The sequence below is a fragment of the Streptomyces sp. NPDC107575 genome (assembly GCF_055657265.1).
Genome location: NZ_JBVKBG010000004.1, coordinates 554,479 through 610,626, shown reverse-complemented (window position 1 = coordinate 610,626; position 56,148 = coordinate 554,479). Strand labels below are relative to the sequence as shown.

The window sequence follows — 56,148 nt, the reverse complement described above, 5'->3', positions numbered from 1 at the left end:
GTCGGCGGGGGCGAGGCCGCTGCCCGGCGCGCAGACGACCGCGCCGACGTCCTCGAGGGTGCGCATCATCTCGTCGTTGGTGATGTTCGCGCGCCAGCCGGGGATCGCCTCCAGCTTGTCGAGCGTGCCGCCGGTGTGGCCGAGACCGCGCCCCGACAGCTGCGGCACGGCCGCGCCGCAGGCCGCGACGAGGGGCGCGAGCGGCAGCGTGATCTTGTCGCCGACGCCGCCCGTGGAGTGCTTGTCGGCGGTGGGGCGGGACAGGGCCGAGAAGTCCATCCGGTCACCGGAGTCGATCATCGCGGCGGTCCACCGGGCGATCTCCGCGCGGTCCATCCCGTTCAGGAAGATCGCCATGGCCAGGGCGGACATCTGCTCGTCGGCGACGTCGCCGCGCGTATAGGCGTCCACGACCCAGTCGATCTGCGCGTCGGAGAGCCGCCCGCGGTCCCGCTTCGTACGGATGACGGAGATGACGTCCATGGCAGATCCTCCAACGGTTCAGGGCGGGCGTGACGCGCTCTCTGGCACGCCGACTCTACGCGCATAGACGGCTCGCGTGAAGGCGATGTCACATTCGGCCGGACCCGACCGTCATCCACTTCGGAACGCAATCCGGAACGCCGTCCAGAACGCCGGCACCGCCACCGAGGAGGGTCCATGTCCACCGACCAGGCCGCCGCCAACAAGGTACTGTTCGCCCGCTTCCACGACGCCATGAACTCCGGCGACGCGGAGGTCTTCGCCAAGGCCGTCGACCAACTCGTCGCCCCCGACGTCCTGTTCCACTCCCCGACCCCGACCGGGATGACCGGCGCGCAGGCCCTGAAGCAGGTGTGGGTGGTGCTGCTGCGCGCCTACCCGGATCTGCACGTCGCCGTCCAGGACGTGATCGCCGAGGACGACAAGGTCGTCATCAGGAACCGGGTGACCGGCACGCACCGGGGCGAGTTCCACGGGATCGCCGCGACCGGGAACGCCGTCGCGTACGACGAGATGTTCGTCTTCCGGTTCGACGGCGAGCGCATCGTGGAGATCTGGGGGGTCGTCGACGCCCTCGCGCAGCTGCGCCAGCTCGGCGCCTGGAAGTAGCCGACGAGGCTCTCGTCGGCCGCGCGCGCGACGGCAAAAGGGCCGTCTCTCCGACCGGATCGGAACCGGGTCGGGAAGACGGCCCTCAAGAGGGTTCACGGGCAGGTCAGTTGAGGTGCTCCGGTCCGAAGGCGTCCGGCAGCATCTCGCCCAGCGTCCGTACGCCCGACGCCGTCTCCAGGAGCAGCTCACGCCCCCCGAACTCGTACAGGAGCTGACGGCAGCGGCCGCACGGCATCAGCAGGTCGCCCTTGCCGTCCACGCACGTGAAGTGGGTGAGGCGGCCGCCACCCGTCGCCGCCAGTTCCGACACGAGGCCGCACTCCGCGCACAGGCCGAGGCCGTACGAGGCGTTCTCGACGTTGCAGCCGGAGACCGTGCGGCCGTCGTCCACCAGGGCCGCCGCGCCGACCGGGAATCCCGAGTACGGGGCGTACGCGCGGGACATGGCCTCGCGAGCCGCCGCTCTCAGGTGGTCCCAGTCGACCGTCACGTGCCTTGCCCCTTCCGGTACGGCTTGCCGTTCGCCTTCGGCATGCGCAGGCGCTGTGCCGAGAGTGCCAGGACGAGCATCGTCAGGACGTACGGCATGGCCGTGGCGACCTGGCTCGGTACCGAATCGGTGGAGGAGTACCAGAAGAAGAGCAGGACCGAGACGGCCAGGGTGACTACCGCGCCCACGTACTTCTTCTTCCAGATCAGCCAGGCCACCGCGAGGAGCGCGAGGAGCGCGATCAGCAGGAGCAGCGCGTGCGTGTTCTCGGTGCCGCCGCGCACCTTGAGGGTGTCGCTGTAGCCGAACAGGCCCGCGCCCAGGGCGAGTCCGCCCGGCATCCAGTTGCCGAAGATCATCGCGGCGAGGCCGATGTAGCCGCGGCCGCCCGTCTGGCCCTCCAGGTAGTAGTTGGAGGACACCATCGACAGGAACGCGCCGCCGAGGCCCGCGAGGGCGCCGGAGACGATCACGGCCACGTACTTGTACTTGATGACGTTGACGCCGAGGGACTCGGCCGCGACCGGGTTCTCGCCGCAGGACCGCAGCCGCAGGCCGAACGAGGTGCGCCACAGGATCCACCAGGAAGCGGGGACCAGGAGCACCGCGATGAGCGTCAGCCAGGACACGCCCGTCATGACGCCGCCGAGCAGGCCCGCGACGTCCGAGATCAGGAACCAGCCCTGCTTGTTGAGGTCGGCGAGGGCGTCCGCGAGGCCGGGGACCGTGAACTCTCCGAGCGAGGGCACCGCGGGCGACTGGCGGGAGGTGGCGCCCTCCATCCCGTCGTACATCAGGACGGACAGGTAGCGGGTGGCGCCGAGGGCGAGGATGTTGATGGCCACACCGGAGACGATGTGGTTGACGTTGAAGGTGACCGTGGCGAGGGCGTGCACCAGGCCGCCGAGCGCACCGCCGATCAACGCGGCGATCACGCCGACCCAGGGACCCCACTGGTAGCCGGCCCAGGCGCCGAACCAGGTGCCGAGGATCAGCATGCCTTCGAGGCCGATGTTGACGACGCCCGCGCGCTCCGCCCACAGACCGCCGAGGCCCGCCATGCCGATGGGTACGGCGAGTTGGAGCGCGGTCGACATCTGGCTGACGGAGGTCAGGCCGTTGGCGTCGGTGATCAGGCGGACCGCGGAGACCAGGCAGAGCAGGCCCGCGATGACCAGGAGCAGGACCGGGAGGCTGAGTTTCCGCCGCGCCGTCGGCGCCGCGGGCTTGTCGAGAACGGGAGCCGTACTCATCGGGCGGCCACCTCCGGCTTCTTGTCGTTGTTGTCGGAGGCGGTGAGCACATGGCCCGCGGCGAGTTCGGCGCCGACGCGCTGCTGCTGGCGGCGGGTGCCCCAGACGCGGACGGCCTCGTAGGAGACGACGACGGCGATCACGATGAGGCCCTGCATGATCGTGGCGATCTCGGAGCTGTAGCCCTGGAGGTCCAGCGGGTCGGCCGCGTTGAACAGCCAGGACAGGAGCAGCGAGGCCAGCGCCATGCCGACCGGGCTGTTGCGGCCGAGCAGCGCCACCGTGATGGCGTTGAAGCCGAGCGCGGCCGGGAACGAGTCGGAGAAGGTGTGCGTCGAGCCCAGCAGCGTCGGCAGACCGGCGAGGCCCGCGACCGCGCCCGACAGGAGCATCGCCGTGAGGACCATCTTCTTCGCCGAGACGCCGGAGGCCGCGGCCGCGGTGTCGGAGGCGCCGGAGGCCCGCAGGTCGAAGCCGAAGCGGGTGCGGTTGAGCATCACCCAGTAGACGACACCAAGCGCGATCGCGACGAAGACGAAGCCGTAGATGGTGCCGACGGCGTCGCCCAGGCTGATGCCGGGGAACCAGCCCGCCTTGTCCATCTCGCCGGTGGTGCGGTTGTTGCCGACGGCGACGCCGAAGGCGTCCTCCAGGGTGAGGTACGCGATGACGGAGGCCGCGATCGAGTTCAGCATGATCGTGGAGACGACCTCGCTGACGCCGCGGGTCACCTTGAGGATGCCCGCGATGCCGGACCAGATCGCGCCGGTCACGGCCGCCGACAGGATGAGCAGCGGGATCTGGAGGAAGGCCGGGAACGCGATGTGCGCGCCGACGATGGCGGCGACACAGGCGGCGAGCCGGTACTGGCCCTCGACGCCGATGTTGAAGAGGTTCATCCGGAAGCCGATGGCCACCGCGAGCGCGCCGACGTAGAGGCCGGCGGCGTCATTGATGATGAGCACCTGGACGTCGGAGAACGTCGCCTGCTCGAACATGATCGAGAACGGTTCGATCGGGTTCTCGCCGGACGCCGCGAGCACGATCGCGGTCAGGGCGAACGCCACGACCAGGGCGATGACCGGTCCTGCGACGGCGAGCAGGATCCTCTCGGAATCCCAGCGCTTGCTGATGTTCATGGTCAGGCACCGTCTTCCGTGTGCTCCAGGTGGCCCGAGGCCGCACCGGTCATGGCGGATCCCAGCTCCTCCGGGGTGATGGCTGCCGGGTCGGCGTCGGCGACGAGGCGGCCGTCGTAGATGACCCGGAGGGTGTCGGAGAGGCCGATCAGCTCGTCGAGGTCGGCCGAGATGAGCAGCACCGCGAGCCCCTCGTGGCGGGCCGCCCGGATCTGGTCCCAGATCTGCGCCTGCGCGCCGACGTCCACACCGCGGGTGGGGTGGGCGGCGATCAGGAACTTCGGGTTGTGGCTCATCTCCCGGCCGACGATCAGCTTCTGCTGGTTGCCGCCGGACAGGGAGTCCGCGGTGACGTCGATGCCGGGGGTGCGGACGTCGTACTCCTTGACGATCCGCTCGGTGTCGGCCTGCGCGGCCTTCGGATCGAGCCAGAAGCCCTTGCTGTTGGGCCGCTCGGTGACGTGGCCGAGCATCCGGTTCTCCCAGAGCGGGGCGCTCAGGACGAGGCCGTGGCGGTGCCGGTCCTCGGGGATGTAGCCGATGCCGGACTCGCGGCGCCTGCGGGTGGCCCAGGAGGTGATCTCCTCGCCGAGCAGCTTGATGGTGCCGCTGTCCGCGTGCTCCAGGCCGATCAGCGCCTCGATCAGCTCGGTCTGCCCGTTGCCCTCGACGCCCGCGAGGCCGAGGACCTCGCCCGCGTGGATGGTGAACGTGATGCCGTCGAGGAGCGGCTTGCCGCCGTGCGGCGCCGCGAGGCGCAGCTCGTCGACCTCGACGACCGGGCGGTCGGTGACGGTGGACTCCGCCGTCTCCGGGGTGGGCAGTTCGCTGCCCACCATCAGCTCGGCGAGCTGCTTCGGCGTCGTCTCGGCGGGGACGGCGGTGCCGACCGTGGTGCCGCGCCGGATGACGGTGATCTCGTCGGCCACGGAGAGGACTTCGCCGAGCTTGTGCGAGATGAAGATGACGGACAGGCCCTCGGCCTTGAGCCCGCGCAGGTTGTCGAAGAGCGCGTCGACCTCCTGCGGGACGAGCACGGCGGTCGGCTCGTCGAGGATCAGGGTGGTGGCGCCGCGGTAGAGGACCTTGAGGATCTCCACGCGCTGCCGGTCGGCGACGCCGAGGTCCTCGACGAGGACGTCGGGGCGCACCCCGAGCCCGTAGCGCTCGGATATCTCCAGGATCTTGCGGCGGGCCCTGCCGCCGATCCCGTACAGCTTCTCGCTGCCGAGGACGACGTTCTCCAGGACGGTGAGGTTGTCCGCGAGCATGAAGTGCTGGTGGACCATGCCGATGCCGCGCGCGATGGCGTCGGCGGGCGAGGAGTACGAGACCTCCTCACCGGCGATGGTGATGGTGCCCTCGTCCGGCTTCTGCATGCCGTAGAGGATCTTCATCAGGGTCGACTTGCCCGCCCCGTTCTCCCCCACCAGGGCGTGCACGGTGCCCTTGTGGACGGTGAGGCGGATGTCGTGGTTGGCGACCACACCGGGGAACCGCTTGGTGATGCCCTTGAGTTCCACGGCGACGGTGGTGGGAGGGGAGCTTGACGTGGCGATGGCGCACTCTCCTGGGGAAGGGGGTCGCCTACACGCGTAGCGCCCCAACAGCGGTGTGCGAGAAGTGAGTTCGAGCAGGATCGCAGATGAAGGGCGCGGGGAAGAAGGCTCCTCCCGAAGGAGAGCACCGACACCCCGCGCCCGGCTTCCCGCGTGTTACTTCTGGGGCTTCTCCGGCACCTTGACGGAGCCGTCGACGATGCCCTGCTCGGCCTTCTTCAGGGCCGCCTGGAGCTTGGAGTCGCTCTTGAACTCGGGGTTGGAGTCGGCGAGCGAGACCTCGCCGGACTTCAGGTCACCGGTGACGACACCGGTCTCCGGCTTGCCGTCCTCCACCGACTGCGCCAGGTTGAAGATCGCCTTGGCGACGTCCTTGGTGGCGGAGGTGATGATGTACTTCTTGTACTTCTTCAGCGGGGCCTGGGAGTACTGGTCGGAGTCGACACCGATCGCGTACGCCTTCTCGGCGGCGGCCGCCTCGATGACGCCCTGCCCGGACAGGCCGGCCGCGTGGTAGACGACGTCGGCGCCGTCCTCCAGCTGCTTCTCGGCGGCGGCCTTGCCGAGGTCCGGCGAGGCGAAGCCCTTCGCGGGGTCCTCGTCGAGGTACTGGACCTCGACCTTGACGCCCTTCTTGGTGTCCTTGACGCCCTGCTCGAAACCGGCCTGGAACTTGTTGATCAGCGCGTTGTCGACGCCGCCGACGAAGCCCACGGTGTCCGACTTGGTCTTCAGGGCGGCGGTGACACCGGCGAGGTAGGACACCTCGTTCTCCTGGAAGACCAGGTCGGCGATGTTGTCGCCCTTGGCGGTCGCGTCGTCGACGATGCCGAAGGTGGTCTTCGGGTACTTCGCCGCGGCCTCCTTGACGGCGGGCGCGTACGCGTAGCCGATGCCGACGACCGGGTTGTAGCCCATCTTCGCCAGCTGCACGAGGCGCTGGGTCTTGTCGTCGTCGGACTCGCCGTCCTTCGGCTCCTGGTCGGCGACCTGGTAGCCGAACTCCTTCTTGGCCTGGCGGAGGCCGTCGTACGCGGCGTCGTTGAACGACTGGTCGCCCTTGCCGCCGACGTCGTAGGCGATGGCGAGGCCCTTGTCCTTGCCACCGTCGGAGGACGACTGGGCGTCCGACGAGGTGCCTCCGCAGGCGGAGAGGGCGAGGGCGAGCGAGGCGGTCGCGGTGCCTGCGACCGCTATACGGGAAACCCGGCGCATGAGAAGTGCTCCTTCGTACAAGCGCCGGAACAGCAGGGGGCCGACGCTGAGTTCGCCGCAGAGTAACGCGCGTAGACCCGACAGAGAACCCTGGTTGTCCAGACTGTTATCGACGGGGTACGAGGCCGTATACGGCCGGGTTTGCGGTGCCGCCGGTCGGGCCCGGCCGGCGGCACCGTTCGGATCGGGCTCAGCCCGTCCGGGTCACTGCTTCGCCGGCTTCGTGGCGACCTTGATCGAACCGCCGACGATGCCCTCCTTGGCCTTGGCGACCGCGTCCGCGAGACCCGCGATCTCCTTGAACTTCGGGTTGGACTCCGAGGCCCCCACGCCGTCGACCTTGAGATCGAAGGTCTGCACCCCGCTCAGCGGCTTCTTGTCCTCGACGGACTTGGCCAGCGAGTACACGGACTCACCGACCTCCTTGAGCGCCGAAGTGAGGATGTAGTCCTTGTACTTGGCGAGGGTCTTCTGCTTGTACTGGTCGGAGTCGACGCCGATGACCCACTTCTTCTGCTCGGCGGCCGCCTTGATGACGCCCTGCCCGGACAGGCCCGCCGCGTGGTAGATCACGTCGGCGCCGTCCTCCAGCTGCTTGTTGGCGGCTGCCTCGCCGAGGTCGGGGCTGGCGAAGCCCTTGGCGGGGTCCTCGTCGAGGTACTGGACCTCGATCTTGACGCCCTTCTTGGTGTCCTCGACGCCCTGCTCGAAGCCGGCCTCGAACTTGTTGATCAGTTCGTTGTCGACGCCGCCGACGAAGCCGACGTGGTCGGACTTGGTGGCCTTGGCCGCGGCGACACCGGCCAGGTAGGAGGACTCGTTCTCGGCGAAGACCAGCGAGGCCACGTTCTTGCCCTCGACGACCGAGTCGACGATGCCGAAGGTCGTCTTCGGGTACTTCTTCGAGGCTTCCTTCATCGCCGGGCCGTAGGCGTAGCCGATGCCGACGACCGGGTTGTAGCCGGCCTTCGCGAGGTTGGCGAGCCGCTGCACCTTGTCGTCGTCGGACTCGCCGTCCTTCGGCTCCTGGTCGGCGGTCTTGTAGCCGAACTCCTTCTTCGCCTTGAGCATGCCCTCGTAGGCGGAGTCGTTGAACGACTGGTCGCCCTTGCCGCCGACGTCGTACGCGATGGCGAGGCCGAGCTTCTCACCGCTCTTGTCGCCGCTTCCGCCCTTCTCGCTGCTGGTGCCGCCACAGGCGGTGGCGGCGAGCGCCAGGCCGGTGATGCCTACGGCCATCTTCGTGAGCCGCGGTATTCGACGCATCAGGAGTCCCCATTCGTCCAACACGCCTTGTATGGCGCCCAGTTCGGCGCACGATAACGCGCGTAGAAAGTCCGAGGAATGCCCTTGACGGGGGCGTTACCGATTCGTGCCGGTACCCCGCGCTCAGGTGTCCAGCAACGCCGCCGCCGTGAAGAGTTCCACGCCGACCGTGATCGCCGACTCGTCCACGTCGAAGTCGCCCTGGTGGAGGTCCCGGGACCCCCGGTCGCCCGGCGGCTTCACGCCGAGGCGGGCCATCGCGCCGGGGACGTGCTCCAGGTACCAGGAGAAGTCCTCGCCGCCGAGGCTCTGCTGCGTGTCCTCGACCGAGTCGGGGCCGCGGCGGGCCGCCATCGCGTCGCGCAACAGGTCCGTGACCACCGGGTCGTTGACCACCGGCGGGACCCCGCGGATGTAGTTGACCACCGGCTTCGCGCGGTACAGGTCCGCGATCTCCTGGATGGCGCCGTGCACGAGGTCGGGCGCCTGCCGCCACGCGTCGAGATCGAGGCAGCGCACCGTGCCGGACAGCTCGGCGTGCTGCGGGATCACGTTGCACGCGTGCCCCGTCTCCAGGCGCCCCCACGTCACGGCGAGCCCCGAGCGGGCGTCGACGCGGCGGGCGACGAGCGCGGGGACCTCCGTGGCGACCTTGGCCGCGGCCGTGACCAGGTCGGTCGTCAGGTGCGGTCGCGCCGTGTGACCGCCGGGACCGTCGAGCGTGACCTCCAGGCGGTCGCACGCCGACGTGATGGGCCCCGGCCTGATCCCGATGCGCCCCGCGTCGACCTTCGGGTCGCAGTGCACGCCGATGATGCCGCGTACGCCGTCCAGGACCCCGCACTCGATCGCGTCGGGCGCGCCGCCGGGCAGCACCTCCTCCGCCGGCTGGAACAGCAGCCGTACGGGGTGCGGCAGTTGGCCCTTGCTGTGCAGGTCCGCCAGGACGAGGCCCGCGCCGAGCACGACCGTGGTGTGCACGTCGTGCCCGCACGCGTGCGCCCGGTCCGGCACCGTCGACCGGTAGGCGCAGTCCGTCTTGGTGTCCGGGATCGGCAGCGCGTCGATGTCGGCGCGCAGCGCGAGCATGCCGCGCCCGCCACGCCACTCGCCGTCCTCGGTGCCGATGTCACAGATGAGGCCGGTCCCCATGCCGAGCAGTCGCGGCGCGAGCCCCGCCTGCTCGAGCCGGGTCTTGAGCGCCGCGGTGGTGCGGAACTCCTGATTGCCCAGCTCGGGGTGCATGTGCATGTCGCGCCGGAAGGCAACGAGTTCGGCGCGGAGCGCCTCGGGCAGCGCACCCGGAAGTGCGGTGCCCGGCACGGATTCCCCGGGCTTGTCGGCCTCTGACTCACGGGACTTCAACTGGTTCACCCTCTGAAGGGTAGGGCGATGCAGGGGCCAACCAACCCGCGATCAACAAAAGTTCAGCCGGATTGGGGTAAGAAACATGGCCGCGATGCGCATGTGGATCGCACAGGAAGGGTATGAAGACTCTTTTCCGGCTGTGCCTGGACGTGCGCCTCGACCTGCGTCTCAGCCCGCGAGGACGGCCTCGTCGGTGGCCTCGCCATCGGTCCTCCCGCGCACCACTCGTGCGACACACGTCACAACGAACGCGAGCGCCACGAGCAACGCGCTCGCCAGCGGTACGCCCCGGTACCCGAGGCCGCCCCCGATCGCGAGGCCGCCGGCCCACGGGCCGAGGGCCGCGCCGATGTTGAGCGCGGCTGTCGCGAGGCCGCCCGCGAGGGTGGGCGCGCCCGACGCCGCGTAGAGGGCCCGCGCGATCAGGGTCGAGCCGACCGCGAAGGAGAGGCCGCCCTGGACGAAGGCGAGGATCAGGGTCGCCGGGGTGTTTCCCGCGAGGAGGGCGAGGAGGACCCAGCCGAGCAGGAGCGCCGCCCCGCCGATCCCGACGACCCGCTTCGGATACGTGTCCGAGAACCGGCCCGCCGTGCTGACCCCGGCGTACGAGCCGAGGCCGAAGAGGGCCAGCAGCGCCGGGATCCAGGTCTCGTCGATCCCGGTGATCTCGGTGGCCACCGGCGCCAGGTACGTGAACGTGCAGAACGTGGCGGCGTTGACCAGTGCGCCGAGCAGCAGCACCGTGAGCAGGCGCGGGCCGCGCAGGGCCCGCAGCTCCGTGCGTACGCCGCCGCGCGGGCCGGGACCGGACGCCGCGGGCACCGACCGCAGCACGGCGATCAGCGCGGGTACGCAGATCAGCGCGACGGCCCAGAACGCGGCCCGCCAGCCGAGGAGCCCGCCGAGCAGGGCCCCGCCGGGCACGCCCGCGACGCAGGCCAGGGTGGTGCCGCCGAGCAGGACCGACGTGGCGCGGCCCTTGGCGTCGGGGGCGACCATGCCCACCGCCGTGGCGAGGGCGACCGCGAGGAACCCGGCGTTGGCGAGCGCCGCGACGACGCGCGTGCCGAGCAGCACGGGGAAGCTCGTCGTCAGCGCGCCGACGACGTGCGCGAGGGCGAAGGCGAGGAGGAAGCCGAAGAGGGCCGGGCGGCGCGGCCAGCGTGCCGCGAGGACCGCGGTGAGGGGCGCCCCGACGATCATGCCGATCGCGAAGGCGGAGGTGAGCGCGCCGGCGGCGGGGATGGAGACGCCCAGGTCCCGGGCGATGTCGGGGCCGAGCCCCGAGAGCATGAACTCGGATGTTCCCTGCGCGAAGACGGCGAGGGCGAGCAGGTGGAGAGCGAATGGCACGACGGAACTCCGTGACCGTGGAGAAGGGGTGGGGTCGCGGTTCCGGCAGGTCGTGCGGTGGCTGTGGCATGCGGCGGCGGAGGCCTGGTCCGGGAAGGGACGGGCCTCAGCGGTGCGCGGAGGAAGGCCACCGGACGGCTGCCGGTGGCCGGAGTCTGTCGGACTCGGGGCTGGTCACGGGAGCGAGCGTACGGCCTGTGTCCGTACGGCGGCCAGCGGGTTTCGCACGGCCCGGACCTACACCGCCCGCACCGCGCCGCGCGCCGAGCCCGAGATGCCCGCCAGGAAGCCCTGCGCGTGGTCGGAGACGCCGTGGCGCAGCCACGCCGGGTCGATCTCGCACACCGCGACCTTCACGCCGGTGCCGGCGAGGGCGATGGGCAGGGTGTGCACGACGGTCGACGGGAAGCTGAGGATGGTCCGGCCTATGGGGCCGCGCCGGGCGATCAGCTCCAGCGGGAGGTCGGGGCGGACGATCTCCAGGCCGGTCTCGGCGGCGAGCCGGTGCAGCTTGTCGGCGCTCTCGCGGCGGTGCGCGAAGTAGCGGGTGGCGCCGTGCGCGCGGGCCAGTTCGCGGACCGCGAGGAGGTACTGCTCCAGGTCGACGACCCCGGTCTCGACGAGGGACGTGCCGACCATGTCGGCGCCGCGCGTGATGCGGGGCGGGCCGAAGCGGGCGCGGGTCCAGGCGTAGTCGTTGGAGGACACCGTGACGCCTTCGGGGGCCTCGTCGACCGGCATCGACGTGAACACCGAGACGGAGTCGCGGCGGGCGTGCGCGGTGAGCCTGCGCCGGGCGGCGGCCGCGACGGGGCCGAAGACGAGGTCGCGCGGGCCCGTCCTGCCGCCGCGCCGGTGCCAGCGCACGAGCCGTTCGCCGCGCACCAGTTGGGCGACGAACTCCATGGTGGCGGTGCCGTCGTCGACGACGACGAGCTCACGGGCACGCGTGATCGTGAGCAGCAGCTGTACGTAGCGGGAGAACGGGTCGCCGAGGACGATCCGGTCGGCCCTGCGCAGCGAGGGGGCGAGCCCGCCGATGGTCTGGAAGGGTGCGCCGGCGCCGCCGCGGGCCTCTTCCCAGCGGACCGTGTGCCCTTCGGTGCGGGCGAGTTCGGCCATGCGGCGCAACTGGCCGCGGGTCATCGGGTCGGTGGGCGAGAGCACCACGACGGTCGCGGTGACCTCCTGGTGGTGGGCCCACTCCAGGACGTTGAGGAGCTGCACCGGGCTCTCGACGAAGCACAACGTACTGCCGGACATGCTGCCCTCCCGAGGGCGCCGAGAGCGGCCCGGCGCGCGGTCAACCGCGCCGGGCCGCTCAGGGGTTGAGGTCACACACCCACCGGCTCACCGGCGGCGACGGCGATCTCCGCCTCCGCGACGACGCCCGGCACGCGGCGCAGCTTCTTCATCGGGCCGAGCTCGGACTCGTAGACCTTCTTGACGCCGTCACCGAGGGACTCCTCGATGGTGCGGATGTCGCGGACGAGCCGCTGGAGGCCCTGCGGCTCCACGGAGGCGGCCTGGTCGGAGCCCCACATGGCGCGGTCGAGGGTGATGTGGCGCTCGACGAAGGTGGCGCCGAGGGCGACGGCGGCGAGCGTGGTCTGCAGGCCGGTCTCGTGGCCGGAGTAGCCGATCGGGACGTTCGGGTACTCGGCCTGGAGGGTGTTGATGACGCGGAGGTTGAGCTCCTCGGCGACCGACGGGTACGTCGACGTGGCGTGGCACATCAGGATGTTGTCGGAGCCGAGGACCTCGACCGCGTGGCGGATCTGCTTCGGCGTCGACATGCCGGTGGAGAGGATGACGGTGCGGCCGGTGGCGCGCAGGGCGCGGAGCAGCTCGTCGTCGGTGAGGGACGCGGAGGCCACCTTGTGGGCGGGGACGTCGAACTTCTCCAGGAAGGCGACGGCCTCGGTGTCCCACGGGGAGGCGAACCAGTCGATGCCGCGCTTCTTGCAGTACTCGTCGATGGCCCGGTACTCGTCCTCGCCGAACTCGACGCGGTGGCGGTAGTCGATGTACGTCATGCGGCCCCAGGGGGTGTCCCGCTCGATGTCCCACTGGTCGCGCGGCGTGCAGATCTCGGGGGTGCGCTTCTGGAACTTGACGGCGTCGCAGCCGGCGTCGGCGGCCGCGTCGATCAGGCGGAACGCGTTCTCCAGGTCACCGTTGTGGTTGATGCCGATCTCGCCGGTGATGTAGACGGGGCGGCCGGGGCCTGCCTCGCGCGAACCGAACTTGCGGATGCGGGAGTTGGGGGTCTGAGCAGTCATGGCTTGCGTTCCTTACTTTTCGAGGGAGTCGAGAGAAGGGCCGAGGATCCAGCTGGCGATCTCTCGGATCGCGCCTTCGCCTCCGGGGACGGTGGTGACGGCGCGTGCGGCGCCGCGCACGACGTCGTGGGCGTTCGCGACCGCCACGGGCCAGCCGGCGAGGGCGAAGCACGGGAGGTCGTTGACGTCGTTGCCGACGTAGAGCACGCGCTCGGGCGCGATGCCCTGCTCCTCGCACCACTGCTTGAGTGCGAGGTCCTTACGGTCGATGCCGTGCAGGACCGGGATCTTGAGCTTCCGGGCCCGGGCGGCGACGACCGGGTTCACCTCCGTGGACAGGATCAGCAGTTCGAGGCCGCTCCTGCGGAGGGCCGCGATGCCGAGGCCGTCACCGCGGTGCACGGTGACGAACTCCCGTCCTTCGGAGTCGATCAGCACCTTGTCGTCGGTCTGGGTGCCGTCGAAGTCGAGGACGACCGCGTCGATGTCTTCCTTGGCGGGAAGCGCCGACTGCTGGTCGAAGAGGGGGGCCAGCGCGCGGGCGCGGGCCAGGTCGTGCGGGTCGTCGATCTCCAGGACCCGCGCGGGGTCGGTGCGCACGAGTTCGGTGCGGCCGAAGAAGCGGTGCTCGTGGCGGCGGAATCCGCCGGTCTCCATGCCGTAGACGGCGCCGGTCTCCAGGAGGTCCTGGGGGCGGTCCTGGCGCATCTGGCGCTGGGACTTGTCGTGGTTGACGCCGTAGCCGCCGCCGGTCGCGGTCTGCCGGTCGGCGAGGACGGCGACGCCGCCCGCCTCGGCGGCCGCGCCGTGCACGGTGGCGGGACGCGGCTCGTCGTCCTCATGGCGCCACACGAACCCGTGGAAGGGCGCCACGGTCAGCGCGCTGTCCGCTCCCTTGTCGAGGATCGCGCCGACCACCGCGTCGATGTCCTCCCGTACGAGGAAGGGGCTCGTGCACTGGACGAGCAGCACCACGTCGACGGCCGCGCCGTGCAGCGCCTCGTGCGCGTCCATGGCGTGCAGCACGGCGGCCTCGGAGCTGGACTTGTCGCCCGCGATGGCGACGGGCCGGGTGACGACCTCGGCGCCCGCGTCCCGGGCTGCGGCGGCGATGGCCGCGTCGTCGGTGGAGACCACGACGTCGGTGACCTGCCGGGTGGCGAGGCACTCGCGCACGGCGCGGGCGACCAGCGGCACGCCGCCGACCGGGGCCAGGTTCTTCGCCGGTACGCCCTTGGATCCGCCGCGGGCCGGGATCACGGCGAGGACGCGCCGGACGGGGGCGGCGAGGCCCGCCTCCGGGACGCCCTGCACCGTCTCGAGGTCGGTCATGTGCGCTTCTCCTTCAGGGAGTGGGTCATTCCTCAGAGGCGGGGTCACAGCTCCCCCATCCGCCGGATCACGGGGGCGACGCGCTGCACCCCGTGCCGGTAGGCGCCGCGGGCGGCCCGGCGCACGACCTGCCGCACAGGACCCGGCGCCCGGTCGGCGGCGGGCGCGCCGGGCAGCGGGGAGCCGTCGGGCGCGAGGTGGTGGCGGGCGAGGATGCGCGGCAGATAGCCGGGGGCGGTGGTGCGGTCGTAATAGGGCGCGAGCGGGGCCCGGTCCTTGGCGAGCAGCTCGGTGACGCGGGCCCGCACGCCGTCGAAGGCGCGTTCGTACGTGCCGTCGGCGGCGACGCCCTGCCGGGCGAGCCACGCGGGGTCGGGTTCGGGCCGCAGCCCGGCGTCCAACTGGTCCCAGGAGACGAGGCAGTCGGATCCGGTGAAGTGGTGGTTGCCGAGCGCCTCGCGCACGCCGAGGTCGGTGAGGAGCGCGGTCGGGATGCGCCGGTGCAGGGATTCGAGGGCGGCGGTGGAGCTGACCGTGACGAGCAGGTCGGTGCGGTCGAGGACCTCGCCCATGTTCCCGTACACGAGCCGGAAGTTGGCCGGCAGCTCGCGGCGCTGCGCGAGCTTCTGGTAGGGGATCTCCTCGATGTGCGTGGTGTGCTCGCCGGGCTTGCTGCGCAGCTTGAGCAGCACCTCGCGGTCGGGGTGCGCCTCGGCGTGCCGGATCAGGCGGTCGAGGAGGTAGCCGCGGTCGGCCGCCGTGTCCGGCACGGAGGGCTGGGCCGCGAAGGTCACCGTGTACGGCTCGTGTTCGCCGGCGTAGGGCTCGCCGCCGAGGAACGGCAGCGCGCACTCGGTGACCGCGGAGGCGTCCGCGCCCACCCCCTCGTACACGGCGCGGAACCGGTCCGCGTCGTAGGCCGAGTTGGCGAGCACGACGTCGGCTCCGTGGCGCAGGAGGAGGCCGTCGGCGAGCTTCTCGTAGACGACGCCGACGTAGCCGGTGACGACGACGGGGCGGCGCTCCGCTCCCCGCCAGGCGTGGGCGAGGCCGTGCAGGACGGCCTGGACTCCCCCGCCGACGAGCGCGAGCAGCACCACGTCGTAGGCTGCGGACTTCATCTCGCGCAGGAATTCGACGGCCGTGACCTCGCGCAGGCTGTCGGCGCGGACGCCGATCTCGCGGAGCTGGCGCGGGGTCGGGGTGGCTCGGCCGCGCAGCAGATAGCCGTCGAGGGCGACGCCTTCGGGGGCGATGCGGGAGGCGGTGAGCGACCCCCATTTCCACCGGGTGTCGGAGTCCGCGAGCACGGCGACCCTGAGCTGCTTTTCGTTCCTTACTGGCACGCTGGAAAACTTAGGAAGCATTTCCGAGCCGCGGCCCAACCAGAATGCAACAAACGGTTAACAGCACACCGACGAATGGCGAATCGGCCCCGGAAAAAGCCTGCGCCAGGGCCGGTTCACGGTCCCGCCACGCTTCGTTCACCTGACATCAAGCCACCGGTCAAGACGAATGCCGGGCCGCGCCCTAACGTCACCGTCGTGGTCAAGCTCTCCGTCATCGTGCCGTTCTACAACGTGCAGCAATACGCGCCCGACACCCTCAGAAGTCTGCGAGCGAACGCACGCGAGGACTTCGAATTCATTCTCGTCGACGACTGCTCCAAGGACGAGACACCGGACATTCTCGCGCGCGCCGAGCGCGAGCTGCCCGGCGCGGTCGTCGTGCGACACGAACGGAACGGAGGACTCGCGACCGCCCGCAACACCGGACTCGACCGGGCCCGCGGCGAATACCTCGCCTTCCTGGACGGCGACGACTGGCTCGCCCCGGGTTACTACAGCAGGCTGCTCGCCGCGATAGAGGGCCTGGGCTGCGACTTCGTGCGCACGGACCACGTCCAGTGTACGGCGCGGGCCCGCTCGGTGCACCGCTTCCCGCACGGTCTGCGCGATGTCGTCATGGACCCGCGCGCGGCGATCCTGCCCGCCGACCGCTCGACCGCCGTCGACTACGCCTACGCGTGGGCCGGCATGTACCACCGGCGGCTCGCCGACGAGGGCCTTCTGCACTTCACCGACGGCCTTCGCACGGCGGAGGACAGGCCGTGGATCTGGCGGCTGCACCGCGAGGCGAAATCCTTCGCGGCGGTCAGCGCTTTGGGCGTTTTCTATCGCCGCGGCGTCTCGTCCTCACTCACCCAGATCGGCGACGTACGGCAGCTCGATTTCATCCGGGCATTCGACCAGGTCGTCCGCGAAACGGCCCAGGACCGGGATGCGGAGCTGCTTCTGCCGAAGGCCGTGCGCACGTACTGCGCCATCATTTCCCACCACTTGGGATCCATCGAAAGGTTCGAACCACCCGTGGCCCGCACATTGAAGTCGCTCAGCGCGGCCGCGCTCAAGCGCATGCCGCAGGGCGTGCTCGACGACGCGCTCGACTCGATGGACACCCAGCGGGCCACGCGCCTGCGCCGGCTCCGCCGCCGCCCGGTCAGCGCGGAGGTCACGGCATGACGACCCGCATCCTGCTGGCGTCGACCCTGTACGGCGCCGCCACCCTCGCCGCGGCCATGGACGCGGACCGGTTCGCCCCGGCGGACCGCACGCTGCTGCTGATCGCCAACAACGCGGCGACGCCCGAGACCACCCCCGCCGTCGACGAGATGCCCGGCTTCGAGCAGCTGCGGGGCCGCTTCGACGGCGTCCTGTCGTGGAACGAGGCGATCGCCCCCTTCCACCCCGGCAGCTGGTCGCCGCGCGCCGACGACATCCCGCTGTGGGAACGGTACTTGCGGCTCACCTGGGGCCTCGGCGACGACAACGTCGAGCTGGCCGTGGAGTCCATCCAGGTCAACCCGGCGATGGCCGTCGCGCAGATCTTCGCGGGCGCCCCGGTCGACGTGTACGCGGACGGCCTGATGAGCTACGGGCCGACCCGCAACAAGATCGACCCGCTGATCGGCACGCGGGTGCGGCGCCTGCTCCACCTCGACCTGGTGCCGGGCCTGAAGCCGCTGCTGCTCACGGAGTTCGGCGTCGAGCCCGAGGTCGTCCCCACCGAGGTCTTCCTCAAGGTGCTCGCCGACCTGTGCGACGCGGCGGGCGAACTGCCGCGCCTGCCCGGTGAACCGGCGCTCCTGCTGGGCCAGTACCTCTCTGCCCTCGGCATCCTCAGCGCCGAGGAGGAGGAGGACCTGCACGTCCGGATGATGCGCGGCGCCGCCCAACTCGGCCACAAGCACGTCGTGTTCAAGCCGCACCCCACCGCCCCGGCCCGCTGGTCCCGCGTCCTGGAGAAGGAGGCGGAGCGCCTCGGCGTCGAGCTGACCGTCCTGGAGACGCCGGTCCTCGCCGAGGTCCTCTACCAGCGGATGCGCCCGGTGCTCGTCGTCGGCTGCTTCTCCACGGCGCTGCTCACCGCGAGCGCCCTGTACGGGATTCCGGTGGCGCGCATCGGCACCGCGACACTCCTGGACCGCCTCACGCCCTACCAGAACAGCAACCGGGTGCCGGTCACCATCGTCGACGCGCTGCTGCCCGACCTGGCCGACCGCACGGCGGTGGAGGCGCAGGAACAGCCGCTGCCCGTCGGCGAGCTGGACGAGCTGCTGCGCGCGGTCGGCTACGCCATGCAGGCCAAGATCTACCCGGAGCTGCGCCGACCCGCCGAGCGCTATCTCGCGACCCGGCTCGACGACCGCACGTGGCGCTACTTCAAGCGGCGCCGGCTGACCTCGCTCGCCCTGCCCGGCGCGCTCCCGGCGCAGTTCTCCTTCATCCCGCGCAACCCGACGGTGCGCCGGGTCGCCAAGCGCGCCCGCTCCCTGAAGCGGGCGGCCCTCGGATGACGGCTCCCGGCACGACGCTGCCCCCGCTTCCGGCGCCACAGACAGGACAGCAGACGAAGGCGGTGCCCACGCGCCACCCGGCACGCCTGTACGCCCTGGACGGGCTGCGGCTGATCGCCGCGCTGATGGTCGCGGCGTACCACTACGGGGGCCGGGACGGCGAGGTCTCCCAGGCATGGGGGTCGTCCCCGCAGGACCAGTTCCCCACGCTGCACGGCTGGTTCGCGTACGGCTGTCTCGGCGTGCAGATCTTCTTCGTGATCAGCGGCTTCGTGATCTGCATGAGCGGCTGGGGCAGACCCCTGCGCTCCTTCTTCGCCTCGCGCGCGGCCCGTCTCCTGCCCTCGTACTGGGTGGCGATCGTCCTGGTGACGGCCGTGTTCGCGCTGCCGGTCGTGGTGTACAAGGCGGTGTCGCCGAGCGACGCGCTGGTGAACCTGACCATGCTGCAGCAGCCGCTCGGCGTCGACCGGGTCCTCGGCGTGTGCTGGACGCTCTGGGCGGAGCTGCGCTTCTACGCCCTGTTCGCGCTCTGCGTCGTCCTGCCGGGCGCGACCCGGCACCGGGTGGTGCTGTTCTGCGCGGTGTGGACGCTGGCGGCGGTGCTCGCGGAGGGCTCCGGCGAGCCGCTCGCGACGCTCGTCCTGATGCCGGAGTACGCGCCGTTCTTCATCGGCGGCATCGGCCTGTACCTGGTCCACCGCAACCGCCACGACGTCACGGCGTGGGGCATCGTCGCGGTGAGCTGGCTGATCGGGCAGCACTTCGCGGTCGACCGGACCTGGCACGCGCCCAACCCGGACTTCTTCTCCTACCGGTCCTCGTTCGGGATCGTCGTGGTGATCACGCTCGGCTTCGCGGCGGTGGCGGCGATCGCGCTCGGCTGGACGAGCTGGGCGAAGTGGCGCTGGCTGACGGTCGCGGGCGCCCTCACGTACCCGTTCTACCTGGTGCACGAGCACCTGGGCTGGGTGGCGATCGCGGCCCTGCACCGGCGCGTGGGACTGCCGTCGTGGGCCACGTTCGCGGCGACCGTCGCCGTGATGCTGACGCTCGCCTGGCTGCTGAACCGTTACGTCGAGAAGTGGGCGACGCCGCTGCTGCGCCGGTCGCTGAACCAGCGCCCGCGAGCGACCTAGACGGCGGCCGCCTAGACGCTGGACAGCGAGAGCTTCACCGCGAAGCCGAGGAAGAGCACACCGGCCGCCGAGGTCGCGCCCGCCGACAGGCGCCTGCGGCGGCGGAAGGCGGCGGACAGCTTCATGCCGCTGAAGATCAGCGCGGAGAGGTAGAGCACGCTGGCCGCCTGCGCGAAGGCGCCGAGCACCACGAAGGACAGGGCGGGGTACGCGTAGGAGGGGTCGACGAACTGCACGAAGAAGGCGATGAAGAACAGGATCGCCTTCGGGTTGAGCAGGCTGATCACAAAGGCCCGGCGGAACGGCCGCTCCTGCGCGGGCTCCTCCTCGGCGGCGCCGCTCTCGGCCGCGAGCCGCTCCTTGCGGGTGCGCCACATGCTCCACGCGGCGCGCATCATGCCGATGGCCAGCCAGGTCAGATAGCCGGCGCCCGCGTACTTCACGATGCCGAAGATCAGCGCGTTGGCCTGGAGCAGGGAGGCGACCCCGGCGGCCGAGAGGGTCATCAGTACGGTGTCGCCGCACCACACGCCGGCGGCCGCCTTGTAGCCGGTGCGTATGCCGCGGCGGGCGCCGACGGAGAGCACGTACAGCGAGTTCGGCCCCGGCAGAAGGATGATGAGGGCGAGGCCCGCGAGATAGGTCGGAAGATCGATGACACCCAGCATGTCGGGAGTGTCGCACGGCCGTCCTCCGCCCCGTCCAGAGGGCCCGCATACCGGACACCCGGCCACGGGGCTCTGCCCCGGACCCCGCGCCTCAATCGCCGGCGGGGCTTGATTTGCCGAGACTCCCGCTCTTCGACCCCATCGGCGGCGAGTGCCGATGAATCAAGCCCCTGCGGCGATTGAGCAGCGGGGTCCGGGGCGGAGCCCCGAGAGCTCAGCCCCGTCGCCGCGAAACCGTCAGAACGTCTCCGACGGTACGTACGCCCCCCACACCCCGCGGAGCGCGTCGCAGACCTCGCCGACCGTCGCGCGGGCGCGCAGCGCGTCCTTCATGGGGTAGAGGACGTTGTCCTCGCCCTCCGCCGCCTTCTTCAGCTCGGCGAGCGCCGCGTCGACCGCCGCCTGGTCGCGCCCGGCCCGCAGCTTCGCGAGCCGCTCGGCCTGCTGCGCCTCGATGGCCGGGTCGACGCGGTGCGGCTCGTAGGGCTCCTCGCCGTCGAGCTGGTAGCGGTTGACGCCGACCACGACGCGTTCACCGGAGTCGGTCTCCTGCGCGATGCTGTAGGCGGAGCGCTCGATCTCGCTCTTCTGGAAGCCGCGCTCGATCGCGTTGACCGCGCCGCCCAACTCCTCGACCTTGTCCATGAGTTCGAGGGCAGCGGCCTCCACGTCGTCCGTCATGCTCTCGACGACGTACGACCCGGCGAACGGGTCGACGGTGGCCGTCACGTCCGTCTCGTACGCCAACACCTGCTGCGTACGGAGCGCCAGCCGCGCCGACTTGTCGGTCGGCAGCGCGATCGCCTCGTCGAAGGAGTTCGTGTGCAGCGACTGCGTGCCGCCGAGGACCGCGCCGAGGCCCTGGACCGCGACGCGCACCAGGTTCACCTCGGGCTGCTGGGCGGTGAGCTGCACGCCGGCCGTCTGCGTGTGGAAGCGGAGCATCAGCGACTTGGGGTTCTTGGCGCCGAACTCCTCCTTCATCACCTTCGCCCAGATCCTGCGCGCGGCGCGGAACTTGGCGACCTCCTCCAGGATCGTCGTCCGGGCGACGAAGAAGAACGACAGGCGCGGCGCGAAGTCGTCGACGTCCATGCCGGCCGCGACGGCCGTGCGGACGTACTCGATGCCGTCGGCGAGCGTGAAGGCGATCTCCTGCGCGGGCGAGGCACCGGCCTCGGCCATGTGGTAGCCGGAGATCGAGATGGTGTTCCACTTCGGGATCTCGGCCTTGCAGTACTTGAAGATGTCCGCGATCAGCCGCAGCGAGGGCTTGGGCGGGAAGATGTAGGTGCCGCGGGCGATGTACTCCTTGAGCACGTCGTTCTGGATGGTGCCGGTGAGCTTGTCGGCCGGCACCCCCTGCTCCTCGCCCACGAGTTGGTACATCAGGAGCAGCAGCGCGGCCGGGGCGTTGATCGTCATCGACGTGGAGACCTTCTCCAGCGGGATGCCGTCGAACAGGACGCGCATGTCGTCGATGGAGTCGATCGCGACGCCCACCTTGCCGACCTCGCCGGAGGCGATCGGCGCGTCGCTGTCGTGGCCCATCTGGGTCGGCAGGTCGAAGGCGACGGACAGGCCCATCGTGCCGTTCTCGATGAGCTGCTTGTAGCGGGCGTTGGACTCGGTGGCCGTGCCGAACCCGGCGTACTGCCGCATCGTCCACGGGCGGCCCGTGTACATCGTCGGGTAGACACCGCGCGTGAAGGGGTACGCGCCCGGTTCGCCCAGCTTCTGATCCGGGTCCCAGCCCTCCAGAGCCGACGGGCCGTAGACCGGCTCGATGGGCAGTCCGGACTCGGATTCGCGCGCCATGGTTGTGCCTCCAGCGATGACTTGCCGATGCTTGCAAATGAAATGCTGATTACTTGCCAGTAGTGAACGACCCTCGCGACGGACTGTAGCGGCGGGCGTGCGGCCAGTGGAGAGCCCCGCGCTGGGACCTTGCTCACAGACTTTCCCGCGTTTGCCCCTCGTCATCACGTTGGGGGCACGTCGAGTTCCAGGCCGCTCGGACGCGGGCAGCATCAGTCGTGACACGAGAGAACGGCGCGGCAGGCGGGGGGGACGTCATGCGGACAGCTGTCCTACGTTCGGCGATCGCGGTGACCGGGGTGCTGGCCCTGGTCGGCGGGTGCACGGCCCAGGCGGTGGAGCACGGCGCCCCCGCGCGGTCCTCGCCGTCGTCGTCCGCGCCGAAGCCCTCCGGGGACGACAAGCCCGCCGCCTCCGCCTCCGCCTCCCCGAGCCCCGCCCCCGAGGTCCTCTTCTCCCCCGGCGACAGCTCCAAGGGCGTACGGGAGCTGCAGGCCCGGCTGCGCCAGGTGGCCTGGCTCTACAACGGGCCCACGGGCACGTACGACGACGTGACCGCCGACGCGGTCAAGGGGTTCCAGGGCAAGCGCGGCCTTCCGCGCACGGGTGAGACGGACGCCGTGACCTGGCGGCGCCTGCTGAACATGACGCACGAGCCGGGCAAGTGGGAGCTGTACCAGTTCGGCGGGCAGACCCCGGCGAAGCCGGACCCGCGCTGCATGACGGGGCGGGTGATCTGCGTCAGCAAGACCAGCCGCACGCTGGCGTGGATGGTGGACGGCAAGCGCGTCCTGACGACGGAGGTGCGGTTCGGGTCCCAGTACACGCCGACCCGCGAGGGCGTCTTCCACGTCGACTTCAAGTCCCGGCACCACGTCTCGACGCTCTACGACTCCCCCATGCCGTACGCGATGTTCTTCAGCGGCGGCCAGGCGGTGCACTACTCGGCGGACTTCGCGGCGCGCGGGTACGCCGGGGCCTCGCACGGCTGCGTGAACGTCAAGGACGAGCGGACCATCGCGAGCCTGTTCGCGCAGGTGCGGGTCGGCGACAAGGTCGTCGTCCACTGGTGAAGGCACTCGGGCGAGGTGTTGAAGGGCGCGGGTGGGACCGGGGGAACGTGTCCCACCCGCGCCGATGGCACTGAGCTCCAGGTACGGGGGGAACCCGGGCTCGTGCGCGGCCGATGACCAGTCGGCTCACTCATTACTGCGCCGCGACGTCCAGAAACGTCACACCTGGAGAGCAACCTTTTTGACCCGTTACGTTTCCGCAGGTCACGGCGTCGGGCTCACGCTGTCGCTGAGGCTTGCGCTCGGGTCGGGGCCGAGGGCGGCGGCCGAGTCGACATCGGCGCTCGGGCTGACGCCGGGGCTGAGGCTCGCGCCCGGGTCGCCGTCCTCGTCGTCGTTCTCCCCGTCGCCCTTGCCCTCGCCCTTGCCGCCCGAGCCGTTGCCGTCGTCCGACGAGGCGCTCTTGCTTCCCGAACCGCTCTTGTCGTCCGTGTCCTGCGAGGCGGTCCTGTCACCCGACGAGGTGGGGGCGCCGGACCGGGCCAGGACGCGGTCGCAGAAGCGGCCGAGGCTCCGCGCGTCCTGTCCGAGGGCCTTCGCGGACGCCTCGAGGCGCTGCACGTCCGCGGCGCCCGACTCCCCGCCCCGGTACTTGCGGCAGGTCTCGACGAGCCGGCGCGCCTGGGCATTCGCCCCTTCGGCGGCGCTCGCGTCCGGCCTCGGGTGCTTGGAGGTGCGGCCGTCGCGCGGGTCGCCCGCGCCGCGGTCGTGGGACGGGGTGTTCGGGGCGGAGCCGCTGCCGGGCGCGCCGGACGACTCCGTCGGCCTCGGTACCGCGTGGCCGTCCTCGGTGACCCCCGCGGAGGCCGAGGCGAGCGGGCGGTCGGGGCTCGCGGCGGCGGACACGGACGCGGCGGGCGCGGGATCGTCGGAGCCGCGGAACGGCGAGGGCAGCACCCCGGTCCCGGCGGCGACCGCGACCCCGCCGACCATGCAGGCGGCGAACGCGGCGACGGCGCCGAGCCGCGCGGGGCGACCCCAGCTCAGGCGCCGCCCGGACGCCTTCGGGGCGGTCCTGGCGGAACGCCGGGCGCGGCCCGGGCGCGCGGGGGCGCTCGCGGCCCCGTTCACAGCTCCGTTCACAGCTGTGACGGCGCGGGTCTCGCGGAACGCCTTCAACGCGGCGTCCTCGCCGGGCAGTTCGCCCTCGGGGCCGGCCGGCACCTCGGCCAGCGCGTGCAGCGCGGAGGTCAGCCGGTCGGCCCGCCGCGCGTCGTCTCCGGAGACGGCCGGGGCCTCTCCGCGCAGCAGGCGGTCCGCCGCGTCGCGGTTAAGCCACTTGTCGTGCTCGTCGGCCATCACATGTCCTTCTGCGTCCGCGAACGCGAATGCGTCACACCTGCGGACGTCGCCGTGCGGGTGCGGTCACGCCGTGGAGTCGGTACCGCTTCGAGGGAGTCGGCGGGGCTCCCGGCCGCCGGGGAGTCGGCGGCGCCGAGCAGTTCGGCCAGCCGCTTCAGGCCGCGGTGCGCGGCGGTGCGGACCGCGCCGGGGCGTTTGCCGAGGGTCTGCGCGGCGCTCTTGGCGTCGAGACCGACGACGACGCGCAGCACGACGGCCTCGGCCTGGTCCTGCGGGAGCTGGGAGATGAGCGCCATGGTGTCGCCGGTGGCCAGGGACTCCATGGCCTCGCCCGCGGTGTCGGAGAGGGCGGGTCGGCCGGTGAGCTCGGTCTCGTCGCCTCCGACGGCGGGCCGGCGTCCCCGCATGCGTATGTGGTCGAGCGCGCGGTTGCGGGCGATCCGGGCGGCCCAGCCGCGGAACCGGTCGGCATCGCCCTCGAAGCGGTCGAGGTCGCGGGCTATCTGCAGCCAGGCCTCCGACGCGACGTCCTCCGCGTCCGGGTCGCCGACGAGCGTGCGCACGTATCCGAGCAGGCGTGGGTGCACGGCGCGGTACACGGTCCGGAAAGCGGCCTCGCTCCCGTCCCGCGCCGCAAGCACCGCGGCGGTCAGCTCCGCGTCGTCCCCCAGCACTCCCTGCCCCTGCCCTGCTCCGGCCGTGAAGCCGTGTGCGCCGTCGATACGGGTACGCGCCTGGCGCGAACCAGAACGCTACGGCCTGAAACGTCCTCGCGTCCATGTTCGTACAACAGGCAACCAACGGCGCCTCAGGGCGGTGTGACAGAAAACGCACCGGCGGCGCTGAGATAAGTACGGGCCGCTCGCGACCCGTGACGCGCGGCGGCCGGGGTCTCTCCTGTGGGGGGTGGCGACCTCGGCCGTCCCGCTTTTCCGGACCGGTTCGCCGTCAGGGCCTGGGCACGAACCAGCGCCTGCCCGGGCGCCAGTCGTCGCGGCGGCGGGGCGCCGCGGCGAGCGCCCCCGCCTCGCGGGCCTCCCGGTACGCGGCGAGCGCCCGCCGTTCGCCCTCGGCCTCCGGGGACTGCTCGCCACCGCGCACGGCGTCGGCGAGCAGCGCGCCGGCCGAGGACCGGCCGGCGGCGCGGCCCGCTCCGTCGGCTTCGTCGTCGGGTTCGACCGGCGGCGAGGAATTCGCAGTCATCTCGCCTCCCCCAGCGTGCGCGCCACCCGATCCGTCACACCGGACGCCCGCCCGCCCCGCCGCCCCCGAGCCGGCGGGCGAGCCGCTTCAGGCCCCGGTACGCGGCCGTGCGCACGGCCCCCGGCCGCTTGCCGAGGACCCGCGCGGCGGCGGGCGCGTCGAGGCCGACGACGACCCGCAGCAGCACGGCCTCGCGCTGGTCGGGCGGCAACTGGTCGAGCAGGGCCAGCGCGCGCTCGGTGGAGAGGGCCTCCAGCGCCTGTTCCGCGGTGTCCTGCCGGCCGGGCAGCTCAAGCACGTCCTGCTCCAGGGCGGACTGCCTCGGCCGCACCTTCTGGCGGCGCAGCAGATCCAGCGCGCGGTGCCGGGCGATGGTCGCGGTCCAGCCGCGGAAGCCGGCCCCGTCGCCCCGGAACCTGCCGAGGTCCCGGGCGATCTCCAGCCACGCGTCGGATGCGACGTCCTCCGCCTCGTCGCCCACGAGCCCGCGCAGATACCCGAGCAGTCCCGGCTGCACGAGCCGGTAGGCGACGGCGAAGGCGGCCTCGTCGCCCTCCTGTGCCCGTGCGACGGCCGCGCCCAGCTCCCCGTCGTGCGTCTGCGCGCGCCGGGATTCCCCTCCCTGGCCCAACCGGTCACCCCCTGACCGGATCAGCGCCGCCCTCCACAAAAACGTCACAGGGTCCCGCGGGGTGACGTACGACACACCCGCACAACCCGTGACGCTTTTCGACGGTCGTTCGCTGGATAGAGCATCTACCCGCGTGTCACGCGGGGTCCATGTGAACTTCATCAAGGGGTGGGGCAATTGAGCCCGCGACATTCGCGAGAAAAGGCGGAGGGCGCGCGCGGATCGCACGCGTACAAGCCGCTGAGTCTCAAGCGGAGAGCGTGGATCACGATGGGGGCGGTCGTGGTCGGCGGCGCCGGAGTCGTGTCGTACGCGATGGCCGATCCCGGCACCGAGGCGGCCCCGGCCGCCGCGTACCGGGCCGCGGCCGTGCACACGTTGGGCCTGGAGACGAAGGCGGACCGCAAGGTCGTTCCGCAGAAGTCGACGAAGCCGTTCAACGCCGTGTCCGTGACGTGGAAGAACCCGAAGGACCGGATCGACGGCACCGCCCAGTTCCGGGCGCGGGACGCCGCGTCCGGCGCCTGGGGCTCCTGGACCACCCTGCCGAAGGACACCAACGACGCGGACGGCGCCGAGCGCGAGGGCACCGACATCCGCGGCGGCACCGCGTCCGTGTCGACGGACGGCGCCTCGAACGGCGTCGAGGTGCGGGTCGTCGACGCCGACGGCAAGGCCGCAGACCTGCCGTCCGGCATGGACGTCAAGCTGATCGACCCGGGCACCGGCACCCGCAAGGGCGGCACGGAGCCCGCCGCGTTCACCTCCGACGAGACGCCGCCCGAGGCCCGCCCGTCGACGGTCGTGAAGCCGGCGATCATCCCGCAGTCCGTGTGGGGCCCTGGGCTCTCGCACGACGGAACTCCCGTGTACGACACGGAGATCAAGGCCGCCGTCGTGCACCACACCGGCGTCGACTCGGACAACCAGGTGCCGTGCGCGCAGAGCGCCCAGCGGCTGCGCGAGATCCAGCAGGACCACGTCGGCAAGGGCTACTACGACATCGGCTACAACTTCGTGGTCGACCGCTGCGGCCAGATATTCGAGGGCCGCACCGGCGGCATGGACCTGCCGGTGCACGGGGCCCACGACTACGGCTTCAACACGGACACCGTCGGCATCTCGTACATCGGCAACTTCGACAAGATGAAGCCGACCAAGGCCGCGCTCGACGCCATCTCCCGCGTCGTCGCCTGGAAGTTCGGCCAGTACGGCCTCACGGCGACCGACAAGGTGACGCTGACGTCCAACGGCGACCTGGGCACCGACGGCAACAAGGTCCCCAAGGACTCCACCGTCACGCTCCCCCGCGTCTTCGGCCACAAGGACACCAACGCCACCGCGTGCCCCGGCGCGAACCTGTACCCGAAGCTGAGCCGCGTCGCGACGCAGGCCGCCACCCCCGGCATCTCGCACGCCCTGGCGTCCCAGAACGTCATCGGCGACGCCACCGACGACATCGTCGCGGGCCTGCCGAAGGGGTCGAGCGGCGGCCAGATCGCCCTCGTGCCCGGCACCGTCGACGGCCCCACGACCACCGGCAAGAAGCTGATCTCGCAGTCGACCGGTGACGTGCCCGGCGCGGGCGAGAGCGGCGACGAGTTCGGTGCCTCCACCGCCACCGGCGACATCAACGGCGACGGCCACACCGACATCGTCGTCGGCCAGCCCGGCGAGGACGACACGGCAAGCCACTCCAACCGGGGCGCGTACACGATCCTGTACGGCCCCGAGTTCACCACCGGCACCGGCGTCAACATGGACGGCAGCTACGAGCTGACCAACGCCAGGTTCGGCTCCGCCGTGGCCGTCGGCGACTTCAACGCGGACGGCAAGGCCGACGTGTTCGCCGCCTCCACCGGCACCGGCGGCACCTGGAGCGCCCGCTACGGCGACGACTGGGACACCGACTCCGCGATCACCACCTCCGAGGCCAGCCTGTCCAACGCGGACGCCGCGTCCGGCGACTTCAACCGGGACGGCTACGCGGACGTCGCGCTCAACTACCGCGACGGCGCGGGCATCGGCAAGGTCGTCTGGTACAAGGGCGGCTCCGGCGGCCTGCGCAAGGCCGCGACGCTGTCCGTCAAGGGCGGCCGCTCCATCGGCGCGGGCGACATCAACGGCGACGGCATCGACGACATCGCCGTCGGCCAGCCGTACACCGCCGAGTCCGGCGCGGCGGCGGGCGGCCAGGTCACCTTCGTCAAGGGCTCGCTGCCCACCTCGACGACGGCGGGCGGGCTGACCACGACGGGCGCGAAGACCGTCCATCAGGACACCTCGGGCGTCCCCGGCGCCGCCGAGTCCGGCGACGCGATGGGCGCCTCGATCGCGGTCGGCGACTACAACCTCGACGGCTACGCGGACGTGCTCGCGGGCGCCCCGAACGAGGACATCACCCGCACCTCGAACCGCTCCAACGCGGGCAACTCGATCCTCCTGAAGGGCACGTCGACCGGGATCACCGGCACCGGCGCGCTCACCGTCACGCAGGACACGGCCGGCGTCCCCGGCTCCACCGAGACGGACGACAACCTGGGCTCGGCGGTCGCCCTGACCGACCTCTCCGGGTACGGGCGGGCCGACCTGGTGCTCGGCACGGCGGGCGAGAACGCGGGCGAGGGCAACCTGACGTACGTACCGAGCAACTCCAGCGGTCTGGGTCTGACCTCGACCAGGACCTTCACGAAGACGACGCTCGGCACCTCGGCGACCGCGCGCATCGGGACCAACCTGGCTCCGTAGCGGGCGAGTTGTGCCGGTGAGGGCCGTGGGGGCCGTTCGGTCCCCACGGCCCTCACCTTCGTGTCATCGCCTCCGACGGCGTCAGCCGCGTCCCCGCGCGCGCCGCGAGACGGCGGCCCGCAGCACCCTGCGCCCCTCCGTCGAGACGACCAGGGCCTGCCGAAGCCCGCCCGCGCCGCCGTCCGCGAGCAGCTCCAGGATCTGTGTCTGGCGGCGCAGTTCGGCCGCGACGAGCGGCGACATTCCTTCGGTGCGGCCCTCGCGGCGCGCGCTCACGCTGGCCGCCCGGTCCTCCGCCACGTCGAGCATCCGGTGCACCTGGAGCGCGGCCACCGAGCAGGCATCCGCCCACTCCCGCCACGCCTCGGCCACCGCCCGCTCCGGCGCGGCCCCGAGCATCCGGCGCACCAGGTCCGCCGCCTCGCCCTCGCCCGCCGCGCCGTCCAGCGCGCCGCGCGCCGCGACGAGCCGCGCTCCCCAGTCCGCGCCGTCCTCCGCGAGGCTCGCCCACAGCGGGCGCAGCACGTCCTCCGCCGGATCGCCGGGCCCGCCGACGCCGAGCAGCGGCACACACCGGTCGAGGCAGCCGAGCCCGCTCGTGGCGAGGCCCCGTTCATCGGCCTGCGCGATCAGTTCCACCAGGCTCATCGACGCAACGCTCCTCCGGACGCGGACCCAGCAATTCCCCTTGGCACCTACGTAACCAACTGCGCCCGCACGGCACAGAACGTCACTGTCCCCGCACTCCGAGACGGTCGAGGAAGCGGAAGAACAGCTCCTCGGCCGAGGGTTCGGCGGCCGCGCGCAGCACCTCGTCGAGCGGTTCCAGCGGCACCTCGCGGCCGCACTCCGCGGCCCAGCCGACGGCCCGCTCGGCGGCGTCGCCCGGCGGCAGGAAGTAGTCCTCCAGGGCGCGTTCGTCCCCGCCGATGTACCCGGTCATCGCGGAGCGCCCCAGGCACGCCGTCCACGCCCCGCTCTCGGGGCCCGCCGCCTCGACGACCGCGCAGGCGGAGTCCATGACGTAGCCGAACAGGGCGGGCGCCCCGGTCTCCGCCGCCAGCGCGTTCATGCTGCCCACGTCCCGCGCCTGCTCGCCCCCGCCGGGGCACTCCCACACCTGCCAGCCGCCGGCCCGCTCCTCCAGGAGCGTCAGCTCCTCGCGCACCCCGCCCAGGGCCTCGCACTTGTCCAGCGGCCGATCGCTTCTGGCGACCACGTAGTAGCCCCAGTAACCCATGCCCGATCCCCCCGTCCCGGTGTACGTCACAAACGTCGTACCTGCGGCCGAATAGACCACAGCCACAAGGGACTTCGCCACCAGAACGGCGGATCGCGGCCGTCAGCCGTCCAGCTTGTCGGCCAGGGCGACGAACTTCGGCCAGCTCAGCTCCGGCTCCTTCGGGTCCCACAACTTCTGCACGGTCGCCCGCAGCGGCATCCGGATGCCCTTGGCGACCTGCTCCGGGGTCTGCGCCCCCGAGAGGTCGCACCACACGGCGAAGGAGCCGCCGAGGATCTGGTCGTCGTACTTCGCGGGCACCGGGCTCGTCTTGCGCAGCACGCGCGGCGTCCAGCTCTTGTAGATCCGCTCACCGGTCGGATAGACGAAGGTGTTGGGCTGCCCGAGGACGTAGTACAGGTACTCGTCGTTGTAGTTGGTGACCTTCCGGCCCTCGTCCAGGTACTCCAGCGGCTCGCGCGCGCCGATCTCCTTGCCGGTCCAGTACGCGACCTCGATGCCCTTGTCGGCGTCGACGACCCCGCCCTTGTAGAACCCGTCGTTCCAGGCCTTCAGGTTCCGGTCGTAGGGCTCCATGGTCTTCGCCCGGTCGTTGAGCCAGCCCTGCGCGAGGTCCTGGACCTTGGCGTTCGCCCCGTACTTCTTCCGCGCGGCGGCGGCGAGCTGCGGATAGGAGGCCTCGGGGTTCTCGCTCATCAGCGCCCGGTACTCGTCGGCACCCAGGTGCCAGTACGCGCCCTTGAACAGCTTCGCGTACTCCTTCAGCAGGTCGTCGACGATCCTCGCGGCGCCCGGCTTCGAGATGTCGACGGCGCCGCGCGCCGCCACCCCGCTCGCGTCGCGCAGCTGGAGGTCGGGGTGCGCGGCGATGACCGCACCCAGGTGCCCCGGCGAGTCGATCTCCGGCACGACCGTGATGTGCCGCTGGGCGGCGAGCTTCAGGATGTCCTTCACCTGCGCCTTGCTGAGGTGGTCCTTCGACACGATCTCGGGATGCGAGTCGGACTCGATCCGGAAGGACTGGTCGTCGGAGAAGTGCAGGCCCAGCTGGTTGTACTTGAGGTCCCCGATGTCCCGGATCCGGTCCTTGATCCAGTCGGCGGTGAAGTGCTTGCGCGCGATGTCCAGGTTGAACCCGCGCTGCGCCTTGGCCGGCTCGTCGGCGGTGACGCCCTCCGGCGCCTTCGCCCCGTCGTGCACCTCCTGCTTGAGGGTGCGCGTCCCGTAGTACACGCCGGCGTCGCTCGGCCCGGTGATCCGCACGGTGCCGCCCTCGACGGCCATCCGGTACGACTCCGGGTTCGCGCCGCGCTTCCCGCCGATCGCCAGCTCGACGTCACCGGGCCCCGCGTCGCCCGACCCCGCGTACTTCAGGTCCAGCTCGTCGGCGACGAGGCGCCCCTCGTCGGCCAGTTCGCCGTCCTTCACGACGACCTTGCCGCCGTCCGGCTTCCAGCCGGGCCCGTGCGCGGGCGTGAAGTCGCGCACCTCGGGGATCGTGTGCGCGGGCTTGGACAGCGGATACGAACGGGTGGGCGAGGGCGTCGCGGACGTCGCCGACTTCCCGTCGGACGGAGACGACCCGCCACTCCCCGAGCACCCCACGACCGCGACCAGCGCGACCCCGACGGCACCGACCTTCAGAGCTTGCCGCTCCTTCTCCACGAAGTACCTCGCTGAACCACGTCGACCGGACACGTACGTTGCCGACGGTAACGGTGTCCCTCCAGGGGCGCGGGGAGCCCCGCTCCCTACCGTCCACCCAACCCCCGCAAACCGGCCCGTCCGAGTGAATTCCACACATCCACCGGACACTCACGACAAGCTCTGGCTAACGTTTGCGCCACACCCACCCCACCTGTCCCGCCGCCGGAGGCCCCCGCTGAGCCCCCTCCAGACTCCCGGCCGCCTGCCCATACCGGCCCAGGCCACGGCCCACGGGGGCCCCACCTTCCTGGCGCAGCTGAACGCGCTGCCCCAGGAAGCCGCCGAGCGGACCCTCCTGACGTGCTGCCGCAGCCACGCCTGGGCGCGCCGGATCGCCGCACACCGCCCGTACCCGAACCTCGACGCGCTGCTCGCCGCGGCGGACGAGGCGGCGTACGACCTCGCCCCCGACGACGTCACCGAGGCACTGACCGGCGAGGACCTCGTGCTGCCACCGGCCCCCGCGGGCTACCCGGCCGCCGCGAACACCGCGCTCGTCGCGGCCCACAGCGCGTACCAGACCCGCTTCGGCCACCCCTTCGTGATCTGCCTGGACGGCATCGCCCCCGCCGAGGCCCTCGACCACCTGCTCGCGGGCCTGCGCACCCGGCTCGGCCACGACCCGGTGCACGAGCGGGAACTGGCCGCCGAGGAGCTGCGGCGACTCGCCCGGGGCCGGCTCGCCCGGCTGGCCCGCGACGAGACCCCCCGGAAAACCGGCACCAATAGCCCGTACGTGCCTGTTTGATTGCCTGTTTGATCACACATAAGGCCCCCGTGCGAGTGTTCCGACAACTCGTCGATACGATGACGAGCGGCCGGTGGACCGTACCCGGCCGGGCCCGCCCGACACTGAAGCCGGCGCGGCTCTAGTCCCCGCTCCCGGAGGGTTCTTCCGTGCCGGCTGGAACGCTGTACCGCGGCCGGGAAGGCATGTGGTCGTGGGTGGCTCATCGAGTCACCGGTGTCCTCATTTTCTTCTTCCTGTTCGTGCACGTCCTCGACACCGCTCTCGTCCGCGTCTCCCCCGAGGCGTACGACGATGTCGTTGGTACCTATAAGACGCCGATCGTCGCGCTTCTGGAATACGGCCTCGTGGCCGCGATCCTGTTCCACGCGCTCAACGGCCTGCGTGTGATCGCCGTCGACTTCTGGTCGAAGGGCCCGCGCTACCAGAAGCAGATGCTCTGGACCGTCATGGGCATCTGGATCGTCCTCATGGTCGGGGCCCTGTACCCCGTCCTCGGCCACGCCGTCCGCGCACTCTTCGGGAGCTGAGGCCAGACATGTCCGCTGACACCACCCCCGCACAGTCCGGCGTCGGTCCCGTCGAGGGCGTCTCGCTCTACGACGTCGACAACCCGGCCCCGTACATCGAGCCCCCGCGCAAGCGCACCTCGAAGACCCCGCGCTCGACGCGCGGCAACTTCGAGATGGCCGCATGGCTGTTCATGCGCCTGTCGGGTGTCGTCCTCGTCGTCCTGGTCCTCGGCCACCTGCTGATCCAGCTCGTCCTCGACGGCGGCGTCTCCAAGATCGGCTTCGCCTTCGTGGCCGGCCGCTGGGCGTCCCCGTTCTGGCAGGGCTGGGACCTGCTGATGCTGTGGCTCGCGATGCTGCACGGCGCCAACGGCCTGCGTACCGTCATCAACGACTACGCCGAGCGCCCCCAGACCCGTATGTGGCTGAAGGGCCTGCTGTACGCCGCGACGGTCTTCACCGTCCTGCTGGGCACGCTGGTGATCTTCACCTTCGACCCGAACATCCGTTAAAGCCGAGGCGAGCGAACCAGTGAAGATTCACAAGTACGACACCGTCATCGTCGGCGCCGGCGGCGCCGGCATGCGCGCGGCCATCGAGTCGACGAAGCGCAGCCGCACCGCCGTGCTGACCAAGCTCTACCCCACCAGGTCCCACACGGGCGCCGCGCAGGGCGGCATGGCCGCCGCGCTCGCCAACGTGGAGGAGGACAACTGGGAGTGGCACACCTTCGACACGATCAAGGGCGGCGACTACCTGGTCGACCAGGACGCCGCCGAGATCCTGGCGAAGGAGGCCATCGACTCGGTCCTCGACCTGGAGAAGATGGGCCTGCCGTTCAACCGCACCCCGAACGGCACCATCGACCAGCGCCGCTTCGGCGGTCACTCCCGTAACCACGGCGAGGCGCCGGTCCGCCGGTCCTGCTACGCCGCGGACCGCACGGGCCACATGATCCTTCAGACGCTGTACCAGAACTGCGTGAAGGAGGGCGTGGAGTTCTTCAACGAGTTCTACGTCCTGGACCAGCTGATCGTCGAGGAAGACGGCGTCAAGAAGTCCGCCGGTGTGGTCGCCTACGAGCTGGCCACCGGCGAGATCCACGTCTTCCAGGCGAAGTCGGTCATCTACGCGTCCGGCGGCACCGGCAAGTTCTTCAAGGTGACGTCGAACGCGCACACCCTGACCGGCGACGGCCAGGCGGCGTGCTACCGGCGCGGGATCCCGCTGGAGGACATGGAGTTCTTCCAGTTCCACCCGACCGGCATCTGGCGCATGGGCATCCTTCTCACGGAGGGCGCCCGCGGTGAGGGCGGCATCCTCCGCAACAAGGACGGCGAGCGCTTCATGGAGAAGTACGCGCCGGTCATGAAGGACCTCGCGTCCCGTGACGTCGTGTCCCGCTCCATCTACACGGAGATCCGTGAGGGCCGCGGCTGCGGTCCCGAGGGCGACCACGTCTACCTCGACCTCACGCACCTCCCGCCGGAGCAGCTCGACGCCAAGCTGCCGGACATCACGGAGTTCGCGCGCACGTACCTCGGCATCGAGCCCTACACGGACCCGATCCCGATCCAGCCGACCGCGCACTACGCCATGGGCGGCATCCCGACGAACGTCGAGGGTGAGGTCCTCGCGGACAACACCACCGTCGTCCCGGGCCTGTACGCCGCCGGTGAGGTCGCCTGTGTCTCCGTGCACGGCGCCAACCGTCTCGGCACCAACTCGCTGCTCGACATCAACGTCTTCGGGCGTCGTGCGGGCATCGCGGCCGCCGAGTACGCGCACAAGACCGAGTTCGTCGAGCTGCCGGAGAACCCGGCCACGATGGTCGAGGAGCTCGTCGAGCGGCTGCGCGACTCGCAGGGCACCGAGAGCGTTGCGAAGATCCGCAACGAGCTGCAGGAGTGCATGGACGCCAACGTGATGGTGTTCCGCACCGAGCAGACGATCAAGACGGCCGTCGAGAAGATCGCCGAGCTGCGCGCCCGCTACAAGAACGTGTCCGTCCAGGACAAGGGCAAGCGGTTCAACACGGACCTCCTGGAGGCCATCGAGCTGGGCAACCTGCTCGACCTGGCCGAGGTCATGGCGACCTCCGCCCTGGCGCGCAAGGAGTCCCGCGGCGGTCACTACCGCGAGGACTTCCCCACCCGCGACGACGTCAACTTCATGCGCCACACCATGGCGTACCGCGAGGTCGGCGACGACGGCAGCGAGTCCATCCGTCTCGACTACAAGCCGGTCGTCCAGACCCGCTACCAGCCGATGGAGCGTAAGTACTGATGGCTACCCCGACCATGGAAAAGGCGGACGCGGGAGCCCCCGAGCCCGGCTTCGCCGACACCCCCAACATCACGATCACGCTGCGCGTGCGCCGGTTCAACTCGGAGGTCTCCGACGAGGCGAACTGGCAGGACTTCCAGCTGGAGATGGACCCCAAGGAGCGGGTTCTCGACGCGCTGCACAAGATCAAGTGGGAGCAGGACGGTTCGCTGACCTTCCGCCGCTCCTGCGCGCACGGCATCTGCGGGTCCGACGCGATGCGGATCAACGGCAAGAACCGTCTTGCCTGCAAGACGCTGCTGAAGGACATCAACCCGGAGAAGCCGATCACGGTCGAGGCCATCAAGGGCCTCACGGTCCTCAAGGACCTCGTGGTCGACATGGACCCGTTCTTCCAGGCGTACCGCGACGTCATGCCGTTCCTCGTCACGACGGGCAACGAGCCGACGCGTGAGCGCCACCAGTCCGACGAGGACCGGGCCCGCTTCGACGACACCACCAAGTGCATCCTGTGCGCGGCGTGCACGTCGTCCTGCCCGGTGTTCTGGAACGACGGCCAGTACTTCGGTCCTGCCGCCATCGTGAACGCCCACCGCTTCATCTTCGACTCGCGCGACGAGGCCGGGGAGCAGCGCCTGGAGATCCTCAACGACCGTGACGGTGTGTGGCGCTGCCGCACGACCTTCAACTGCACGGACGCCTGCCCGCGTGGCATCGAGGTCACCAAGGCGATCCAGGAAGTGAAGCGGGCGCTGATCACGCGCCGCTTCTGACCTTCCCGGCGTCTTCGCCGCAGGGCCCCGAAGGCCCCGTTCCCTCCCGGGAGCGGGGCCTTCGCCGTTTTTGCCCGATTGCTCGCTAATCTGCCGCCATGTCACATGAGCTGGAGATCCTCGGGTTCGACAACGCCCTGTTCCCCGTCGGCGACCTCGGCGAGGCCGTCGCCTTCTACGAGCGCGTCGGCTTCCCCGTGAAGGTCCGCGTCGACGAGGCCGGGATCGCGCTGCTCGCAGCCGGCAAGGAGACGCCCGGGCTGCTGCTGCGGGCCGAGGAGGGGTTCGGGCACCGCCCGCCCACCTGGCCCGCCGCGCGGCTGTGGCTGGAGGTGCCGGACGCACGGGCGGTGGCCGACCGGCTGCGCGCCGCGGACATCGAGCTGCTCGACGGGCCGTTCTCCACCTCCACCGGCTACGTCGTGGAGTTCGCCGACCCCTGGGGCAACGTCGTCGGCTTCACGGACTACCTCAAGAGGCCGGAGCTGGCGCGGAATTGAAGCCTCCGTTTGAGGCCCTGGTCACGTTCCCGGTCACACCGACAACTCTCGCTTGAACATGTTCAAAAACGGGTCTACATTCATGACCGTCAGCGTTTTTGAACGCGTTCAAGGAGGGTGGGGCATGGACCTCACAGTCGTCGCATACGTCGTCTACCTCGTCGTCAGCATCAGTCTGACCATCTGGGTGGCCCGCACTCTGAGCCGCAACGGCCGGGTCTTCCTGGCCGATGTGCTGCACGGGAACGAGAAGCTCGCCGACGCCGTCAACCACCTGCTGGTGGTCGGCTTCTATCTGGTCAACCTCGGCTTCGTGGCCCTGTACCTGAGCGGCGACGAGCAGCTCGGCAGCACCCGCGAGGTGTTCGAGGCACTGTCCACCAAGCTCGGCGTCGTCCTGCTCGTGCTCGGCGTGATGCACCTGGGCAACGTCTACGTCCTCAACAAGATCCGGCGGCGCGGCATCATGGAGAACGAGCAGCAGCCGCCGGTCCAGCCGCAGGGCTGGGCCGCCCCGGTGGCCGGAGCGTGACTGCGGTGACGGCGGCACCGCGGTCGGCGGCCCGGGGCGCCACGGGGGTGGTCCCGGTCCGCCGGCTCACGGTCCTCTACGACACCGAGTGCCCGCTGTGCACCTTCGCGCGCAACTGGCTGGCCAGGCAGCGCCAGCTGGTGCCCCTGGAGTTCGTACCGGCGGGCTCGCAGGAGGCGCGGCGGCGCTACCCGGACCTCGACCACGCCGCGACCCTCACCGACATCACCGTGATCGGGGACGGCGGCCAGCTCTACCGGGACTCCGCCGCCTGGGTCGTGTGCATGTGGGCGCTGCGCGAGTACCGGGCCACCGCGCACCGGATGGCGACCCCCATGGGGATGCGGTTCGCCAAGCAGGCGGTGCTCGGCGCGGCCAAGTACCGCGAGACCCACCAGGCGCGGCAGGCCGGGGGCGGCGCGTACCGGCGGCAGGACGGCTGGACGTACGACCCGAACGGCGGCTGGTTCTACGAGGCGTACGGCTACACGGCCGAGCCGCCCGCCTGCGACAGCGGCTGCCGCACGGCCGATTAGGCTCGGGGCCGTGGCAGCAGACGAACCCCTGAAGAAGAGCGCGAGCAAGCCGGACGGCCCGGAGAAGCCCGCGAAGAGCGAGCAGACGCGGGCGCTCATCCTGGAGACCGCGATGCGGCTGTTCCGGGAGCGGGGCTACGACAAGACCACGATGCGGGCCATCGCCCAGGAGGCCGGGGTCTCGGTCGGCAACGCGTACTACTACTTCGGGGGCAAGGAACACCTGATCCAGGGGTTCTACGACCGGATCACCGCCGAACACCAGGCGGCGGTCCGGTCCGTGCTCGACACGGAGACCGATCTCCAGGCGCGGCTCGCGGGCGTGCTGCGGGCCTGGCTGGAGATCGCCGAGCCGTACCACGAGTTCGCGGCCCAGTTCTTCAAGAACGCGGCCGACCCGGACTCCCCGCTCAGCCCGTTCTCCGCCGAGTCGCAGCCCGCCCGGGAGACCGCGATCGAGCTGCACCGGGAGGTGCTCGCCGGGTCGAAGGCCAAGGTGCCGGCCGAACTGGCGGAGATCCTCCCGGAGTTGATGTGGCTGTCCCAGATGGGGCTCGTCCTGTACTGGGTGTTCGACAGCTCCGAGGGGCGCGAGCGCAGCCGGCGGCTCGCCGACCGGGGCGCCCGGCTCACGACGCGGGGCGTGGCGCTCGCCCGGTTCCGGGTGCTGCGGCCGCTCGTCCTGGAGGTGCACGAGCTGTTCATCGACTTCCTGCCGGGGATGACGCGGCCCCTGAGCCGATAGGGACCCGCCGGTCTTTACCCGGCCTTTGGCCTGTACCTTCACGGAATGCCCGGCTCCACCTCAGCGTCCTCCCCACGGTTCAGCCGCCGCAGCGCCCTCGGTATCGGGGCGGGCGCGGCCGCGGCCCTCGCCCTGCCCGCACCGTCCGCCTCGGCGGCATCGAGCGTCCAGGTCCGGTACCGGGCCGGGGCGCCCAGGCTGCCGAGGCTCGCGGCGAAGGCGTGGCTGATCGCCGACAACGACAGCGGCGAGGTGCTCGCCTCGTACAACGGACACCGGCGGCTGCCGCCCGCCTCCACGCTGAAGATGCTGTTCGCGGACACCGTGCTGCCGAAGTTCGACAGCACGCTGAAGCACAAGGTGACGGCCGAGGACCTCGCGGACATACCGTACGGCTCCAGCCTCGTCGGCGTCCAGGCCGGGACGACGTACAGCGTCCACCAGCTGTGGCAGGGCGTGTTCCTTCGCTCCGGCAACGACGCGGTGCACGTGCTCGCGAACATGAACGGTGGCGTCGACAAGACGGTCGCGCAGATGCAGGCGCGCGCGAAGGACCTCCAGGCGAACGACACGCACGTCGTCAGCCCGGACGGCTTCGACCACCCCGGGCAGGTGTCGTCCGCGTACGACCTGACGCTGTTCGCGCGGGCCGGGCTGAAGAACGACGACTTCCGGGGCTACTGCGCCACCAAGGTCGCCGACTTCCCCGCGGGCGGCTCCAAGACCTTCCAGATCCAGAACACCGACCGCCTGCTCACCGGGCAGGGCGTCACCCCGTACGAGGGCCTCATCGGCGTCAAGAACGGCTACACCTCGCACGCGGGCAACACCTTCACCGGCGCCGCGACCCGCGGCGGCCGCACCCTCCTGGTCACCGTCATGCACCCGAAGTCCGGCTACGAGGCGGTGTACGAGGAGACGGCCGCGCTGCTCGACTGGGGCTTCGCGGCCGCGAACAAGGTGCGTCCCGTAGGCGAGTTGGCGACGCCGCTGAGCGAGCGCCCGAAGCCGACGCCCACCCCGCGGGCGGCGACCGGCGCGGGCCCGAGCGCGGGCGCCCCCACGAACTCGCACGGGGACGACTGGGCGCTCGGTGGCTCCGCGGCCCTCGCCGCGCTCGCGGGCGGCGGCCTGCTGGCCCTGCGCCGCCGCGCGAAGCCGACGGGGCGGCGCAGGAAGGCGTAGGGCCCTAGGGCCGGCTCAGGCCTGCTTCGAGGCCAGCTGCACCACGGTGATGTCGGACGGCGCGCCCACCCGCACCGGCGGCCCCCACGCGCCCGCGCCCCGGCTGACGTACAGCTGGGTGTCGCCGTACCGGTCGAGGCCCGCGAGGGTCGGATTGCTGGCGCCCGCGACGAAGTTGCCGGGCCACAGCTGGCCGCCGTGGGTGTGCCCGGAGAGCTGCAGGTCGACGCCGTGCTTCACCGCCTCGTGGATCATCACGGGCTGGTGGGCCATCAGCACGGACGCCCGGGAGGTGTCGCGGTCGCCGAGCGCCCTCGCGTAGTCGGGGCCCTCGCCGTAGTTCTCGCCCGCGATGTCGTTGACGCCCGCGAGGTCGAAGGCGCCGATGTCGGCGCGCGCGTTCTCCAGCGGCCGCAGGCCGAGTTCGCGCACGTGCTCCACCCACGGGTCGGCGCCGGAGAAGTACTCGTGGTTGCCGGTGACGAAGTACGTGCCGTGCCGGGCGCTGAGCCGGGCGAGCGGGGCGACGGCGGGCGCGAGGTCCTCGACGCTCCCGTCGACGAGGTCGCCGACGACGGCGATCAGGTCGGGCTGCGTGGAGTTGATGGTCTCGACGACGCGCTCGGCGAAGCCCCGGCCGAGGACGGGCCCGAGGTGGATGTCGCTGACCACGGCGATCCTGAACCCGTGGGCGGCGCGCGGCAGTTTGGCCAGCGGCACGGTGACCCGCTTGACCGTCGGCCCGCGCAGCACTCCGTACGCGCCGCCCGCCACGACGCCCGCGGCGGCCAGGGTCGCGGCGGCGCCGACGGTCCTGGCGAGGACGAGGCGGCGGGTGGGCGCGGGCGCGGCGGGCGCGAGCCCCGGGACCGGCTCCAGCTCCCGCAGCTCCGGCACCGGGACGCGCACCGGAGCGCCCTCCGGGGCGACGGCGGCAGCGGGCGCCCCGCGGTCGAGGAGCCGCCGCAGCAGGGGCCGTACGACCTCCCCCACGAGCAGCGCGAGCAGCAGGTACAGCGCGAACGCCAGCCACAGGAAGCCGGGCCAGGCCAGCACCTGCTGCAGCAGGAACGGCGCACCGCCCCGCTCGGCGCCCAGCGCCGCGAAGACGAGCACGGGCCCGGCGACGAAGACCACCGTGCCGATCCGTCTGGGCCACCCGCCCTTGGCGGTCGTCTCGCGCACGAGACGGCGCCACGCGTAGTAGTGCAGGGCCGCGAACGCCGCGAGGACGACGGCGGCGACGAGGACGAAGACGACGACCATCTGCCCGGACGCCTATGAGGTCCGACGCAGTGCGCGCACGGAACGCAACCCGATGCCCCCGACAACCGTCCCCAATACGAAGGAGACGACGGCGAGCGTCAGATGCACCCAGAAGTACGCGGTCGGATCCCCGGCGTCGTCGAAGGCGAGGCCGCTGCCGTCCTTGACGAGGTTTTTGACGAAAGTGATCCAGATGACCCAGCTCCACACCCCGAAGGCGAGCAGGAACCAGGACACGGGGCGGCTGAGCTTCATGCCCTCAGTATCGCCGCGCGGCCTCGCACACCGCCGCCGGGGTGGGTCGGTGCGAACACAGGACGCAGCGGTGGAGACTTACAGGGCAGGTACAGGTACCTTCACCAGCGTGCCCGACTCCCACGCTGCGCGACCGACGTCGCACTTCAAGAAGGCCGCGGTGCTGCTCGCCGCCTCCGCCCTGACGTTCGCCGGAGCGCTGCCGGCGGCCGCCGCGGACGAGGACAAGGACGAGAAGCCGCCCGCGTCGATGTCCCAGGTGGGCGGCGCCCAGTTGGGGAAGCCGGGGACGCAGGTCAACCTCAAGGGCGGCGCGCCCGTCCTGCCGAAGGACCTGACGGCGAAGTCCTGGCTGGTCGCGGACGCCGAGTCGGGCGAGGTGCTCGCCTCGCACAACGCGCACTGGGAGCTGCCGCCGGCCTCCACGCTGAAGATGCTGTTCGCGGACACCGTGCTGCCGAAGTTCCCGAAGACGACGACGCACAAGGTCGAGCCCTCGGACCTGGCCGGGATGGGCGCGGGGTCCAGTCTCGTCGGCATCAAGGAGGGCTTCACGTACTCGGTGCACGATCTGTGGCTGGGCGTCTTCCTTCGCTCGGGCAACGACGCCGTGCATGTGCTCTCCGCCATGAACCAGGGCGTCGCGCAGACCGTCAAGGACATGCAGGCGCACGCCGACGAGCTGCAGGCGGGCGACACCCACGTCGTCAGCCCCGACGGCTACGACATGCCGGGGCAGCACTCCTCCGCGTACGACCTGACGCTGTTCGCCCGGTCCGGGCTGCACAAGAAGGACTTCCGGGAGTACGCCGCCACGCCCACCGCCGAGTTCCCCATGAAGCAGAAGAAGGGGAAGACCACCAAGCGGTTCGGCATCCAGAACACCAACCGTCTGCTCACCGGCTCCCTGGGGCTGCCCGCGTACAAGGGAATCGCAGGTGTGAAGAACGGGAACACCACGAACGCGGGCGCCACGTTCACGGGCGTCGCCGAGCGCGGGAACCGGGTGCTGCTCGTGACCGTGATGAACCCCAAGTCCAAGGAGAGCCAGGCCGTCTACAAGGAGACCGCGCGGCTCTTCGACTGGGGCTTCCAGGCCGACGGCAAGGTCTCCCCCGTCGGGCATCTCGTCGGGGCGAGGGGCAAGACGCCCGCGGGCGCGGCGTCCCCGAGCGCCGGTGACGCGGGTCCCGCCAAGCCGGCCGCGCACGCCGCCGTCGCCTCCGGCGGCTCCAGCGGCATCGGGATCGCGCTCGCGATCATGGGCGGGGTGCTCGTGGTGCTCGCGGGCGCGGTGTTCGTGGTGCGCAAGAAGTGGCCGCTGAAGGTCACGAAGGGCTGACGAACCGAAGGTCACGAAGGCCTGACGTCCTCCGCTTCCTCCGCCTCCTCGGCCGCCTTGGCCTCGGCCTCTTCCTCGGCCTTGGCCTCGGCCTCCGCCTCCGCCTCCTCCGTCTTGCGCAGGCCCTCCCGCCCCGTCGCGGTCCACGCCGCGCAGAACAGCAGCAGTTTCGCGGTGAAGTTGATCCACAGGAGCAGGGCCACCGGCGTGCCGAAGGCCCCGTACATGCTCTTCGCCGCAACGTCCTTCATATAGCCGCTGAGCACCAGCTTCAGCAGCTCGAAGCCGGCCGCCCCGATCAGCGCCGCGGTGATCAGATCGCGGCGGCCCGGCTGCACCCCGGGCAGCAGCGCCAGGACGTACAGCAGGATCAGGAAGTCCGCGAGGACCGCGATCGCGAAGGCGGCGGCCTGGAGCAGTATGCCGCCCCAGCCCGCCTTGTCGATGCCGATCTGGTCGGCCGTCCAGTCGACGGCCGTGGCCGCGAGGGTGGACGCCCCGATCGACACGATGCCCGCGAGGCCGAGCCCGACGAGGATCCCGGCGTCCCTCAGCTTGCGCATGATCGGGTTCTCGTCGAGGTCGGGCAGCTCCCACACGTCCCGCAGGCACTGCCGCATCGAGCCGACCCAGCCGACGCCCGTGAACAGCAGCAGGGCTCCGGCGATCAGCCCGATCGTGCCCGCGTTGTCGACCAGCGCCCCGATGTCCAACTGGTTGGAGATCCCCGGGACCTGATCGCTGAGCGTCTGCTCGAGCTTCTTCTGCTGGTCGGGGCCCATGGTGCCGGCGGCCACCGCCGCGGCCACGGTGAGCAGCGGGAACAGCGCGAGGAAGCTGATGAACGTCATCGCCGCGGCCAGCTGGGACCAGCGGACCTCGTCGAGCCGTTCGTAGGCGTGCCAGACGTGCGTCCGCATCAGCCGGGTGAACAGCGGCCCGACGACGGGGAGTTTCTTCAGCCAATCCATGATCCCAGCCTGCCCTCCATTCCCCCATCGATCACCCGTTCCGGTGAGGGGCCGCTAGGTTTACGACAAACTTCGCACCTTCGGGCGATACGGTCACGGTCATGGTTGCCGACCCCGCTACCGATCCCGTATCCACTGTCCCCGCTCTCCCGCACTCCGTACCGGTCAGCGGCTGGGGCCGCACCGCCCCCACCTCGGCCCGCGTGATCCGCCCCCGCTCCTACGAGGACGCGGTCCTCGCGGTCCGGGACTGCGCCGCCACAGGGCGCAGGGGCGGCATCGCGCGGGGACTCGGCCGGGCCTACGGGGACGCGGCGCAGAACGCGGGCGGGGCCGTCCTCGACATGACGGGGCTCGACCGCATCCACGCCATCGACGCCGCGGGCGGCACCGTCCTGTGCGACGCGGGCGTGTCGCTGCACCGCCTCATGGAGGTACTCCTCCCGCTCGGCTGGTTCGTGCCGGTCACCCCCGCCACCCGCTACGTCACGGTCGGCGGGGCGATCGGCGCCGACATCCACGGACTGAACCACCCCGCCCGAGGCTCCTTCGCCCGCCACGTCCCGATGCTCGAACTCCTCACCGCCGACGGCGGGGTACGCGTCGTGGAGCGCGGCAGCGAACTGTTCGACGCGACGGCCGGCGGCATGGGCCTGACCGGGATCATCCTCACGGCGACCGTCCAACTGCAGCGCGTGGAGACGTCGCTGATGTCGGTCGACACCGAACGGGCCGACGACTTCGACGACTTGCTGGCCCGACTCACCGCCACGGAACACCGCGACCGCCACTGCGCCGCCTGGGTCGACGTGCTCGCACGCGGCGCCGCGACGGGCCGCGGAGTGCTCACGAGCGCCGAGCACGCGCCGCTCGACGCGCTGCCCGCACGGGCCCGCAGGACCCCGCTGGAGTTCCGCCCCGCCCGCCTGCCCGCGGCCCCCGACGTCCTCCCCGACGGACTGCTCGGCAGCACGAGCGTCGGCCTGTTCAACGAGCTCCGGTACCGCAGCGCGCCCCGGGCCCGCACCGGCGAACTGCGCAAGCTCTCCGCCTTCTTCCACCCGCTCGACGGCGTCCCGCACTGGAACCGCCTCTACGGGCGCGGCGGCTGCGTGCAGTACCAGTTCGCCGTCGGACACGGCCAGGAGGAGGCGCTGCGCCGCATCGTGCACCGCGTGTCCGAGCGCCGCTGCCCCTCCCTCCTCGCCACGCTCAAGCGCTTCGGCGAAGGGGACCCCGGCTGGCTGTCGTTCCCGGTGCCGGGCCTGACCCTCGCGCTCGACATCCCCGCGAACCTGCCCGAACTGGGCGCCTTCCTCGACGAGTTGGACGAGGAGGTGGCCGCCGCGGGCGGCCGTGTCCACCTCGGCAAGGACTCCCGGCTGCGGCCCGAGCTGCTCGCCGCCATGTACCCGCGCCTCGACGACTTCCGCTCGTTGCGGGCGCGCTGGGACCCGGCGGCGGTGTTCCGCTCGGACCTGTCACGGCGCCTGGACCTGTGACCCGCCGCCCGCCCGACCCGCGTCCCTGGAGCCCTCGTTGAAAGACGCCTTCGGCACTCCCCAGTCCCTGCTCGTCCTCGGCGGCACCTCCGAGATCGCGCTTGCGACCGCCCGCCGCCTCGTCGCCCGGCGCACCCGCACCGTCTGGCTCGCGGGCCGCCCCTCCCCCGCGCTCGACGAGGCCGCCGCCGGGCTGCGCGCCCTGGGCGCCGACACGCGTACGGTCCCCTTCGACGCGCTGGACCCCGCCGCGCACGAGGAGACGCTCGGCAAGCTCTTCGCCGAGGGCGACATCGACATGGTGCTGCTCGCCTTCGGCATCCTCGGCGACCAGGCGCGCGACGAGGACGACCCGATGTCGGCGGTCCGCGTCGCCCAGACCAACTACACGGGCGCCGTCTCCGCGAGCCTCGTCTGCGCGCGTGCGCTGCAGTCCCAGGGCCACGGCTCGCTCGTCGTCCTGTCGTCGGTGGCGGGCGAGCGGGCCCGCCGCGCAGACTTCATCTACGGCTCCAGCAAGGCGGGCCTGGACGCGTTCACGCAGGGCCTCGGGGACGCGCTGCACGGGACGGGCGTGCACGTCATGATCGTCCGCCCCGGCTCCGTACGGTCGAGGACGACGGCCGGACTGCCGCAGACGCCCCTGGCCACGACGCCGGAGGCGGTGGCCGTGGCCATCGAGACGGGGCTGCGGCGCAGGTCGGAGACAGTGTGGGTGCCGGGGACGCTGCGCGTGGTGATGTCGGCGCTGCGGCATGTGCCGAGGCCGGTGTTCCGGCGGCTGCCGGCCTGACGGGTCTGCCCGGCGGGTTCTACCGGGCGGGCAGCCGGGGCCCGCGCGTCGTACGGCCCGAGGTCTGCGCGGGCAGCGACGACGTGCCGAAGGCGAAGTCCCGCAGCTTGCGCCACACCCCGTCGGCGCCCTGCTCGTAGAGCGCGAAACCGGTGCACGCCCAGGCCGCCTCGTACTCGGCGAGCTCCGCGTACGCACGGTCCATCGACTCCTCGTCGATGCCGTGCGCCACGGTCACGTGCGGGTGGTACGGGAACTGCAGCTCGCGGGAGACCGGGCCCGACGCGTCCCGCACCTGCTTCTGCAGCCAGGTGCAGGCTTCGGCGCCCTCGACGACCTGCACGAACACGACGGGTGACAGCGGCCGGAACGTGCCCGTGCCCGACAGCCGCATCGCGAACGGGCGGCCGCCGGAGGCCACTTCCTCCAGATGCGCCTCGATCGCCGTGAGGTCGCCGCCGTCCACCTCGGTCGGCGGGAGCAGGGTGATGTGCGTGGGAATACCGTGCGCCGCGGCGTCGCCGAAGCCCGCGCGCCGCTCCTGGAGCAGGCTGCCGTGAGGCTCCGGGACCGCGATCGAGACACCGATCGTTACGGTCCCCACGTCATACTCCTGTCGTCGTGTGGCGGGCGGGCGGCTGCGCGTACGTACGGAAGGTTTCCGTGCTCGGCCCAGTACTCGGCTCAGTGCTTGGCGGGCAGGAAGCCGACCTTGTCGTAGGCCTGGGAAAGGGTCTCCGCGGCGACGGTCCGCGCCTTCTCCGCGCCCTTGGCCAGGATCGAGTCAAGCGTCTCCGGGTCGTCCAGATATTCCTGGGTGCGGGTCCGGAACGGTGTCACGAAGTCCACCATGACCTCGGCCAGGTCCGTCTTCAGCGCACCGTACATCTTGCCCTCGTACTTCTCCTCCAGTTCCGGGATACCGGCACCGGTGAGGGTGGAGTAGATGGAGAGCAGGTTGCTGACGCCCGGCTTGTTCTCCGCGTCGTAGCGGATCACGGTGTCGGTGTCGGTGACGGCGCTCTTGACCTTCTTGGCGGTCGCCTTCGGCTCGTCGAGCAGGTTGATGAGGCCCTTCGGCGTCGACGCCGACTTGCTCATCTTGATCGACGGGTCCTGGAGGTCGTAGATCTTCGCCGTCTCCTTGAGGATGTACGGCGCCGGGAGCGTGAACGTGTCGCCGAAGCGGCCGTTGAAGCGCGTGGCGAGGTCGCGGGTCAGCTCGATGTGCTGCCGCTGGTCCTCACCGACCGGGACCTGGTCGGCCTGGTACAGCAGAATGTCGGCGACCTGCAGCACCGGATACGTGAACAGTCCGACGGACGCCCGGTCGGCACCCTGCTTCGCGGACTTGTCCTTGAACTGCGTCATCCGGCTGGCCTCGCCGAAGCCGGTGAGGCAGTTCATGACCCAGGCCAGCTGGGCGTGCTCCGGCACGTGGCTCTGCACGAACAGCGTGCAACGCTCCGGGTCGAGCCCCGCGGCGAGCAGCTGCGCGGCGGCGAGCCGGGTGTTCGCCCGAAGCTCCTTCGGGTCCTGCGGCACGGTGATCGCGTGCAGGTCCACGACCATGTAGAAGGCGTCGTGGGACTCCTGCAGCGCCACCCACTGGCGGACCGCGCCGAGGTAGTTGCCGAGGTGGAACGAGCCGGCGGTGGGCTGGATACCGGAGAGCACACGAGGGCGAACATCAGAGGCCATGTGCCTCATTGTCTCAGGTGCGCCACACAGCTCCGCAGCGGCCAAAGGTCCTTTGCCGGGCGGGGTGCGGCCTGGTCGTTGTCAGCGGGCGCCGGTAGCTTGACGATGTGGCGGGAGTCACGCGGGGGCGCGTCGACGGGGGTGGCGATGCAGGGGGTACGAGGGGGTGGGCTCGGGTGGGTCCGGGTGCTGCTCGTGGCGGTGGCCTTGCTGTGCGCGACGGCGCCGACGGCGTGGGGGCGGCCGACCGATCCGCGGGCCGGGATGGATGTGCCGGATCTGGCGGTGGTGATCGCGCCGGGTGCCGCGGCGGGGCCCTCGGTGGCCGTGCACTACGAGGACCGGAACTTCGCCCGTCTTGAGCGCCTGACGACGGGGTTCGACACGGTGACCGAGCGGGTGCCGGACGACTGGCAGGAGGGACACTTCCCGCCCGTGGTGGCCACGGTCGTGTGGGGTCTGACCGGTGTGGCGGGCTGGCCCCAGACCCACCGGGCGCCCGGTACGGACACGGTCATCGAACGCCAGGACCAGCTGATCGTCGCGGACGACGGTACGCCGTGGATCCGCACGGACCCGATGGTCGACGTGAACGACGACGACCTCCGGTGGCACCAGGCGTCCCGCACCCTGGTCGACCAGCTGACACGGTCGGGCGTGTTCCCGACGACCCCCGGCGCCCCGGACGCCCGCTCCCCGTGGTGGTGGGGCGTGGCCGGTCTCGCCGTGGGCCTCGCGGCGGCGGGCGCGGTGTGGCTATTGCGCATACGGGACCGGGGGCCCCGGGAACCCCGCCAGGAACTGGTCGAGCTGTAGGTGTCGGGGCGGCTGCGGGGGGGCGGTGGGGTTTGCCGGGGCGGGGTTGCGCGGCGGCGCGTGATCGGTGCGCCGCGAGGCACCTCACCGGCTGAACCGACGATCTCCCCGCCCATCTCCCACCCACCCGCCCCCTCCGGGGGCTCCCGCTCGACCGGGGCCCCATCCGTCGCGCGGTACCGCGGCCCGCGCCGGAAGAGACGTTGCGCAGCACCACGTCCTGCACCAGGAACGGCGTTGCGCAGCACTGCGAACCATGCCGGTGACGGCGTCACGCGAAAGCACGGGCCAATGCCCGAAGCGGCGCCACGTGACCGATACGCCGCGAGGCGTCCCACCGACTTCACCGGCCCTCGCCTATCTCCCACCCCCGCCCCCCTCCGGGGGCTCCCACTCGACCGGGCCCCGGCAGCTACGACGTGGTCGGCGCCCGCCGTCCTGGGCGCGCGGCACCGGGGGCCGCCTTGCCCACCCTGCCGCCCCAGGCGGCAGATTGCCCAAGCCGGGTGCGGCCCGAGCGCAACGGGTGGGGAGGCGGGGCGCGGCGGTTGCCGAAGGTGGTGGCGGTCGGCCGCAACGGGTGGGGAGCCGGATCCGGCGGCGGTCATCCCGGAGTGGGGGTGGGTGGCCGCAACGGGTGGGGAGGCGGGCGCGCGGCGGTTGCCGAAGGCGGTGGCGGTCGGCCGTAACGGGTGGGGAGCCGGGCGCGCGGCAATTGCCCAAGTCGGGTGCGGCCCGACCGCAGCGGGTGGGGAGGCGGCGCGCGGCAGTTGCCCAAGTCGGTGGCGGTCGACGGCAAGGGGTGGGGAGGCGGAACCAGCGGCGGTTGCCGAAGTCGGGTGCGGTCGATCGCAAGGCGCGGAGGAGCGGGCCCGGCGGTTGCCTGCGGCCGTGACGGTCGACTGCAACAGGCGGGTAATCGGGCCCGGCAGCGGGTCGCCGCAGGCGGGTGCGGCACCCCGTGGGGCCGACGACCCCGGAGGGGGCGGGTGGGTGGGAAATTGGGCGGCGGAGACAGGCGAGGCAAGGATGGGGCCATCGCCCTCCGGGTGGGCGGGCAAACTCAAGCCCCTGCGGCGATTGAGCAGCGGGGTCCGGGGCAGAGCCCCGAGAGCGCAACGCCGACGCGGCGATTCAGCCCCGCCCGACGGAGCCCCGGCAGCGCCCCGCGACCGTACCCCGGTGCCGCAAAATCAGCCCCGCCGGCGATTGAGGCGCGGGGTCCGGGGCGGAGCCCCGAGGCCGTAACGCCGGTGCCGCAGGATCAGCCACGCCCGACCGGCCCCGGTCACCCGCCCCGGAGGGGATCAGCCCAGGTCGATCTGCCCGTACAACGGGAACCCGGAAAGAAGATCCGTCGCCCGGTGGGACACCTCGTCCGCGACCTTCGGCTCCAGCACGTGGCTCGCCTTCGACACCGCCCCGGACTTCGTGGTCCCCGGCTCGGAGGCCGTCAGGACACGGTCCATGAGCCCCGCGATCTCGTCCATCTCACCGGTGCCGAGCCCCCGCGTGGTCAGCGCCGGCGTACCGATCCGGATCCCGGACGTGTACCAGGCCCCGTTCGGGTCCGCCGGAATCGCGTTGCGGTTCGTGACAATGCCGGAGTCGAGCAGCGCGGACTCGGCCTGGCGCCCCGTGAGGCCGTACGAGGACGCCACGTCGATGAGGTTGAGGTGGTTGTCCGTACCGCCGGTGACCAGCGTCGCGCCCCGCCGCATGAGCCCCTCGGCCAGCGCCCGCGCGTTGTCCACGATGCGCTGCGCGTAGTCCTGGAACGCCGGCTGCCGCGCCTCCGCGAGCGCGACCGCCTTGGCGGCCATGACGTGCGGCAGCGGCCCGCCGAGCACCATCGGGCAGCCCCGGTCGACCTGGTCCTTCAGCGAGTCGTCGCACAGCACCATGCCGCCGCGCGGGCCCCGCAGCGACTTGTGCGTGGTCGTCGTGACGATCTGCGCGTGCGGCACCGGGTCGAAGTCGCCGGTGAGCACCTTGCCGGCGACGAGCCCCGCGAAGTGCGCCATGTCGACCATGAGCGTGGCGCCCACCTCGTCGGCGATCTCCCGCATGATCCGGAAGTTCACGAGCCGCGGGTACGCGGAGTACCCGGCGACGATGATCATCGGCTTGAACTCGCGGGCCTGCGCACGCAGCGCCTCGTAGTCGACCAACCCCGTCACCGGGTCCGTCCCGTAGGACCGCTGGTCGAACATCTTTCCGGAAATATTGGGCCTGAAGCCGTGCGTGAGGTGACCACCAGCGTCCAGCGACATCCCCAGCATCCGCTGATTGCCGAAGGCGCGCCGCAGCTCCGCCCAGTCCGCCTCCGTCAGGTCGTTGATCTGGCGCACGCCGGTCTTCGCGAGGAACGGCGCCTCGACGCGGTCGGCCAGCACCGCCCAGAAGGCGACCAGGTTCGCGTCGATCCCGGAGTGCGGCTGGACGTACGCGTGCCGCGCGCCGAACAGCTCGCGGGCGTGCTCGGCGGCCAGCGACTCGACGGTGTCGACGTTGCGGCAGCCGGCGTAGAAGCGGCGGCCGACGGTGCCCTCGGCGTACTTGTCGCTGAACCAGTTGCCCATGGTCAGCAGCGTCGCCGGGGACGCGTAGTTCTCCGAGGCGATCAGCTTGAGCATCTCGCGCTGGTCGGTGAGCTCCTGCCCGATGGCGTCGGCGACACGCGGCTCCACGGCGCGCACGACGTCGAGCGCGGCGCGGTACGCGGTGGATTCGGGGGTGAGCGGGGTTTCGGTCATGGGGCAGCCTCCGGACACGGTCGGTTCACGGGTCGGCCCAGGCGCACGGCACACACTGCTCGGGCCGCTCCCCGATGGTCGATCCCATCCCAGCGCGCCAGTCACGGCCCTGCCCTCACAGTACCGGGCGCGTCGTCCGGCGAGGTTTCCACGTCCACATCGCGAGCGACGATAGGAAGGGGCCACAAGCCCCGCTCCACACCCTCGGCCCGCTCACCGCAGAGCCGCGACGATCGGAGATCCCGTGAGTGCCACCGACGCAGCAATCGCCCTCGCCGAAGACCACGGCGCGCACAACTACCACCCGCTCCCCGTCGTCGTCGCCACCGCCGAGGGCGCGTGGATGACGGACGTCGAGGGGCGCCGCTATCTCGACATGCTGGCCGGCTATTCGGCGCTGAACTTCGGGCACGGCAACCGCCGCCTGATCGAGGCCGCGAAGGCCCAGCTGGAGCGGGTGACGCTGACCTCGCGGGCGTTCCACCACGACCGGTTCGCCGCGTTCTGCACGCAGCTCGCCGAGCTGTGCGGCATGGAGATGGTGCTGCCGATGAACACGGGCGCGGAGGCCGTCGAGACCGCCGTGAAGACCGCCAGGAAGTGGGGCTACCGGGTCAAGGGCGTACCGGACGGTCGGGCCAGGATCGTGGTCGCCTCCGACAACTTCCACGGCCGCACGACGACCATCGTCAGCTTCTCCACCGACCAGGAGGCGCGCGCCGACTACGGCCCGTACACGCCGGGCTTCGACATCGTCCCGTACGGGGACCTGGAGGCGCTGCGCGCCGCCGTCACGGACGAGACGGTGGCGGTACTCCTCGAACCGATCCAGGGCGAGGCGGGCGTGCTCGTCCCGCCGCCCGGATACCTGGCGGGCGTACGGGAGTTGACGCGCGAGCGGAACGTCCTCTTCATCGCCGACGAGATCCAGTCGGGCCTCGGCCGCACGGGTCGTACGTTCGCCTGCGAGCACGAGGGCGTCGTGCCGGACATGTACGTGCTGGGCAAGGCGCTCGGCGGTGGGGTCGTGCCGGTGTCGGCGGTCGTGTCGGGCAAGGACGTGCTCGGGGTGTTCCGGCCGGGCGAGCACGGCTCGACGTTCGGCGGGAACCCCCTCGCGTGCGCGGTCGCCCTGGAGGTGATCGCGATGCTGCGCACCGGGGAGTTCCAGGAGCGGGCGGCGGAGCTGGGCGAACACCTGCACGCCGAGCTGGGCCTGCTCACGGGGACGGGGAAGGTCACCGAGGTGCGCGGACGCGGGCTGTGGGCAGGCGTCGACATCGACCCGTCGTTCGGGACGGGCCGGGAGATCTCGGAGAAGCTGATGGACCGCGGGGTCCTGGTGAAGGACACCCACGGGTCCACCATCCGGATCGCCCCGCCGCTGGTGATCAGCAAGGACGATCTGGACTGGGGGCTCGATCAGCTCAGGGCGGTACTCGGGGCGTAGGCCCGCCCCGTCCGCGTACGGCTCACAGGATGACGTGGGGCAGGAAGCGGGCGTACTCGTCCGTCACCAGCCCCGCCGACTCCCGGATGCCGAGGCCGGCCGCCTCGCCCTCGACGACCCACGCGCCGAGGACGACGCGGTTGCCGTCGAAGTCGGGCAGTTCGCTCAACTGCTGGTAGCAGCAGGGCTCTTCGGGCTCCCCCGGCGTGCTCCCCGGCGCGTGGATCGTGACGCCCGCGCCTTCGCGGCCGAGCAGCGGCTTGGACACGTAGCCGGGGCCGTCGGCGGCGGCGAGTTCGCGGGGGCCGTCGAGGTAGGCGGGGAGCAGGTTCGGGTGGTCCGGGTACAGCTCCCACAACACGGCGAGCAGCGCCTTGTTGCTGAGCAGCATCTTCCAGGCGGGCTCGATCCACATCGTCGTACCCGTGCCGCCGCCGTTGTCGAGGCCGGCGATGACGTGCTCGGCGAACGCGTCGGTGGTCAGCCACTCCCACGGGTACAGCTTGAAGCAGCTGCGGATGTACCCGAGCTGGTTGTCGACGAACCGTTCGGAGATGCTGTCCCAGCCGATCTCCTCCATGGAGATCCAGTCGGTGTCCAGGCCCGCCTGTTCGGCGGTCTCCTTCAGGTAGCCGACGGTCATCAGGTCCTCGCCGAGTTCGTCGGCGGAGGAGTGGGCGAAGTAGAGCGGGCTGCCCGGCGGGAGCAGCGCGGCCTGCTTCTTCCAGGCGTCGACGAGCCGCTCGTGGAGCGAGTTCCACTGGTCGGCGCCGGGGAACCGCTCCTCCATCCAGAACCACTGGGGGCTCGCGGCCTCCACCAGGGAGGTGGGGGTGTCGGCGTTGTACTCCAGGAGCTTCGCCGGGCCTGTTCCGTCGTAGCGGAGGTCGAACCGGCCGTAGACGGACGGGAGTTCGGCGCGCCGCTCCCAGGCCTCGGCGACCGCAGCGGCGACGCGCGGGTCGGTGATGCCGAGGTCGGCGAAGCGGTCGTGGCGGACGATGTGCTCGGCCGCGGCGAGGCACATGCGGTGCAGTTCCTCGACGACCTCTTCGAGCGCCTCGACCTCGGGGAGCGAGAACTCGTAGTAGGCGCTCTCGTCCCAGTAGGGGCGCAGCGAGTCGTCGGGGTAGCGGGTGAGCGGGTAGATGAGCCCCTGTTCCTCGACGGTCTGCTGCCAGCCGGGGCGTGGGGTGATGGTGTGTCGCTTCATGGGTTTCTCGGGCCGTCCGGGCTCAGCCGCCGGAGCTTCCGCCCTTGCCGCCGCTGCCGAAGCCGCCGCGGGTGACACCGCCTCCGCCGGAGGGCTTGGAGAAGGAGCCGCCGCCGACGCGGGAGCCGCTCTTCTTCGAACCGCCGTAGTACCAGCCGCCGTTGACGGAGGACTTGCCGGTCGACGAGGACGTGGACTTGCAGTACTTGTCGGAGACGACCTTGTAGCCCTTGCCCGCGTTGTAGCTGTTGCGGTCGATGCAGCGCTTGTCGACGTCCGAGCCGGAGCCCGAGGAGCAGGCGGTGAGCGCGGCGGCCAGCAGGCCGACGCCGCCGAGCGCGACGGTGCCGGAGCGCATCCGTCGTTGCGTGGTGTTGTCCGTCATGACGTTCTCCCCCGTTGCGTGCGTGTACGTGCGTGTGTCCTGCCCTAGGGCAGGACGCGGCACAGCGTATCCAACGCTCCCGGCCACGCATGATCGGGCGGGGTGCCGTAGCCGACGACCAGGGCGTCCGGCGCCTGCGCCGTCGCGTCCGTGTGCCGGAAGGCGGCCAGGCCGTTGACGCCGAGGCGCTGCCAGGCGGCGGCCTGCACCACGGACCGTTCGGTGCCGGGCGGCAGCTCCAGTACGGCGTGCAGTCCTGCGGCGATGCCGCTGACGCGGACGTCGGGGGCGCGCTCGGCGAGGGCGGCGACGAGCTGGTCGCGGCGGCGCCGGTAGCGCAGGCGCGCGGCGCGCACATGACGGTCGTACGCGCCGGATTCCAGGAACTCGGCGAGCGTGAGCTGGTCGAGGACGCCGCAGGACCAGTCGGTGTAGCCCTTGGCCTCGACGACCTCGTCGAGGAGCGGCGCGGGCAGCACCATCCAGCCGAGCCGGAGGCCCGGGGCGAGGGACTTGCTGGCGGTGCCGAGGTAGACGACGCGGTCCGGGTCGAGGCCCTGGAGGGCGCCGACGGGCTGGCGGTCGTAGCGGAACTCGCCGTCGTAGTCGTCCTCCAGGATCAGCCCGCCGGTGCGGCGCGCCCAGTCGACGGCGGCGGCGCGGCGGCGGGCGTGCAGGGCGACGCCGAGGGGGAACTGGTGGGCGGGGGTGAGCAGGGCGACCCCTTCGTCCGTCAACTCCCGTACGTCCGCGCCCTGTTCATCGAAGGGCAGCGGCCGGGTGCGGAGTCCCGGCCGGGTCAGGTACTCCCAGTGGAGGTCGAGCCCGTACGACTCGACGGCGACGTCGCGCACGCCGCGCCGGTGCAGCACCTCGCCGAGCAGGATCATGCCCTGCACGAACCCGGCGCAGACGACGATCCGCTCCGGCGACGCCTGTACGCCCCGGGCGCGGGCGAGGTAGCCGGCGAGGGCGGCGCGCAGTTCGGGGCGGCCGCGCGGGTCGCCGTAGCCGAGGGCGTCGTTCGGGGCGGCGGTCAGGGCACGCCGTGCGGCCTTCAGCCATTCGGCGCGCGGGAACGAGGCGAGGTCGGGGCGGCCGGGCTGGAGGTCGTAGCGGTACCCGCCGAAGGGCACGCGGTTCGTGGGCCGGGCCGGGGTGGGCGCCCGCCCCGGCCGCTCGGCGACCCGGGTGCCGGAGCCCTGCCGGGCGGTGAGCCAGCCCTCGGCGACGAGGTCGGCGTAGGCGTCGGCGACCGTGTTGCGGGCGAGTCCGAGGTCGACGGCGAGGGTGCGGGAGGCGGGCAGCCGGGTGCCGGGGGCGAGCCGCCCGCCGCGTACGGCCTCGCGGAGCGCGTCGGTGAGCCCTCGACGTACGCCTCCGGAGGGGCCGGGGTCGAGGTGCAGATCGATGCCGAGCGCCCGACCGGACGCCGAATTGGCCCAAGATTCTTCCACGTAAATGGACCATACTCCTGGGCCGCTTCCTCCGTAGGGTCGAAGCATGACGAACAACGAGAACGGCACCACCGAGAACGCCCCGTACATGCACGAGCACACCCCGCGCCTCGACTGGCACCAGCACGCCCCCGAGGTCTTCAAGGCGATGATCAGGCTCGACGCGGCCGCCCGCGCGGGCGTGGACCCCAAGATCGCCGAGCTGGTCAAGGTCCGCGCCTCGCAGCTCAACCGTTGCGCGCTCTGCCTCGACATGCACACGAAGGACGCGCTCGCGGCGGGCGAGAGCGTCGAGCGGATCATCCAGCTCAACGCATGGGAGGAGTCGAAGCACTTCTACACGGAGAAGGAGGTCGCGGCCCTCGAACTGACCGAGGCGATCACGGTCCTCACCGACGGCTTCGTGCCGGACGAGGTGTACGAGAAGGCGGCGAAGGTCTTCGACGAGAAGGAGCTGGCCCAGCTGATCGCCGCGATCACGGTCATCAACGCCTGGAACCGCTTCGGCGTCTCGACCCGCCAGTCGCCGGGCCACTACACGCCGGGCGACTTCAAGTGACGGTTCGTACGGTTCGTACACGGGAGTTGGACGCCGGGGTCCGGGCGGCGATGCAGTCGCTGAGCGCGGCGGCGAAAAAGGGCCTCGGCGACCCGGCGCTCGCGGAACTGGTGTCGATCCGCGCC

General features: G+C 71.4%; 54 protein-coding genes and 1 riboswitch (2 of these 55 cut by a window edge). Of the genes, 23 read left to right on the top strand and 31 right to left on the bottom strand.

Annotated elements, in window-relative coordinates:
- On the bottom strand, positions 1–483 hold the start of the coding sequence (locus ACZ7L4_RS22435; protein ID WP_472104913.1) for a thymidine phosphorylase. 795 nt of this gene lie to the left of the window's left edge; 483 of the gene's 1,278 nt are visible here — the first part of the coding sequence; its start codon is at positions 481–483; its stop codon lies beyond the left edge, outside the window.
- A gap of 177 nt (positions 484–660) precedes the next feature.
- On the opposite strand from ACZ7L4_RS22435, the gene ACZ7L4_RS22430 reads away from it, so the two are divergent.
- Positions 661–1,092 (top strand): ester cyclase, encoded by a 432-nt coding sequence (locus ACZ7L4_RS22430; RefSeq protein ID WP_472104911.1) that lies wholly within the window; start codon positions 661–663, stop codon positions 1,090–1,092.
- A gap of 106 nt (positions 1,093–1,198) precedes the next feature.
- Here the strand turns inward: ACZ7L4_RS22430 and ACZ7L4_RS22425 are convergent, their stop codons facing one another.
- The 12 genes from ACZ7L4_RS22425 to ACZ7L4_RS22370 all read right to left on the bottom strand — a co-directional run bounded on the left by ACZ7L4_RS22425 (position 1,199) and on the right by ACZ7L4_RS22370 (position 15,698).
- Positions 1,199–1,585 (bottom strand): cytidine deaminase, encoded by a 387-nt coding sequence (locus ACZ7L4_RS22425; RefSeq protein WP_472104909.1) that lies wholly within the window; start codon positions 1,583–1,585, stop codon positions 1,199–1,201.
- Positions 1,582–2,838, bottom strand: coding sequence for an ABC transporter permease (locus tag ACZ7L4_RS22420; RefSeq protein WP_472104907.1), 1,257 nt, complete (start codon positions 2,836–2,838; stop codon positions 1,582–1,584). Before ACZ7L4_RS22420 ends, ACZ7L4_RS22425 begins: the two co-directional genes overlap by 4 nt.
- Positions 2,835–3,977, bottom strand: a complete 1,143-nt coding sequence (locus ACZ7L4_RS22415) for an ABC transporter permease (protein ID WP_472104905.1) — start codon at positions 3,975–3,977, stop codon at positions 2,835–2,837. Before ACZ7L4_RS22415 ends, ACZ7L4_RS22420 begins: the two co-directional genes overlap by 4 nt.
- Positions 3,978–3,979: 2 nt before the next feature.
- Positions 3,980–5,536 carry an ABC transporter ATP-binding protein gene (locus ACZ7L4_RS22410; protein WP_472105640.1) on the bottom strand — a complete coding sequence of 519 codons (1,557 nt, stop codon included), beginning with the start codon at positions 5,534–5,536 and terminating at the stop codon, positions 3,980–3,982.
- A gap of 156 nt (positions 5,537–5,692) precedes the next feature.
- A complete protein-coding gene (locus ACZ7L4_RS22405; protein WP_472104903.1) occupies positions 5,693–6,751 on the bottom strand; it encodes a BMP family lipoprotein in 1,059 nt (352 codons plus the stop codon).
- A gap of 204 nt (positions 6,752–6,955) precedes the next feature.
- The gene (locus ACZ7L4_RS22400; protein ID WP_472104902.1) at positions 6,956–8,017 is read right to left on the bottom strand and encodes a BMP family lipoprotein; all 1,062 of its coding nucleotides are present in this window, start codon (positions 8,015–8,017) and stop codon (positions 6,956–6,958) included.
- A 123-nt stretch (positions 8,018–8,140) separates the two neighbouring features.
- Positions 8,141–9,391 carry an amidohydrolase gene (locus tag ACZ7L4_RS22395; RefSeq protein WP_472104901.1) on the bottom strand — a complete coding sequence of 417 codons (1,251 nt, stop codon included), beginning with the start codon at positions 9,389–9,391 and terminating at the stop codon, positions 8,141–8,143.
- Positions 9,392–9,553: 162 nt separating this feature from the next.
- Complete coding sequence (locus tag ACZ7L4_RS22390; protein ID WP_472104900.1) at positions 9,554–10,738, bottom strand: Cmx/CmrA family chloramphenicol efflux MFS transporter; 1,185 nt, start codon at positions 10,736–10,738, stop codon at positions 9,554–9,556.
- Between the two features lie 237 nt (positions 10,739–10,975).
- Positions 10,976–12,001 carry a hypothetical protein gene (locus ACZ7L4_RS22385; protein ID WP_450817120.1) on the bottom strand — a complete coding sequence of 342 codons (1,026 nt, stop codon included), beginning with the start codon at positions 11,999–12,001 and terminating at the stop codon, positions 10,976–10,978.
- Positions 12,002–12,072: 71 nt separating this feature from the next.
- A complete protein-coding gene (locus ACZ7L4_RS22380; RefSeq protein WP_472104899.1) occupies positions 12,073–13,020 on the bottom strand; it encodes an N-acetylneuraminate synthase family protein in 948 nt (315 codons plus the stop codon).
- Positions 13,021–13,032: 12 nt separating this feature from the next.
- Positions 13,033–14,352, bottom strand: coding sequence for a cytidylyltransferase domain-containing protein (locus ACZ7L4_RS22375; RefSeq protein WP_472104898.1), 1,320 nt, complete (start codon positions 14,350–14,352; stop codon positions 13,033–13,035).
- A gap of 44 nt (positions 14,353–14,396) precedes the next feature.
- Positions 14,397–15,698 (bottom strand): DUF6716 putative glycosyltransferase, encoded by a 1,302-nt coding sequence (locus tag ACZ7L4_RS22370; RefSeq protein ID WP_472104897.1) that lies wholly within the window; start codon positions 15,696–15,698, stop codon positions 14,397–14,399.
- A gap of 198 nt (positions 15,699–15,896) precedes the next feature.
- Here ACZ7L4_RS22370 and ACZ7L4_RS22365 point away from each other — a divergent pair, with 198 nt between their 5' ends.
- The 3 genes from ACZ7L4_RS22365 to ACZ7L4_RS22355 are packed head-to-tail and all read left to right on the top strand — an operon-like array spanning position 15,897 to position 19,347.
- Entirely contained in the window at positions 15,897–16,874 is a 978-nt protein-coding gene (locus ACZ7L4_RS22365) for a glycosyltransferase family 2 protein (protein ID WP_472104895.1), read from the top strand.
- The gene (locus ACZ7L4_RS22360) at positions 16,871–18,208 is read left to right on the top strand and encodes a polysialyltransferase family glycosyltransferase (protein ID WP_472104893.1); all 1,338 of its coding nucleotides are present in this window, start codon (positions 16,871–16,873) and stop codon (positions 18,206–18,208) included. The genes ACZ7L4_RS22365 and ACZ7L4_RS22360 overlap by 4 nt, the downstream gene beginning before the upstream one ends.
- Positions 18,205–19,347 (top strand): acyltransferase family protein, encoded by a 1,143-nt coding sequence (locus ACZ7L4_RS22355; protein WP_472104891.1) that lies wholly within the window; start codon positions 18,205–18,207, stop codon positions 19,345–19,347. Before ACZ7L4_RS22360 ends, ACZ7L4_RS22355 begins: the two co-directional genes overlap by 4 nt.
- An 11-nt stretch (positions 19,348–19,358) precedes the next feature.
- Here ACZ7L4_RS22355 and leuE read toward each other — a convergent pair whose 3' ends face one another.
- Both leuE and ACZ7L4_RS22345 read right to left on the bottom strand, forming a co-directional pair.
- A complete protein-coding gene (gene leuE / locus ACZ7L4_RS22350) occupies positions 19,359–20,015 on the bottom strand; it encodes a leucine efflux protein LeuE (protein WP_472104889.1) in 657 nt (218 codons plus the stop codon).
- Between the two features lie 237 nt (positions 20,016–20,252).
- Positions 20,253–21,833 carry an acyl-CoA mutase large subunit family protein gene (locus ACZ7L4_RS22345; protein WP_472104887.1) on the bottom strand — a complete coding sequence of 527 codons (1,581 nt, stop codon included), beginning with the start codon at positions 21,831–21,833 and terminating at the stop codon, positions 20,253–20,255.
- A gap of 257 nt (positions 21,834–22,090) precedes the next feature.
- On the opposite strand from ACZ7L4_RS22345, the gene ACZ7L4_RS22340 reads away from it, so the two are divergent.
- Positions 22,091–22,906 (top strand): L,D-transpeptidase family protein, encoded by an 816-nt coding sequence (locus ACZ7L4_RS22340; protein WP_472104885.1) that lies wholly within the window; start codon positions 22,091–22,093, stop codon positions 22,904–22,906.
- Positions 22,907–23,110: 204 nt separating this feature from the next.
- Here the strand turns inward: ACZ7L4_RS22340 and ACZ7L4_RS22335 are convergent, their stop codons facing one another.
- The 4 genes from ACZ7L4_RS22335 to ACZ7L4_RS22320 form a co-directional block, all read right to left on the bottom strand.
- Positions 23,111–24,205, bottom strand: a complete 1,095-nt coding sequence (locus tag ACZ7L4_RS22335) for a hypothetical protein (protein WP_472104883.1) — start codon at positions 24,203–24,205, stop codon at positions 23,111–23,113.
- On the bottom strand, positions 24,205–24,882 hold the full coding sequence (locus ACZ7L4_RS22330; RefSeq protein WP_472104882.1) for an RNA polymerase sigma factor: 678 nt from the start codon (positions 24,880–24,882) through the stop codon (positions 24,205–24,207). Before ACZ7L4_RS22330 ends, ACZ7L4_RS22335 begins: the two co-directional genes overlap by 1 nt.
- A gap of 274 nt (positions 24,883–25,156) precedes the next feature.
- Entirely contained in the window at positions 25,157–25,411 is a 255-nt protein-coding gene (locus ACZ7L4_RS22325) for a hypothetical protein (RefSeq protein WP_472104880.1), read from the bottom strand.
- 34 nt (positions 25,412–25,445) lie between these two features.
- Positions 25,446–26,042 (bottom strand): RNA polymerase sigma factor, encoded by a 597-nt coding sequence (locus ACZ7L4_RS22320; protein ID WP_472104878.1) that lies wholly within the window; start codon positions 26,040–26,042, stop codon positions 25,446–25,448.
- A gap of 270 nt (positions 26,043–26,312) precedes the next feature.
- Between ACZ7L4_RS22320 and ACZ7L4_RS22315 the strand changes: the two genes are divergently transcribed.
- Positions 26,313–28,790 carry an N-acetylmuramoyl-L-alanine amidase gene (locus ACZ7L4_RS22315; protein WP_472104876.1) on the top strand — a complete coding sequence of 826 codons (2,478 nt, stop codon included), beginning with the start codon at positions 26,313–26,315 and terminating at the stop codon, positions 28,788–28,790.
- An 81-nt stretch (positions 28,791–28,871) separates the two neighbouring features.
- Here ACZ7L4_RS22315 and ACZ7L4_RS22310 read toward each other — a convergent pair whose 3' ends face one another.
- From ACZ7L4_RS22310 to ACZ7L4_RS22300, 3 genes are all read right to left on the bottom strand, one after another.
- Complete coding sequence (locus ACZ7L4_RS22310; protein ID WP_472104874.1) at positions 28,872–29,438, bottom strand: hypothetical protein; 567 nt, start codon at positions 29,436–29,438, stop codon at positions 28,872–28,874.
- 82 nt (positions 29,439–29,520) lie between these two features.
- The gene (locus ACZ7L4_RS22305) at positions 29,521–30,030 is read right to left on the bottom strand and encodes a hypothetical protein (protein ID WP_472104872.1); all 510 of its coding nucleotides are present in this window, start codon (positions 30,028–30,030) and stop codon (positions 29,521–29,523) included.
- Positions 30,031–30,132: 102 nt separating this feature from the next.
- Positions 30,133–31,731, bottom strand: coding sequence for a beta-N-acetylhexosaminidase (locus tag ACZ7L4_RS22300; RefSeq protein WP_472104870.1), 1,599 nt, complete (start codon positions 31,729–31,731; stop codon positions 30,133–30,135).
- Between the two features lie 91 nt (positions 31,732–31,822).
- Between ACZ7L4_RS22300 and ACZ7L4_RS22295 the strand changes: the two genes are divergently transcribed.
- From ACZ7L4_RS22295 to ACZ7L4_RS22250, 10 genes are all read left to right on the top strand, one after another.
- Entirely contained in the window at positions 31,823–32,488 is a 666-nt protein-coding gene (locus ACZ7L4_RS22295) for a 2-oxo-4-hydroxy-4-carboxy-5-ureidoimidazoline decarboxylase (RefSeq protein WP_472104868.1), read from the top strand.
- Between the two features lie 149 nt (positions 32,489–32,637).
- The gene (sdhC, locus tag ACZ7L4_RS22290) at positions 32,638–33,018 is read left to right on the top strand and encodes a succinate dehydrogenase, cytochrome b556 subunit (RefSeq protein WP_266713332.1); all 381 of its coding nucleotides are present in this window, start codon (positions 32,638–32,640) and stop codon (positions 33,016–33,018) included.
- An 8-nt stretch (positions 33,019–33,026) separates the two neighbouring features.
- Positions 33,027–33,512 carry a succinate dehydrogenase hydrophobic membrane anchor subunit gene (locus ACZ7L4_RS22285; RefSeq protein WP_399227800.1) on the top strand — a complete coding sequence of 162 codons (486 nt, stop codon included), beginning with the start codon at positions 33,027–33,029 and terminating at the stop codon, positions 33,510–33,512.
- 19 nt (positions 33,513–33,531) lie between these two features.
- Entirely contained in the window at positions 33,532–35,286 is a 1,755-nt protein-coding gene (gene sdhA / locus ACZ7L4_RS22280) for a succinate dehydrogenase flavoprotein subunit (RefSeq protein WP_450815021.1), read from the top strand.
- Entirely contained in the window at positions 35,286–36,059 is a 774-nt protein-coding gene (locus ACZ7L4_RS22275) for a succinate dehydrogenase iron-sulfur subunit (RefSeq protein ID WP_472104865.1), read from the top strand. Before sdhA ends, ACZ7L4_RS22275 begins: the two co-directional genes overlap by 1 nt.
- A gap of 98 nt (positions 36,060–36,157) precedes the next feature.
- Entirely contained in the window at positions 36,158–36,559 is a 402-nt protein-coding gene (locus tag ACZ7L4_RS22270; protein WP_472104863.1) for a VOC family protein, read from the top strand.
- 124 nt (positions 36,560–36,683) lie between these two features.
- Complete coding sequence (locus ACZ7L4_RS22265) at positions 36,684–37,091, top strand: hypothetical protein (RefSeq protein ID WP_472104862.1); 408 nt, start codon at positions 36,684–36,686, stop codon at positions 37,089–37,091.
- A complete protein-coding gene (locus ACZ7L4_RS22260; protein WP_472104861.1) occupies positions 37,088–37,627 on the top strand; it encodes a thiol-disulfide oxidoreductase DCC family protein in 540 nt (179 codons plus the stop codon). The genes ACZ7L4_RS22265 and ACZ7L4_RS22260 overlap by 4 nt, the downstream gene beginning before the upstream one ends.
- Positions 37,628–37,637: 10 nt before the next feature.
- On the top strand, positions 37,638–38,372 hold the full coding sequence (locus ACZ7L4_RS22255) for a TetR/AcrR family transcriptional regulator (protein WP_472104859.1): 735 nt from the start codon (positions 37,638–37,640) through the stop codon (positions 38,370–38,372).
- 45 nt (positions 38,373–38,417) lie between these two features.
- Positions 38,418–39,557 (top strand): D-alanyl-D-alanine carboxypeptidase family protein, encoded by a 1,140-nt coding sequence (locus tag ACZ7L4_RS22250; RefSeq protein WP_472104857.1) that lies wholly within the window; start codon positions 38,418–38,420, stop codon positions 39,555–39,557.
- Positions 39,558–39,572: 15 nt separating this feature from the next.
- On the opposite strand, the gene ACZ7L4_RS22245 is transcribed toward ACZ7L4_RS22250, so the two are convergent.
- Both ACZ7L4_RS22245 and ACZ7L4_RS22240 read right to left on the bottom strand, forming a co-directional pair.
- On the bottom strand, positions 39,573–40,823 hold the full coding sequence (locus ACZ7L4_RS22245; RefSeq protein WP_472104855.1) for a metallophosphoesterase: 1,251 nt from the start codon (positions 40,821–40,823) through the stop codon (positions 39,573–39,575).
- Between the two features lie 12 nt (positions 40,824–40,835).
- Positions 40,836–41,078, bottom strand: a complete 243-nt coding sequence (locus ACZ7L4_RS22240; RefSeq protein WP_399227810.1) for an SCO4848 family membrane protein — start codon at positions 41,076–41,078, stop codon at positions 40,836–40,838.
- 109 nt (positions 41,079–41,187) lie between these two features.
- Between ACZ7L4_RS22240 and ACZ7L4_RS22235 the strand changes: the two genes are divergently transcribed.
- Positions 41,188–42,420 (top strand): D-alanyl-D-alanine carboxypeptidase family protein, encoded by a 1,233-nt coding sequence (locus ACZ7L4_RS22235; RefSeq protein ID WP_472104853.1) that lies wholly within the window; start codon positions 41,188–41,190, stop codon positions 42,418–42,420.
- An 11-nt stretch (positions 42,421–42,431) separates the two neighbouring features.
- Here ACZ7L4_RS22235 and ACZ7L4_RS22230 read toward each other — a convergent pair whose 3' ends face one another.
- Complete coding sequence (locus ACZ7L4_RS22230) at positions 42,432–43,391, bottom strand: YihY/virulence factor BrkB family protein (RefSeq protein WP_472104851.1); 960 nt, start codon at positions 43,389–43,391, stop codon at positions 42,432–42,434.
- Between the two features lie 101 nt (positions 43,392–43,492).
- Between ACZ7L4_RS22230 and ACZ7L4_RS22225 the strand changes: the two genes are divergently transcribed.
- Positions 43,493–44,893 (top strand): FAD-binding oxidoreductase, encoded by a 1,401-nt coding sequence (locus ACZ7L4_RS22225; RefSeq protein WP_472104849.1) that lies wholly within the window; start codon positions 43,493–43,495, stop codon positions 44,891–44,893.
- A 37-nt stretch (positions 44,894–44,930) separates the two neighbouring features.
- A complete protein-coding gene (locus ACZ7L4_RS22220) occupies positions 44,931–45,686 on the top strand; it encodes a decaprenylphospho-beta-D-erythro-pentofuranosid-2-ulose 2-reductase (protein ID WP_472104848.1) in 756 nt (251 codons plus the stop codon).
- Between the two features lie 19 nt (positions 45,687–45,705).
- Here ACZ7L4_RS22220 and ACZ7L4_RS22215 read toward each other — a convergent pair whose 3' ends face one another.
- The gene (locus ACZ7L4_RS22215; RefSeq protein ID WP_472104846.1) at positions 45,706–46,290 is read right to left on the bottom strand and encodes a 2'-5' RNA ligase family protein; all 585 of its coding nucleotides are present in this window, start codon (positions 46,288–46,290) and stop codon (positions 45,706–45,708) included.
- Between the two features lie 80 nt (positions 46,291–46,370).
- Positions 46,371–47,387 (bottom strand): tryptophan--tRNA ligase, encoded by a 1,017-nt coding sequence (trpS, locus tag ACZ7L4_RS22210; protein ID WP_450815002.1) that lies wholly within the window; start codon positions 47,385–47,387, stop codon positions 46,371–46,373.
- Positions 47,388–47,534: 147 nt separating this feature from the next.
- Here trpS and ACZ7L4_RS22205 point away from each other — a divergent pair, with 147 nt between their 5' ends.
- Positions 47,535–48,203: a hypothetical protein gene (locus tag ACZ7L4_RS22205; RefSeq protein WP_472104844.1), complete on the top strand. Its 669-nt coding sequence runs from the start codon at positions 47,535–47,537 to the stop codon at positions 48,201–48,203.
- A 1,307-nt stretch (positions 48,204–49,510) separates the two neighbouring features.
- On the opposite strand, the gene ACZ7L4_RS22200 is transcribed toward ACZ7L4_RS22205, so the two are convergent.
- Positions 49,511–50,959 carry a glycine hydroxymethyltransferase gene (locus ACZ7L4_RS22200; protein ID WP_472104842.1) on the bottom strand — a complete coding sequence of 483 codons (1,449 nt, stop codon included), beginning with the start codon at positions 50,957–50,959 and terminating at the stop codon, positions 49,511–49,513.
- Positions 50,960–50,987: 28 nt separating this feature from the next.
- Positions 50,988–51,074, bottom strand: a riboswitch (ZMP/ZTP riboswitch).
- Positions 51,075–51,203: 129 nt separating this feature from the next.
- On the opposite strand from ACZ7L4_RS22200, the gene rocD reads away from it, so the two are divergent.
- Positions 51,204–52,409 carry an ornithine--oxo-acid transaminase gene (gene rocD / locus ACZ7L4_RS22195; protein ID WP_472104840.1) on the top strand — a complete coding sequence of 402 codons (1,206 nt, stop codon included), beginning with the start codon at positions 51,204–51,206 and terminating at the stop codon, positions 52,407–52,409.
- A gap of 22 nt (positions 52,410–52,431) precedes the next feature.
- On the opposite strand, the gene ACZ7L4_RS22190 is transcribed toward rocD, so the two are convergent.
- Genes ACZ7L4_RS22190 through pdxR form a run of 3 tightly spaced genes read right to left on the bottom strand, consistent with a single transcriptional unit; the run spans position 52,432 to position 55,464 of the window.
- A complete protein-coding gene (locus ACZ7L4_RS22190; RefSeq protein WP_472104838.1) occupies positions 52,432–53,622 on the bottom strand; it encodes a glutathionylspermidine synthase family protein in 1,191 nt (396 codons plus the stop codon).
- A gap of 22 nt (positions 53,623–53,644) precedes the next feature.
- Positions 53,645–54,007: a hypothetical protein gene (locus tag ACZ7L4_RS22185; protein ID WP_472104837.1), complete on the bottom strand. Its 363-nt coding sequence runs from the start codon at positions 54,005–54,007 to the stop codon at positions 53,645–53,647.
- Between the two features lie 44 nt (positions 54,008–54,051).
- On the bottom strand, positions 54,052–55,464 hold the full coding sequence (gene pdxR / locus ACZ7L4_RS22180; RefSeq protein WP_472104835.1) for a MocR-like pyridoxine biosynthesis transcription factor PdxR: 1,413 nt from the start codon (positions 55,462–55,464) through the stop codon (positions 54,052–54,054).
- Positions 55,465–55,510: 46 nt separating this feature from the next.
- On the opposite strand from pdxR, the gene ACZ7L4_RS22175 reads away from it, so the two are divergent.
- Together ACZ7L4_RS22175 and ACZ7L4_RS22170 are read left to right on the top strand one after the other, a co-directional pair.
- Positions 55,511–56,023: a carboxymuconolactone decarboxylase family protein gene (locus ACZ7L4_RS22175; protein ID WP_472104833.1), complete on the top strand. Its 513-nt coding sequence runs from the start codon at positions 55,511–55,513 to the stop codon at positions 56,021–56,023.
- Between the two features lie 50 nt (positions 56,024–56,073).
- Positions 56,074–56,148, top strand: partial view of a carboxymuconolactone decarboxylase family protein gene (locus ACZ7L4_RS22170; protein WP_472105638.1) — the 5' end (the start) only. Its footprint extends 330 nt past the window's final position; only the first 75 of its 405 coding nucleotides appear in the window; it begins with the start codon at positions 56,074–56,076; its stop codon lies beyond the right edge, outside the window.

Coding starts and splice junctions, on each gene's coding strand:
- ACZ7L4_RS22430 (WP_472104911.1), top strand. CDS start 661: ATGTCCACCGACCAGGCCGCCGCCAACAAGGTACTGTTCGCCCGCTTC.
- ACZ7L4_RS22420 (WP_472104907.1), bottom strand. CDS start 2,838: ATGAGTACGGCTCCCGTTCTCGACAAGCCCGCGGCGCCGACGGCGCGG.
- ACZ7L4_RS22415 (WP_472104905.1), bottom strand. CDS start 3,977: ATGAACATCAGCAAGCGCTGGGATTCCGAGAGGATCCTGCTCGCCGTC.
- ACZ7L4_RS22405 (WP_472104903.1), bottom strand. CDS start 6,751: ATGCGCCGGGTTTCCCGTATAGCGGTCGCAGGCACCGCGACCGCCTCG.
- ACZ7L4_RS22400 (WP_472104902.1), bottom strand. CDS start 8,017: ATGCGTCGAATACCGCGGCTCACGAAGATGGCCGTAGGCATCACCGGC.
- ACZ7L4_RS22385 (WP_450817120.1), bottom strand. CDS start 12,001: ATGTCCGGCAGTACGTTGTGCTTCGTCGAGAGCCCGGTGCAGCTCCTC.
- ACZ7L4_RS22380 (WP_472104899.1), bottom strand. CDS start 13,020: ATGACTGCTCAGACCCCCAACTCCCGCATCCGCAAGTTCGGTTCGCGC.
- ACZ7L4_RS22375 (WP_472104898.1), bottom strand. CDS start 14,352: ATGACCGACCTCGAGACGGTGCAGGGCGTCCCGGAGGCGGGCCTCGCC.
- ACZ7L4_RS22360 (WP_472104893.1), top strand. CDS start 16,871: ATGACGACCCGCATCCTGCTGGCGTCGACCCTGTACGGCGCCGCCACC.
- ACZ7L4_RS22355 (WP_472104891.1), top strand. CDS start 18,205: ATGACGGCTCCCGGCACGACGCTGCCCCCGCTTCCGGCGCCACAGACA.
- leuE (WP_472104889.1), bottom strand. CDS start 20,015: ATGCTGGGTGTCATCGATCTTCCGACCTATCTCGCGGGCCTCGCCCTC.
- ACZ7L4_RS22345 (WP_472104887.1), bottom strand. CDS start 21,833: ATGGCGCGCGAATCCGAGTCCGGACTGCCCATCGAGCCGGTCTACGGC.
- ACZ7L4_RS22340 (WP_472104885.1), top strand. CDS start 22,091: ATGCGGACAGCTGTCCTACGTTCGGCGATCGCGGTGACCGGGGTGCTG.
- ACZ7L4_RS22335 (WP_472104883.1), bottom strand. CDS start 24,205: ATGGCCGACGAGCACGACAAGTGGCTTAACCGCGACGCGGCGGACCGC.
- ACZ7L4_RS22325 (WP_472104880.1), bottom strand. CDS start 25,411: ATGACTGCGAATTCCTCGCCGCCGGTCGAACCCGACGACGAAGCCGAC.
- ACZ7L4_RS22315 (WP_472104876.1), top strand. CDS start 26,313: ATGGGGGCGGTCGTGGTCGGCGGCGCCGGAGTCGTGTCGTACGCGATG.
- ACZ7L4_RS22310 (WP_472104874.1), bottom strand. CDS start 29,438: ATGAGCCTGGTGGAACTGATCGCGCAGGCCGATGAACGGGGCCTCGCC.
- ACZ7L4_RS22305 (WP_472104872.1), bottom strand. CDS start 30,030: ATGGGTTACTGGGGCTACTACGTGGTCGCCAGAAGCGATCGGCCGCTG.
- ACZ7L4_RS22285 (WP_399227800.1), top strand. CDS start 33,027: ATGTCCGCTGACACCACCCCCGCACAGTCCGGCGTCGGTCCCGTCGAG.
- ACZ7L4_RS22275 (WP_472104865.1), top strand. CDS start 35,286: ATGGCTACCCCGACCATGGAAAAGGCGGACGCGGGAGCCCCCGAGCCC.
- ACZ7L4_RS22270 (WP_472104863.1), top strand. CDS start 36,158: ATGTCACATGAGCTGGAGATCCTCGGGTTCGACAACGCCCTGTTCCCC.
- ACZ7L4_RS22265 (WP_472104862.1), top strand. CDS start 36,684: ATGGACCTCACAGTCGTCGCATACGTCGTCTACCTCGTCGTCAGCATC.
- ACZ7L4_RS22250 (WP_472104857.1), top strand. CDS start 38,418: ATGCCCGGCTCCACCTCAGCGTCCTCCCCACGGTTCAGCCGCCGCAGC.
- ACZ7L4_RS22245 (WP_472104855.1), bottom strand. CDS start 40,823: ATGGTCGTCGTCTTCGTCCTCGTCGCCGCCGTCGTCCTCGCGGCGTTC.
- ACZ7L4_RS22240 (WP_399227810.1), bottom strand. CDS start 41,078: ATGAAGCTCAGCCGCCCCGTGTCCTGGTTCCTGCTCGCCTTCGGGGTG.
- ACZ7L4_RS22230 (WP_472104851.1), bottom strand. CDS start 43,391: ATGGATTGGCTGAAGAAACTCCCCGTCGTCGGGCCGCTGTTCACCCGG.
- ACZ7L4_RS22225 (WP_472104849.1), top strand. CDS start 43,493: ATGGTTGCCGACCCCGCTACCGATCCCGTATCCACTGTCCCCGCTCTC.
- trpS (WP_450815002.1), bottom strand. CDS start 47,387: ATGGCCTCTGATGTTCGCCCTCGTGTGCTCTCCGGTATCCAGCCCACC.
- ACZ7L4_RS22205 (WP_472104844.1), top strand. CDS start 47,535: ATGCAGGGGGTACGAGGGGGTGGGCTCGGGTGGGTCCGGGTGCTGCTC.
- ACZ7L4_RS22200 (WP_472104842.1), bottom strand. CDS start 50,959: ATGACCGAAACCCCGCTCACCCCCGAATCCACCGCGTACCGCGCCGCG.
- ACZ7L4_RS22190 (WP_472104838.1), bottom strand. CDS start 53,622: ATGAAGCGACACACCATCACCCCACGCCCCGGCTGGCAGCAGACCGTC.
- ACZ7L4_RS22185 (WP_472104837.1), bottom strand. CDS start 54,007: ATGACGGACAACACCACGCAACGACGGATGCGCTCCGGCACCGTCGCG.
- ACZ7L4_RS22175 (WP_472104833.1), top strand. CDS start 55,511: ATGACGAACAACGAGAACGGCACCACCGAGAACGCCCCGTACATGCAC.